Origin of the sequence: Novilysobacter antarcticus (assembly GCF_019802285.1) — a bacterium.
GTDB classification, from domain to species: Bacteria; Pseudomonadota; Gammaproteobacteria; order Xanthomonadales; family Xanthomonadaceae; genus Novilysobacter; species Novilysobacter antarcticus.
In genome coordinates, this window is the sequence record NZ_JAIEUJ010000002.1 from 287,645 (window position 1) to 343,977 (window position 56,333).

General features: G+C 66.9%; 54 protein-coding genes, 1 tRNA gene and 1 other RNA gene (2 of these 56 running past the window's edge). 15 read left to right on the top strand and 41 right to left on the bottom strand.

Going from position 1 to position 56,333, the window contains the following annotated elements; all coding sequences use genetic code 11:
- The 9 genes from KZ491_RS06025 to KZ491_RS06065 all read right to left on the bottom strand — a co-directional run.
- On the bottom strand, positions 1-1,620 hold the 5' portion of the coding sequence (locus tag KZ491_RS06025) for an acyl-CoA dehydrogenase family protein (RefSeq protein ID WP_222564970.1). It extends 93 nt beyond the left edge of the window; 1,620 of the gene's 1,713 nt are visible here — the first part of the coding sequence; it begins with the start codon at positions 1,618-1,620; the stop codon falls past the left edge of the window.
- A gap of 119 nt (positions 1,621-1,739) precedes the next feature.
- Entirely contained in the window at positions 1,740-1,946 is a 207-nt protein-coding gene (locus KZ491_RS06030) for a cold-shock protein (protein ID WP_043957320.1), read from the bottom strand.
- Positions 1,947-2,048: 102 nt separating this feature from the next.
- Positions 2,049-2,825 carry an S-methyl-5'-thioinosine phosphorylase gene (locus KZ491_RS06035; protein ID WP_246606590.1) on the bottom strand — a complete coding sequence of 259 codons (777 nt, stop codon included), beginning with the start codon at positions 2,823-2,825 and terminating at the stop codon, positions 2,049-2,051.
- A 3-nt stretch (positions 2,826-2,828) separates the two neighbouring features.
- Entirely contained in the window at positions 2,829-3,389 is a 561-nt protein-coding gene (locus tag KZ491_RS06040; protein ID WP_043957322.1) for a hypoxanthine-guanine phosphoribosyltransferase, read from the bottom strand.
- On the bottom strand, positions 3,386-4,381 hold the full coding sequence (gene nagZ, locus KZ491_RS06045) for a beta-N-acetylhexosaminidase (protein ID WP_222564972.1): 996 nt from the start codon (positions 4,379-4,381) through the stop codon (positions 3,386-3,388). The genes KZ491_RS06040 and nagZ overlap by 4 nt, the downstream gene beginning before the upstream one ends.
- Before the next feature lie 52 nt (positions 4,382-4,433).
- On the bottom strand, positions 4,434-4,952 hold the full coding sequence (locus KZ491_RS06050; RefSeq protein ID WP_222564973.1) for a CYTH domain-containing protein: 519 nt from the start codon (positions 4,950-4,952) through the stop codon (positions 4,434-4,436).
- A gap of 3 nt (positions 4,953-4,955) precedes the next feature.
- Entirely contained in the window at positions 4,956-6,284 is a 1,329-nt protein-coding gene (gene rlmD / locus KZ491_RS06055; RefSeq protein WP_222564974.1) for a 23S rRNA (uracil(1939)-C(5))-methyltransferase RlmD, read from the bottom strand.
- Positions 6,285-6,401: 117 nt separating this feature from the next.
- Positions 6,402-7,037: a DUF1318 domain-containing protein gene (locus KZ491_RS06060; protein WP_222564975.1), complete on the bottom strand. Its 636-nt coding sequence runs from the start codon at positions 7,035-7,037 to the stop codon at positions 6,402-6,404.
- Positions 7,038-7,082: 45 nt separating this feature from the next.
- Complete coding sequence (locus KZ491_RS06065) at positions 7,083-9,020, bottom strand: YdbH domain-containing protein (protein WP_222564976.1); 1,938 nt, start codon at positions 9,018-9,020, stop codon at positions 7,083-7,085.
- 190 nt (positions 9,021-9,210) lie between these two features.
- Between KZ491_RS06065 and KZ491_RS06070 the strand changes: the two genes are divergently transcribed.
- Positions 9,211-9,957, top strand: a complete 747-nt coding sequence (locus KZ491_RS06070; RefSeq protein WP_222564977.1) for a response regulator — start codon at positions 9,211-9,213, stop codon at positions 9,955-9,957.
- Here the strand turns inward: KZ491_RS06070 and recO are convergent.
- The 9 genes from recO to rpoE form a co-directional block, all read right to left on the bottom strand.
- The gene (gene recO / locus KZ491_RS06075) at positions 9,954-10,688 is read right to left on the bottom strand and encodes a DNA repair protein RecO (RefSeq protein WP_222564978.1); all 735 of its coding nucleotides are present in this window, start codon (positions 10,686-10,688) and stop codon (positions 9,954-9,956) included. The two genes, KZ491_RS06070 and recO, sit on opposite strands and share 4 nt — an antisense overlap.
- Before the next feature lie 36 nt (positions 10,689-10,724).
- Positions 10,725-11,630, bottom strand: coding sequence for a GTPase Era (gene era, locus KZ491_RS06080; protein ID WP_222564979.1), 906 nt, complete (start codon positions 11,628-11,630; stop codon positions 10,725-10,727).
- 45 nt (positions 11,631-11,675) lie between these two features.
- A complete protein-coding gene (rnc, locus tag KZ491_RS06085) occupies positions 11,676-12,341 on the bottom strand; it encodes a ribonuclease III (protein ID WP_222564980.1) in 666 nt (221 codons plus the stop codon).
- 7 nt (positions 12,342-12,348) lie between these two features.
- A complete protein-coding gene (locus tag KZ491_RS06090) occupies positions 12,349-12,729 on the bottom strand; it encodes a DUF4845 domain-containing protein (protein ID WP_043957666.1) in 381 nt (126 codons plus the stop codon).
- A 98-nt stretch (positions 12,730-12,827) separates the two neighbouring features.
- Positions 12,828-13,613, bottom strand: coding sequence for a signal peptidase I (gene lepB, locus KZ491_RS06095; RefSeq protein WP_222564981.1), 786 nt, complete (start codon positions 13,611-13,613; stop codon positions 12,828-12,830).
- Positions 13,614-13,659: 46 nt separating this feature from the next.
- Entirely contained in the window at positions 13,660-15,453 is a 1,794-nt protein-coding gene (gene lepA, locus KZ491_RS06100; RefSeq protein ID WP_222564982.1) for a translation elongation factor 4, read from the bottom strand.
- Positions 15,454-15,569: 116 nt separating this feature from the next.
- Positions 15,570-17,084, bottom strand: coding sequence for a DegQ family serine endoprotease (locus tag KZ491_RS06105; protein WP_222564983.1), 1,515 nt, complete (start codon positions 17,082-17,084; stop codon positions 15,570-15,572).
- A 29-nt stretch (positions 17,085-17,113) separates the two neighbouring features.
- Positions 17,114-18,091, bottom strand: coding sequence for a sigma-E factor negative regulatory protein (locus KZ491_RS06110; protein WP_222564984.1), 978 nt, complete (start codon positions 18,089-18,091; stop codon positions 17,114-17,116).
- Positions 18,091-18,696 carry an RNA polymerase sigma factor RpoE gene (gene rpoE, locus KZ491_RS06115; protein ID WP_222564985.1) on the bottom strand — a complete coding sequence of 202 codons (606 nt, stop codon included), beginning with the start codon at positions 18,694-18,696 and terminating at the stop codon, positions 18,091-18,093. Before rpoE ends, KZ491_RS06110 begins: the two co-directional genes overlap by 1 nt.
- Before the next feature lie 232 nt (positions 18,697-18,928).
- Here rpoE and KZ491_RS06120 point away from each other — a divergent pair, with 232 nt between their 5' ends.
- Positions 18,929-20,998: a 3-hydroxyacyl-CoA dehydrogenase NAD-binding domain-containing protein gene (locus KZ491_RS06120; RefSeq protein ID WP_222564986.1), complete on the top strand. Its 2,070-nt coding sequence runs from the start codon at positions 18,929-18,931 to the stop codon at positions 20,996-20,998.
- Between the two features lie 60 nt (positions 20,999-21,058).
- Here KZ491_RS06120 and KZ491_RS06125 read toward each other — a convergent pair whose 3' ends face one another.
- The 13 genes from KZ491_RS06125 to KZ491_RS06185 form a co-directional block, all read right to left on the bottom strand.
- Positions 21,059-21,415, bottom strand: coding sequence for a PilZ domain-containing protein (locus KZ491_RS06125; RefSeq protein ID WP_222564987.1), 357 nt, complete (start codon positions 21,413-21,415; stop codon positions 21,059-21,061).
- 4 nt (positions 21,416-21,419) lie between these two features.
- Complete coding sequence (locus tag KZ491_RS06130) at positions 21,420-22,460, bottom strand: DNA polymerase III subunit delta' (protein WP_222564988.1); 1,041 nt, start codon at positions 22,458-22,460, stop codon at positions 21,420-21,422.
- Positions 22,457-23,095 (bottom strand): dTMP kinase, encoded by a 639-nt coding sequence (gene tmk, locus KZ491_RS06135; protein WP_222564989.1) that lies wholly within the window; start codon positions 23,093-23,095, stop codon positions 22,457-22,459. Before tmk ends, KZ491_RS06130 begins: the two co-directional genes overlap by 4 nt.
- Positions 23,092-24,174, bottom strand: a complete 1,083-nt coding sequence (gene mltG, locus KZ491_RS06140) for an endolytic transglycosylase MltG (protein ID WP_343225566.1) — start codon at positions 24,172-24,174, stop codon at positions 23,092-23,094. Before mltG ends, tmk begins: the two co-directional genes overlap by 4 nt.
- Positions 24,171-25,058: an aminodeoxychorismate lyase gene (gene pabC / locus KZ491_RS06145; protein ID WP_222564990.1), complete on the bottom strand. Its 888-nt coding sequence runs from the start codon at positions 25,056-25,058 to the stop codon at positions 24,171-24,173. The genes mltG and pabC overlap by 4 nt, the downstream gene beginning before the upstream one ends.
- 4 nt (positions 25,059-25,062) lie before the next feature.
- Positions 25,063-26,496: an aminodeoxychorismate synthase component I gene (locus KZ491_RS06150; RefSeq protein ID WP_222565499.1), complete on the bottom strand. Its 1,434-nt coding sequence runs from the start codon at positions 26,494-26,496 to the stop codon at positions 25,063-25,065.
- A gap of 62 nt (positions 26,497-26,558) precedes the next feature.
- On the bottom strand, positions 26,559-27,812 hold the full coding sequence (gene fabF / locus KZ491_RS06155) for a beta-ketoacyl-ACP synthase II (protein WP_222564991.1): 1,254 nt from the start codon (positions 27,810-27,812) through the stop codon (positions 26,559-26,561).
- A 155-nt stretch (positions 27,813-27,967) separates the two neighbouring features.
- Positions 27,968-28,207, bottom strand: a complete 240-nt coding sequence (acpP, locus tag KZ491_RS06160; RefSeq protein WP_036192674.1) for an acyl carrier protein — start codon at positions 28,205-28,207, stop codon at positions 27,968-27,970.
- A 137-nt stretch (positions 28,208-28,344) separates the two neighbouring features.
- Positions 28,345-29,091: a 3-oxoacyl-ACP reductase FabG gene (gene fabG, locus KZ491_RS06165; RefSeq protein WP_222564992.1), complete on the bottom strand. Its 747-nt coding sequence runs from the start codon at positions 29,089-29,091 to the stop codon at positions 28,345-28,347.
- Positions 29,092-29,137: 46 nt separating this feature from the next.
- Positions 29,138-30,076, bottom strand: coding sequence for an ACP S-malonyltransferase (gene fabD, locus KZ491_RS06170; RefSeq protein ID WP_222564993.1), 939 nt, complete (start codon positions 30,074-30,076; stop codon positions 29,138-29,140).
- A 117-nt stretch (positions 30,077-30,193) separates the two neighbouring features.
- Positions 30,194-31,174 carry a beta-ketoacyl-ACP synthase III gene (locus KZ491_RS06175; RefSeq protein ID WP_222564994.1) on the bottom strand — a complete coding sequence of 327 codons (981 nt, stop codon included), beginning with the start codon at positions 31,172-31,174 and terminating at the stop codon, positions 30,194-30,196.
- A gap of 211 nt (positions 31,175-31,385) precedes the next feature.
- Positions 31,386-31,580 carry a 50S ribosomal protein L32 gene (gene rpmF, locus KZ491_RS06180; RefSeq protein WP_043957651.1) on the bottom strand — a complete coding sequence of 65 codons (195 nt, stop codon included), beginning with the start codon at positions 31,578-31,580 and terminating at the stop codon, positions 31,386-31,388.
- Between the two features lie 81 nt (positions 31,581-31,661).
- Positions 31,662-32,198 carry a YceD family protein gene (locus KZ491_RS06185; protein WP_222564995.1) on the bottom strand — a complete coding sequence of 179 codons (537 nt, stop codon included), beginning with the start codon at positions 32,196-32,198 and terminating at the stop codon, positions 31,662-31,664.
- Between the two features lie 182 nt (positions 32,199-32,380).
- Here KZ491_RS06185 and KZ491_RS06190 point away from each other — a divergent pair, with 182 nt between their 5' ends.
- Positions 32,381-32,731: a hypothetical protein gene (locus KZ491_RS06190; protein WP_222564996.1), complete on the top strand. Its 351-nt coding sequence runs from the start codon at positions 32,381-32,383 to the stop codon at positions 32,729-32,731.
- A gap of 2 nt (positions 32,732-32,733) precedes the next feature.
- The gene (locus KZ491_RS06195) at positions 32,734-33,309 is read left to right on the top strand and encodes a Maf family protein (protein WP_222564997.1); all 576 of its coding nucleotides are present in this window, start codon (positions 32,734-32,736) and stop codon (positions 33,307-33,309) included.
- Positions 33,310-33,328: 19 nt separating this feature from the next.
- On the opposite strand, the gene KZ491_RS06200 is transcribed toward KZ491_RS06195, so the two are convergent.
- A complete protein-coding gene (locus tag KZ491_RS06200; RefSeq protein WP_425493120.1) occupies positions 33,329-35,197 on the bottom strand; it encodes a glycosyltransferase family 39 protein in 1,869 nt (622 codons plus the stop codon).
- A gap of 215 nt (positions 35,198-35,412) precedes the next feature.
- Between KZ491_RS06200 and KZ491_RS06205 the strand changes: the two genes are divergently transcribed.
- The 4 genes from KZ491_RS06205 to KZ491_RS06220 are packed head-to-tail and all read left to right on the top strand — an operon-like array spanning position 35,413 to position 39,831.
- Complete coding sequence (locus KZ491_RS06205) at positions 35,413-36,339, top strand: AAA family ATPase (protein WP_222565500.1); 927 nt, start codon at positions 35,413-35,415, stop codon at positions 36,337-36,339.
- Positions 36,340-36,375: 36 nt separating this feature from the next.
- Positions 36,376-37,341, top strand: coding sequence for a DUF58 domain-containing protein (locus KZ491_RS06210; protein WP_222565501.1), 966 nt, complete (start codon positions 36,376-36,378; stop codon positions 37,339-37,341).
- On the top strand, positions 37,334-39,349 hold the full coding sequence (locus KZ491_RS06215; RefSeq protein ID WP_222564999.1) for a transglutaminase TgpA family protein: 2,016 nt from the start codon (positions 37,334-37,336) through the stop codon (positions 39,347-39,349). The genes KZ491_RS06210 and KZ491_RS06215 overlap by 8 nt, the downstream gene beginning before the upstream one ends.
- Positions 39,346-39,831 carry a Slp family lipoprotein gene (locus tag KZ491_RS06220; protein WP_222565000.1) on the top strand — a complete coding sequence of 162 codons (486 nt, stop codon included), beginning with the start codon at positions 39,346-39,348 and terminating at the stop codon, positions 39,829-39,831. The genes KZ491_RS06215 and KZ491_RS06220 overlap by 4 nt, the downstream gene beginning before the upstream one ends.
- 15 nt (positions 39,832-39,846) lie before the next feature.
- Here the strand turns inward: KZ491_RS06220 and KZ491_RS06225 are convergent, their stop codons facing one another.
- From KZ491_RS06225 to dnaX, 4 genes are all read right to left on the bottom strand, one after another.
- Positions 39,847-40,200: a histidine triad nucleotide-binding protein gene (locus KZ491_RS06225; RefSeq protein ID WP_043957644.1), complete on the bottom strand. Its 354-nt coding sequence runs from the start codon at positions 40,198-40,200 to the stop codon at positions 39,847-39,849.
- Between the two features lie 41 nt (positions 40,201-40,241).
- The gene (gene recR, locus KZ491_RS06230; RefSeq protein WP_222565001.1) at positions 40,242-40,838 is read right to left on the bottom strand and encodes a recombination mediator RecR; all 597 of its coding nucleotides are present in this window, start codon (positions 40,836-40,838) and stop codon (positions 40,242-40,244) included.
- Positions 40,839-40,878: 40 nt separating this feature from the next.
- Positions 40,879-41,199: a YbaB/EbfC family nucleoid-associated protein gene (locus KZ491_RS06235; protein ID WP_043957642.1), complete on the bottom strand. Its 321-nt coding sequence runs from the start codon at positions 41,197-41,199 to the stop codon at positions 40,879-40,881.
- Between the two features lie 110 nt (positions 41,200-41,309).
- Positions 41,310-43,145 carry a DNA polymerase III subunit gamma/tau gene (dnaX, locus tag KZ491_RS06240; RefSeq protein ID WP_222565002.1) on the bottom strand — a complete coding sequence of 612 codons (1,836 nt, stop codon included), beginning with the start codon at positions 43,143-43,145 and terminating at the stop codon, positions 41,310-41,312.
- Positions 43,146-43,381: 236 nt separating this feature from the next.
- On the opposite strand from dnaX, the gene KZ491_RS06245 reads away from it, so the two are divergent.
- Positions 43,382-43,474: transfer RNA gene (locus tag KZ491_RS06245), tRNA-Ser, on the top strand.
- A gap of 187 nt (positions 43,475-43,661) precedes the next feature.
- Here the strand turns inward: KZ491_RS06245 and cysN are convergent.
- Together cysN and cysD are read right to left on the bottom strand one after the other, a co-directional pair.
- A complete protein-coding gene (gene cysN / locus KZ491_RS06250; protein WP_222565003.1) occupies positions 43,662-45,545 on the bottom strand; it encodes a sulfate adenylyltransferase subunit CysN in 1,884 nt (627 codons plus the stop codon).
- Complete coding sequence (cysD, locus tag KZ491_RS06255) at positions 45,545-46,453, bottom strand: sulfate adenylyltransferase subunit CysD (RefSeq protein ID WP_222565502.1); 909 nt, start codon at positions 46,451-46,453, stop codon at positions 45,545-45,547. Before cysD ends, cysN begins: the two co-directional genes overlap by 1 nt.
- Positions 46,454-46,660: 207 nt before the next feature.
- On the opposite strand from cysD, the gene KZ491_RS06260 reads away from it, so the two are divergent.
- From KZ491_RS06260 to KZ491_RS06270, 3 genes are read left to right on the top strand one after another with little or no spacing between them, the layout of a single operon-like run.
- On the top strand, positions 46,661-48,502 hold the full coding sequence (locus KZ491_RS06260; RefSeq protein ID WP_222565004.1) for an assimilatory sulfite reductase (NADPH) flavoprotein subunit: 1,842 nt from the start codon (positions 46,661-46,663) through the stop codon (positions 48,500-48,502).
- Positions 48,503-48,541: 39 nt separating this feature from the next.
- Positions 48,542-50,248 (top strand): assimilatory sulfite reductase (NADPH) hemoprotein subunit, encoded by a 1,707-nt coding sequence (cysI, locus tag KZ491_RS06265; RefSeq protein WP_222565005.1) that lies wholly within the window; start codon positions 48,542-48,544, stop codon positions 50,246-50,248.
- The gene (locus tag KZ491_RS06270; protein WP_222565006.1) at positions 50,245-50,973 is read left to right on the top strand and encodes a phosphoadenylyl-sulfate reductase; all 729 of its coding nucleotides are present in this window, start codon (positions 50,245-50,247) and stop codon (positions 50,971-50,973) included. Before cysI ends, KZ491_RS06270 begins: the two co-directional genes overlap by 4 nt.
- Before the next feature lie 181 nt (positions 50,974-51,154).
- On the opposite strand, the gene KZ491_RS06275 is transcribed toward KZ491_RS06270, so the two are convergent.
- Complete coding sequence (locus tag KZ491_RS06275) at positions 51,155-52,138, bottom strand: LysR family transcriptional regulator (protein WP_222565007.1); 984 nt, start codon at positions 52,136-52,138, stop codon at positions 51,155-51,157.
- A gap of 161 nt (positions 52,139-52,299) precedes the next feature.
- On the opposite strand from KZ491_RS06275, the gene cysG reads away from it, so the two are divergent.
- From cysG to ffs, 3 genes are all read left to right on the top strand, one after another.
- Positions 52,300-53,760: a siroheme synthase CysG gene (gene cysG / locus KZ491_RS06280; protein WP_343225567.1), complete on the top strand. Its 1,461-nt coding sequence runs from the start codon at positions 52,300-52,302 to the stop codon at positions 53,758-53,760.
- A gap of 20 nt (positions 53,761-53,780) precedes the next feature.
- Complete coding sequence (gene cysK, locus KZ491_RS06285) at positions 53,781-54,740, top strand: cysteine synthase A (protein WP_222565009.1); 960 nt, start codon at positions 53,781-53,783, stop codon at positions 54,738-54,740.
- A 308-nt stretch (positions 54,741-55,048) separates the two neighbouring features.
- Positions 55,049-55,145, top strand: an RNA gene (gene ffs / locus KZ491_RS06290) — signal recognition particle sRNA small type.
- A gap of 30 nt (positions 55,146-55,175) precedes the next feature.
- On the opposite strand, the gene KZ491_RS06295 is transcribed toward ffs, so the two are convergent.
- Both KZ491_RS06295 and KZ491_RS06300 read right to left on the bottom strand, forming a co-directional pair.
- Positions 55,176-55,934, bottom strand: coding sequence for an MBL fold metallo-hydrolase (locus KZ491_RS06295; RefSeq protein ID WP_222565010.1), 759 nt, complete (start codon positions 55,932-55,934; stop codon positions 55,176-55,178).
- A gap of 1 nt (position 55,935) precedes the next feature.
- Positions 55,936-56,333, bottom strand: partial view of a 3-deoxy-D-manno-octulosonic acid kinase gene (locus KZ491_RS06300; RefSeq protein WP_222565011.1) — the 3' portion only. 352 nt of this gene lie beyond the right edge of the window; 398 of the gene's 750 nt are visible here — the last part of the coding sequence; its start codon lies beyond the right edge, outside the window; it ends in the stop codon at positions 55,936-55,938.

Sequence of the window (56,333 nt, forward strand, 5' to 3'; positions counted from 1 at the left end):
CTCGCCGCCCAGCCGGCTGCGGCAAAAGGCCTGTGCGGCGGGGCTGCCGGCGCGCAACAACAGGGCGGCCTGCAACGCCAGGGCGAGACGCTCCACGAACCGGCGCGCCTGGGCAGGCTCCACCGCCGCCCCGTGGGTGAGCGTGGCACGCAGGCTTTCCACGGTGTCGCGATACGCGCCGTCGCCATCGCCCGCCTCCACGAGTTCGGCCCACACCGCCGCGCCAGTGGCGGGCTCGCGCTGCAACGCGCGCAGCACGTCCAGACACTGGATGTTGCCGCTGCCCTCCCAGATCGAGTTCAACGGCGCCTGCCGATACAGGCGCGGCATGAGCGACTCCTCGATATAGCCGTTGCCACCCAGGCATTCCTGGGCCTCGTTGACGAATGGCGGCGCGCGCCGGCACACCCAGTACTTGCCAACGGCGGTACCGATCCGCGCCAGCGCCGCCTCGGCCGGGTCGCGCGGAGCGGCATCGACCGCACGTGCGATGCGCATCGCCAGCACCAGCGCCGCCTCGGCCTCCACCGCCAGGTCCGCCAGTACGTTCGCCATCAAGGGCTGCTCCACCAGGCGCTTGCCGAACGCGCGCCGGTGGCGGCAGTGGTGGATCGCGCGGGCCAGCGCCATGCGCATCTGCGCGGCGCCGCCGAGCAGGCAGTCCAGCCGGGTCAGCATCACCATCTCCAGGATGGTCGCAACGCCCCGCCCTTCCGCGCCAACCGGGAATGCCAGCGCGCCGCACAACTCGATTTCCGAGGAGGCATTGGACCAGTCGCCCAGCTTGTCCTTCAGCCGGATCAGCCGGAACGCGTTCTTGCTGCCGTCATCCAGCACTCGCGGCATGAGGAAGCAGCCCAGCCCGCCCGGCGCCTGCGCCAGCATCAGGAAGCCGTCGCTCATCGGTGCCGACAGGAACCACTTGTGGCCGACCAGGCGGTAGCCGCTGCCGTCTGCCAGCGGCGTTGCCGCGGTGGTGTTGGCGCGCACGTCGCTGCCGCCCTGTTTCTCGGTCATGCCCATGCCGATGGTGACGCCGGCCTTGTCGGCGACCGGAACCTCGCGCGGATCGTACGCCGGGGCCGCGGCCTTGTCGGCCCACTGCGCGAGTGCGGGCTCGCGTCGCAGCACCGGCACCCCCGCGTGCGTCATCGTCAGCGGACAACTCGTGCCCGGTTCGACCTGGTGGTGCAGGTAGCTCAACGCGGCACGCACCACATGTCCCCCTGGCTGATCGTGCCGCCAGGACCAGCCGGCGACGCCGTGCCGGATCGCCGCATCCATCAGCGAGTGGTAGGACGGATGGAAGGCGACGCGGTCGATCCGGTGGCCGAAGCGGTCATGGCTGATCAGCCGCGGGCGGTCGCGGTGCGCGTCGTTGGCCCACTCCAGCGCCGGACCACCCGCGAGCGCAGCGTAGCTGGCGACGGCGTGCGGGCCCTCCTGGGCGGACTCGGGTCCGGAGGGCGGCTGCGTGAGGGCCAGTTCCCGTGCCAACGCATCGCGCAGCACGACGTCATCGCGCCACAAATCGCGCGGGCCGAATGGCGGCGGCTGGTTTTCCACCCGGTGGGTTTCAAACGGAGGATCGGGCTCGTACGCCTGCGGCAACGGCTCCATGTCTGTCTCCGGTAGCGACCTGCCGACCAATCTAGCGCACCCCCGGCTTGCATCGCCGAAGTCCGGTGACGCCAACAAAAAACCCCGCCTAAGCGGGGTTTTCGACTCACGTGGCGCGGCTATTCGGCCGGGGTGATGTCGGACGCCTGCGCGCCCTTCGGTCCCTGGGTCAGCTCGTAGCTGACGCGTTGGCCTTCCTGAAGGCTACGGAAGCCCTTCGCGTTGATTGCGGAGAAGTGTGCGAACACGTCCGCGCTTCCATCTTCAGGGGAAATGAAGCCAAATCCCTTGGCGTCGTTGAACCATTTCACAGTGCCGTACTGCATATCCTTGATGACCTCGTGGCTGGGTGGTGACCCGCGCTGCGAGCGCAATCGCGGGTAGCCCGAGTATGCAAACTGAACGTCCGCTTTACAACATCCGGGCCGTCAGCGCGCGTTTTCCCCTGCCAACTGGACCATCACCGCCTCCAGCAGGGCCGGCAAGCCCGCCGATGCGCTGGCGACATTGTCCAGCACGTCCTGCAGGGTGATCACTTCGCTGACATCAGGACCGGCGCCGGCCGCCCAGTTGGCGACGATGGCCAGGCACGCGTAGTCCAGGCCCATCTCCCGCGCCAGTCCGGCTTCGGGCATGCCGGTCATGCCGACCAGGTCGCAGCCGTCGCGGCGCATGCGGCTGATCTCGGCGCGGGTTTCCAGTCGCGGGCCCTGGGTGGCGCCGTAACAACCGCCGTCCACCAGGGCGACGCCAGCCTGCCGCGCCGCAGCGAGCACGCTCTGACGCAACTGCGGCGTATAGGGCTCACCGAAGTCCACGTGCAGGACCTCGCTCCCGGGCTCCTCGCACAGGGTCGAGACCCGTCCCCAGGTGTAGTCGATCAACTGGTCCGGACAGCCCAGCACGCCGGGACCGAAATCGGCAGTGATACCGCCAACGGTGTTCAGGGCGAGCACGCGCTTGGCCCCCAGCGACTTCAACGCCGACAGGTTTGCGCGGTAGTTGATCAGGTGCGGCGGAACGGAATGCCCTTCGCCATGGCGGGCCAGGAAGGCAACGCGATGACCGCCGAGGCGGCCCACCCGCACCGGACCGGAGGGCTGGCCATACGGCGTCACCCGCGAGTGGGCTTCCATTCCACGCAATTCGGCCAGCGCATAGACGCCCGTGCCGCCGATAACCGCCAGTTCAATCGATTCGCTCATCACTCAATCCTTCATCGCGTAGATCGCCGGCAGGTTGCGACCCTGCTCCTGATAGTCCATGCCGTAGCCGAAAACGTAACGGTCAGGCACCTGAAGTCCAACGTAATCCACCTGCAGATGCGTGATCGCGCGCTCGTGGCGTTTGACCGCGAGGGCCGCGATGCGGACGTCAACGGCGCCTTCGGCCAGGCACCATTCCACGATCGCCGCCATGGTCAGGCCTTCGTCGAAGATGTCGTCCACAAGCAGCACCCGGCGGCCGCGCAGCGGGGTAGCCGGGCGATGCTTCCACACCAGCTCGCCGCCGGAGGTCGCGCCGCGATAGCGCGTGGCGTGCAGGTAGTCGAACTCCAGATCCAGACCACGAACGCCGAGCTCCATGGCCAGTTGGGAGGCAAACGGCATACCTCCGTGCATCACGGTGAGGTACACCGGCCGGGTATCCACGCCATCGGTGTAGTCGACGCGAATGGCATCGGCCATCGCGCCGATCGCGTGCTCCACCGCCGCGCGGTCGTACAGCACATCCGCGTTGGCGAGGACCTGTCGCAGTGTCGCGCTCACGCCACGCCTCCAAGACGGTCACGGCGGTCCCGATAGTGCTGGTCGGCCAACAGGTTGTCCCAGCCCATCGCGCCGCCGCCGATGAGGCCGGTCAGCGCCATGGTGTTGAGCTTGCGGCCTTCCACGGCCTTGAGCGCCTCATCCACCAGCTCGGGGTGGCACACCAGCACCACGTCGCACCCGGCATCCAGGTGCAGGTCGACGCGCTCCTTGACGCCGCCGGCGGAGAACGCCGCCGCCATGCCGATGTCGTCGGAGAACACCACGCCGCGGAAGCCCATCTCCTTGCGCAGGATGTCCTCGATCCAGCGCCGCGAGTAACCCGCAGGCTCGGGAGCCACCTGCGGATAGACGACGTGCGCCATCATCACCGCGTCCGCGCGGGCCTTGATGCCGGCCGCGAATGGAACCAGGTCGAGCGCACGCATCTCCTCCAGCGAGCGCGGATCCACCGCGTCGTCGAAGTGGGTGTCTTCCAGCACCGAGCCGTGGCCGGGGAAGTGTTTCAGCGTGGCGGCCATGCCGGCCTGATGCATGCCTTCCACGTAGGCGACAGTGAGCGCGGCGACCACTTCAGGGTCGGCGTCGAACGCGCGGTTGCCAATAGCCCGGTTGCCGCGACCCAGGTCCACCACCGGAGCGAAGCTCAGGTCGATGCCGCTGGCCTTGATCTCGCTGGCCATCAGCCACGCGTGCTCGCGTGCGCGTACCAGCGCGGCGGCCGGATCGGCCGCGTAGTCGCGACCCAGACCATCCAGCGAAGGCAGTGCGCTGTAGCCCTGGCGGAAACGCTGGACGCGTCCGCCTTCCTGATCGACACAGATCAGTTGCGGTCGCGGCGCCGCTTCGCGGATCGCCCGGGCCAGTTCATCCACCTGCTCGCGCGAGGCAAAGTTGCGGGTGAACAGGATCACGCCGGCGCAGCCATCGTGCTGCAGCCAGTCGCGCTCCTGCGCGGTAAGTTCAGTGCCGGCAACGCCGATTACGAGCATGGACAACTCCTGGGAAATATCGGTAGGCGGCAGGTGCCGGGTGTCACGCGGATCATGGCGCGGCCGGCGCGATGCGATGCGCCGCCGACCACTGCGAATAAGGATGCGATGCCAGGGCAAGGTTGTAGTAGCGCGACTCGTCGGTGACCTCGACCCCCAGCCAGTCGGGTCGCTGGAAGGCCTCGCCAGGGTCTGCCAGTTCGATCTCGGCGACCACCAGACCGGCGTTTTCGCCGAGGAACTCATCCACTTCCCACAAATGCCCGCCGACCCGGACAAGATGGCGACGTTTGTCGACCAGGCCGCCAACCGACAGTGCCAGCAGCGCGCGCGCGTCGGCCACCGGGATCGGGTATTCGAACTCCTGACGCGTATGACCAAGCTCGCGCGACTTCAGATTGAGGTGCGCGGCATCGCCAGCGATGCGCACCCGCACCGAGGCCTTCATCGCGCCGGTATCCATCGCCGCCAGATCATTCAGGTAGCCCTGCGCCATCGGTACCACCGCATGCGCCGCCGCACGCCAGCCATCGCCGGTGACCAGGAACTTGCGTTCGATCTCGATCGCCATGGCTCAGTCCTTCTCGAACATGGCAATGGATTCCACATGGGCGGTTTGCGGGAACATATCCATCACTCCGGCCGACTTCAGCTTCCAGCCGCGCTCCGCCAGCAGCGCGGTGTCGCGTGCCAATGAGGCGGGATGGCAGCTGACGTAGACAATGCGCTGGAACTGGTCCAGCGGCAGGTGTTCCAGCACGAACGCCGCACCCGAGCGCGGCGGATCCAGCAGCAGCTTGTCAAAGCGCTGCTCCATCCACGACTGGCCGGACAGATCCATCGACAGGTCGGCGGAGTGGAAACGGGCATTGTCCATGCCATTGCGCTGCGCGTTTTCCCGCGCGCGCTCGACCAGGCCCGCATCGCCCTCCACACCAACCACCTCGCGCACCGTTCGCGCCAGCGGCAGGGTGAAGTTGCCCAGACCGCAGAACAGGTCGAGCACGCGGTCACCAGGCTGCACGTCCAGCAGCTCCATCGCCCGCTGGATCATGCGTTCGTTCAGCCCTGCGTTGACCTGGATGAAGTCCAGCGGACGGAACGAGAACTCGATATCCCAGCGCGGCATACGGAACGACAACGCCGGATCGGCCGGCCACAGCGGATGCACGCTGTCCACTCCACCGGGCTGGAGGAAGATCGCAAAGCCATGCTGCTGGCCGAAGGCGATCAGTGAGTCGTGATCAGCGTGAGACAACGGCAGCATGTGGCGAAACACCAGCGCGACGCCATTGAACTGCGCCGTGGCATCACCGGCGATGAACTCGATCTGGGGAATGTCGCTGCGCGCCTGCAGGCTGTCGACCAGCTCGGCAAGGGCCGCGACCTTCTCGCCCACCTCGGCAATGACCGTATGGCAACGGTGGATCTCGGCGACAAAGCGGGGATCGGTCTCGCGGAAGCCGACCAGGGTCTTGCCCTTCTTCTCCACCCGCCGCACCGAGAACCGGCCCTTGCGCCGGTAGCCCCACGCGGCATCCACCAAGGGTTCGAGCAGCTGGGGAGGCGCGATGCCCGCCGCGTCACGCAGGTGGTCCAGCAGGACAGCCTGCTTGGCAAGGATCTGGCTGGTGCCGTCAAGGTGTTGCAACGCGCACCCACCGCAGGTGCCGAAGTGCTCGCAGCGCGGTGTCACCCGATCGGGTGACGCGCGGAGCACATCCACCGTGCGCGCCTCGTGGACGCCACGACGGCGACCGGTGCGAGTGGCAAGAACGCGCTCGCCGGGCAGTGCGCCGGCGACCAGCATGGTCACATCGTCGTCAAGACGGGCCACGCCGCGACCGTCGGGAGACAGGGCGTGGATGTCCACTTCAAACGGGGTTTTGTCGAGACGGGCCACTAGCAATGAGGTCAGCCGGGGGCCGCCTATTGTCGCAGATGCCGCGGCGGCCACGTCGACCCCGGCTTGCACTGGCGACGGCAGGCCCTGCGGCCTGCCGTTCTGCCCCGCGGAAGGCTACTTCTGCTTCCAGCTGCCGCCGCTCTGGTACCACCAGCCGCTGCGGGCACTTTCCGCCCACTGCTTGGCGAACACCTCGCGGATCTGGCTTTCCCATTCCGGATGCCCATTGGCCACGGCCACCTCGCGATAGACCGCGTTGCGGTCGCGATTGTCCTCGGCCACCGCCTGCTGGATGCTGGCGCGATCCTTCAGCGGCAGCTTGGCCGCGTCGCGGACCACGATGGTGCCGTCGCTGGCGAAGCCCAATGCACCGGCGTCAAAGCCGGCCCGCAGGCTATTGTTGAAACGCGCGGTCATCCTGGCCTGGATCGCCTGGATCGCCGGGGTCTTGATGCTGATGTCCGGGGATTGGGCGCGGGCGCTGCCGATCCCCACGACTGCATACAGGTCGACCCGCGACGCCAGTTGGCGCAGGGACGAGGTGGTCCCATCGATCATCGCGGACGGACCGCCTTCCTTCTTATCGCCGGCCTCTTCCACGGGCGGGGTCGAGGTGGCTTCATCTCCGATCACCTTGTCGACGAACTCCCGCGCCGCTTCGCGAGCTTCCGCAGCGGGAAAATAGACATTGATGGTTACGCAGGCCGTGACCAACACGGCGGCAACCGGAATTCCCATCAAACGGCGCATGCTTTGTCTCCTGGGGGGCACCCGAAATTATGACCCGACGGTACGCTAGTCGACCACCGCTTTCACCTCTCCCTTGCCCACAGCGGCAAGTCGCTCGACCAGCGTCGGCCAGTCCACCCGGCGGTTGAAACCCAGCACGGTCAAGCGTGGCACGCCCGCGCCCTCGACGAGCACGAAGCCCTCGCCCGCGGGCGCAAGGCCCTCCATCGTGCAGACCTCGTTGACCAGTTTGCAGCCGATGCCCAGCCGGGAGTAACCGAAGTCGTCGAAAAAGCCGATCAGTTGCGATTGCAGCGAGTTCACGAATGACGCGTTGCCCACGCTGGTCAGGTCCTGGACCGCGCGCTGGCTGATGCGCTGGCGCACGCCGCGGTGACGGTCGGTGACCAAACGCGCGTCGAAGGCCACCGCTTCCCAGCCGACCAGCCGCAGGTCGGCGATGCTGCCATCGAGCTTGCCGCTGATGCTGCCAAAATCGAACGCGCCGGTGAGCGCCGTCAGGTCGATATCGTCGAATTGAATATCGGCGGACAGGGTCGGGAGAACGCCGAAGGGACGCTCCATCGACAGCGCCGATACGCCGACCCGGCCACCAAACAGCTGCATCTCCAGACCGCCGTCGAGGATCAGTTGCTCGGCCTGGTAGCGGGCATCCGGGATGCTGCCGCTGAGGGTGCCGGTGAAGGCGGGCCAGTCCAGCGCTTTCGACAGCTGGGCGACGTCCAGGTCCTCCAGCGCCACGCCAAAGCGCAACGCGGCCCCATCGGCATCGAGTGGCGGACGCAGCAGCAGGTGGTTGAGCAGCACATTTCCGCCGAGCAGGGTCGCTGCCACGGCCTCACGCAGTCGCACATTTCCCGCCTCGCTGCGGAAGGGAAGACGAGCGGGCCCCAGCGCCATGCCGTGCAACGTGCCGCCCCTCCATTGCAGGGCGCTGTCGATCGGACCGCTGGACGACAGCGCCACGTCACCTTCCAGCCCGGCGAACGAGAATCGATCATCGGCGTCCTTGAGATCCACGCCGGACAGACGCAGATCGGCGTCGGCGAGCTGGCCGCCTCGCATTCGCAGGGAGCCATTGGCGGCACCGGCGAACGTCATTTCCCCCAGCCCGGCCATGCCCAGCCAACCGCTGAGATAGCCGTCGCGCAGTGGCCCCAGATCCGGCGCGCGCACGTGCAACTCCATCGCGTCAACGTCGTTGTCCGCATCCAGTCCGGCGCTGCCTTCCACGGTAAGGATGCCCGGGTCGTTCCAGTACAACTCGGGCAGCTTCCAGCCCTCTCCCTCGTGGTGCTCGGCCCCGACCCGCAGATCGATCCGACGTTGCTCCAGCGCGAGGTAGGTGGTGCCCCACAACAGTTCGCCGCCATCCAGTCGGCCTTCCACCCGGATCAGATCGGACTCGCCGAGGCGCGCATCGACGTCGATGCTGGTATCAAGATCGGCCGCGGCGATGCTGCCGTCTTCGGTATCCAGACCGGCGCCGCGAAGGACCACCGGGCCGCTGATCCGCAGCGGCTGGTCATCGACGGCGCGCACGACGAGGCGCGCATCGCCCTCCCCCGCCGCAATCACTGCAGCCGGCCAGGCCTGCGCCAGAAGTGCCTGGGTCCAGACCAGCGGAACGCGTGTCAGGTCGATCCGGGTCGCATCCGGGACCGCCGCCTCGCGATGCACGCCGATCCGGCTGGCACCGCTCGCCAGTTCCGCATCGATATCCATCGCGTCCACCGCAATCGACAGTTGCATCGGCGCAGCATTGCCGCTGCGGATCTCGCCGGCACACACCCAGACTTGCGAATCCTCCCGCTGCAGCCGGCAGCGCCAGTCCAGATCGTCAAAGCGATAGCCCAGTGAGGGCGAATCAATGCGCTTGGCCCGTAGCCGTAATTCGCCGTGCGGTGCGCTGGCAGGCCAGAACAATCGCACGCTCACCTCGTTGAGGTCGGCGACCGCCGATTCGATTCGGTCGATCTTCACGCTCAGCGTTCGGGCCTGGGTCGGGCCACAGACAAGCAAGGCCATTAACACCAGCAGCCACAGCGCCCGCGCAGCTGGCCCGCGGTCGCGCGCGCGTCGTCTCAACACGCCGTTCGACAGGCGCGATGGCGGCGGCGATAGTAGCGGGCCAAGCATCGTTGCAGCATACCCAGCGGAGCCAGTGATTCCGATGAACGATCCACACGGACTGCCACGAATCCTGCTGGTGGAGGACGAGCCCACCAGCGCCGCTTTCCTCGCCGCCGCCGCGCGGGAGACCCCGGCGCATGTCGACATCGCCCCGGATGTGGCAACGGCGATGACCCTGGCCCGACAACACACCTACGCGCTCTGGATGTTCGACGCCACCCTGCCGGATGGCAGCGGTAGTGAACTCCTGCGACGGCTGCGGGAGGACTCTCCGGGTATTCCGGCGATTGCGCACACCGCCGGCGATGATCCCTCGCAACTGGCCGCGCTGGCCGATGCCGGTTTCACCAAGGTGTTGCGCAAGCCGCTGCCGACCGCCGAGGTGCAGGCCGCTGTGCGACGAGCCCTGGGCTTGCCAGTGCCCACTGCCACCAGCGAGCCTGGCACCGCACACGCAGCGGTGCCGGTATGGGACGATCGCGCCGCCGCAGCGGCACTGAACGGCAACGACGAGCATGTCGCAACCTTGCGCGGCTTGTTTCTCGACGAGTTGCCGCAGGCCTGCGAGCGCATTGCGGCGGCCGTACACGCCGGCAATTTCGACACGGTAGGCGCGGAGCTGCACAGGCTGCGCGCCAGTTGTGGCTTCGTGGGCGCGGCCAAGCTGGTCATGTTGGTGAAGCTGTTGCAAGCCGAGCCATCCAATCGCCAGCTGATGGAACGATTCGAAGCGGCAGCGCGCGAGACCTTGGTGCGAACGCCGGCCGCGACCGGACAGAGCAGCTAGCCGGGCGTCGATCCGCGCCTGGGCATGCTCGCGAGCATTTCCCAGGACTTGAGGCCGCGCGGCCCCAGATGGTGGGCAAGCACCGTGCGCAACACCCGGCGCAGAGCGGGCAGGTCCTCCGGATCGGGCACGCCGTCGCTCGCCAGGCACAACAATCCCCGACCGGACGCCGCCCGGCTGCGATCCCCATGGCCCCGGTCGCTCAACAACCGCTGCGGCCCCTGCTCCGGATCGACCCGATAGCGCGCGGCCGGATCGATCGGATCACCGTCGCCGTCCTGGCTCCAGTCGAACCCGACACCCAGCCCTTCCAGAAGGTCGCGCTCGAAGCGGCGCAGCGTCCAGGCCAGCGGCGCCTCGGCACGCAGGCGCTCACGGGTCACTGCGTAGGCAACAAACAGCTCCGGCTGAGGCTCACCACGCGGCGTCAGCCGCATCGTCAGCTCGTTGATGTAGAAGCCCGCCAGCATGGCGTCGCCAACCAACCGAGGCGCCGCATCCAGCGCCTCGGCCGATCGCAACTGCGCCAGCTCGCCCTGTTGCACGGCGTCCAGACGGATTGACTGCAAGGGCTGCAGGGCAGCACGCAGGGGATGCCGCTTCGCCCCGCGCACGCCGCGGGCGACCAGGCCGATGCGGCCGTGATTGGCGCTCAGCACCTCCACCAGCAGGCTGGTTTCCCGCCAGGCCCTGGCATGGAGCACGAACGCGGGCTCGTCACTCAGCCGCACGCGGGCAACTCCCGCGCCGCCTGCGCGGCACGCAGGCTACTCGTGGTACCCGAAGGCGCGCAGCGCGGCTTCATCGTCCGACCAACCCTCGCGGACCTTGACCCAGGTTTCCAGGAACACCTTGGAACCGAACAGCTGCTCCATCTGGATCCGCGCGCGCGCGCCGATCTCGCGCAGGCGCTCACCGCCCTTGCCGATCACAATCGCCTTCTGGCCGTCACGCTCGACCCAGATCACCGCGCCGATCCGCAACAACTTGCCGTCGACGATGAAGCGCTCGATCTCGACCGTGGTCGCGTACGGGAGCTCATCACCCAATTGACGCATCAGTTGCTCACGAACCATTTCGCCTGCCAGGAAACGCTGGCTCTTGTCGGTGATCTCGTCTTCTTCGTAAAGCGCGGGCTGCTCGGGCATCAGGCCCAGCAGCTGCTTGACCAGCGCCTCCAGCCCCTTGCGCTTGAGCGCTGAGACCGGGTGGACGCCGGCGAAGTCGCGGCCCTCGGAGACCTGGGCCAGGTATGGCAGCAGCTCGGTCTTGTCCTTCAGGCGATCGACCTGGTTGACCACCAGGATCACCGGCACCCCCGCGTGGTGCAGCGCCTGATAGGCAAACGTGTCGGCGTCCTCCCACTTGCCGGCGCGGACGACCAGCATCGCCGCGTCCACGCCTTCCAGCGCGCCGCGCGCGGCCCGGTTCATCCAGCGGTGCATGGCGGTGGCGGTGGACTTGCCCTGGTCCTGGTGCAGTCCGGGAGTATCGACCAGCAGCAACTGCCCGTCGGGGAAGGAGGCGATGCCGAGCAGCCGGTGGCGGGTCGTCTGCGGCCGCGACGAGACGATGCTCACCTTGGCGCCGACCAGCGCGTTGGTCAGGGTGGATTTGCCGACGTTGGGCCGGCCGATGACGGCGACGTGGCCGCTGCGGTGCGTAGGGTTCATCGGGTGATTGTAGTGGCTGGTGACACTACCGCGGGCAACTGGCGTCTATTGGACCCCGATCCCAGCCAGCGCCGACTCCGCCGCCGCCTGCTCGGCAGCGCGGCGCGAGTGGCCTTCACCTTCGGTCGCCAGCGCGGGGCTGCTCAGGGTGCAGGTGACCCGGAATACCTTGGCGTGCTCCTCACCCGTCTCGGCCACCAGTTCGTATACCGGCAACGGCTTCTGGCGGCCCTGCAGCCATTCCTGCAGGCGGGTCTTGGCGTCCTTTCCCACCTTGTGCGGTGGCGGCAGCGCCGCCATGGCGTCAGCGAACCACGGCACCACCACGCTACGGCAGGCTTCGAATCCGGCGTCCAGATAGATCGCCGCGATTACCGCCTCCAGCGCATCGGCAAGAATCGAGTCGCGACGGTGACCGCCGGTCTTCATCTCGCCCGGTCCCATGGTCAGCCGCTCGCCCAACGCGAGCGCGCGGGCAACGGTCGCCAACGAGGACTCGCGCACCAGCTCGGCACGGCCGCGGGTCAGTGCGCCTTCGTCCGCCCCCGGCCAGTGCCGATAAAGCGCCTCGGCGATGAACAGGTTGACCAGCCCGTCGCCGAGGAATTCCAGGCGTTCGTTGTGCGGGGAACCCGCACTGCGGTGCGTCAGTGCCTGGGCCAGCAGCGCCGGCTCGGCAAACGCGTGGCCGATGAGGTCAGTCACCGGCATGCGGCGGTCAGTTACCGGCCGCACCACGTCGCAGTTCCTTCTCGGTGCTGAAATTGCCGACCACATCGAGGTTGGCGATCAGCGGCTTGCGCACCTCGTAATCGACAGTGATCAGATAGCCCGCATCCTTGCGAACCACCTTGATGTCGGCCGGCTTGACGTTCTCGGAGTAGTTGATGTTCATTCGGCGGAAAAACATGTCCTTGATCCGCGCGGGCGTCTCGTCCACCACACCCGGCTCCTTGGCGATCCCTTCCAGGGACTGCTTGACGGCGTAGTACTCCGTGTACATCGGGATGACCTTCATGCCCATGTAGATGAACACCCCGGCCACGCCGAGCACGATAATGAAACCGACCAACGTGATGCCGCTTTGCGTACGCTTCATATCGAATTGCTCCCCAGTGGTTTGTCCAACGCGCACCGTCAATGGCACGCGCAAATCCGCTTCATGCAGCCGCACGCCCCCAGCTGCATGTCCCCTTGCTAGCGAATCCGCTCGCCGACCCGGGAGAAATCCACCCCGCCGTCGAAATTCATCCAGATCAGGAACGCCTTGCCGCGCAGGTTCTCCTCCGGCAGGTAGCCCCAATAGCGGCTGTCTTCGCTGTTGTCGCGATTGTCCCCCATCACGAAATACTGGCCTTCCGGCACCGTCCACTCGCCCTCGGCGGGATCGCGGAAGGGCAGCCCGGTTCGCTCCAGCACCAGGTGGGTGCGATTGCCCACGTGCTCGCGCAACTCGGTGGCACCGGTCATCTCCGAGCCGTTGCCACGCCCCTCGTACGGCCCGATCTCTTCATACACCATCGGCGTGCCGTTGACGAAAACCTGGTTGTCGCGATAGCCGATGCGATCGCCGGGCAGCCCCATCACGCGCTTGATCCAGTCCTGGTCGGGATGGTGCGGTGGCCGGAACACGACCACATCACCACGCTGTGGCTCGCCGAGGCCCACCACCTTCTTGTTGGTGATCGGCAGGCGCAGGCCGTAGGCGAACTTGTTGACCAGGATGAAGTCGCCGGTCAACAGGGTCGGCATCATCGAGTTGGACGGAATCCGGAACGGTTCGGCGATGAAGCTGCGTAGCACCAGCACCGCCAGCAGTACGGGAAAGAACGCCTTGGCGTAGTCCACGTACCAGGGCTCGCTGCCGTCATCGAGCAGGCCGCGATAGTCGGCGCGGCGTCTGGCCAGCACCAGTTTGTCCAGCAGCCAGATCAGCCCGGAGGCGAGGGTAAGCGCCACCAGGGCAATTTCGAACCAACGCATGCTGTTTCCTTATTGTGCTTTGTTGACGACTGCCGAGGGCTGCCGCCTACTTGTTGTCCTGCTGCAGCACCGCCAGGAACGCTTCCTGCGGGATTTCCACGTTACCGACCTGTTTCATGCGTTTCTTGCCGGCCTTCTGTTTCTCGAGCAGCTTCTTCTTGCGCGAAATGTCGCCACCGTAGCACTTGGCCAGCACGTTCTTGCGCATCGCCTTGACGGTGCTGCGCGAGATGATCTGCGAGCCCACCGCGGCCTGGATGGCCACATCAAACATCTGCCGCGGAATGAGTTCGCGCATCTTCTCGCAGATCTCCCTGCCCCGGCGGTCGGCATGCGCGCGGTGGGTGATGATGCTCAGCGCATCCACCTTGTCGCCATTGATCAGGGTGTCCACACGTACGAACGGACCGGCCTCGAAGCGCTCGAACTGGTAGTCCAGCGACGCGTACCCGCGCGAGACCGACTTCAGGCGGTCGAAGAAATCCAGCACCACCTCGCTCATCGGCAGCTCGTAGCTGATCTGGACTTGGCTGCCCATGTAGGTGATGCCGAGCTGGTTGCCGCGCTTTTCCTCGCAAAGGGTGATCACGTTGCCGACGTAATCGGGCGGGGTGAGGATATTGGCGCGGATGATCGGCTCGCGGATCTCTTCGGTCAGGTTCGGCGGGGGCAGCTTGGCCGGGTTGTCCAGCGAGAGGATCGTGCCATCGGTCTTGAGCACCTCATAGACCACGGTCGGGGCGGTGCTGATCAGGTTGAGGTTGTACTCGCGCTCAAGCCGCTCCTGCACGATTTCCATGTGTAGCATGCCCAGGAACCCGCAACGGAAGCCGAAGCCCATCGCCTCGGAGGACTCGGGCTCGAAGCGCAGCGCCGCATCATTCAGGCGCAGCTTGTCCAGCGCCTCGCGCAGGTCGGGGTAGTCGTCGGCATCGACCGGGAACAGGCCGGCGAACACGCGCGGCTGCATTTCCTGGAAACCCGGCAGCGGCGACGGCGCGGGGTCGGCCAGCAGCGTCAGCGTGTCGCCGACCGGCGCACCATGGACATCCTTGATGCTGGCGTTGATCCAGCCCACTTCGCCGGCGCGCAGGCTCGGCATGTCCTTGCGCTTGGGCGTGAACACGCCAACCTTGTCGACCAGATGCCAGCGTCCCGTCGACATCACCAGAATCTTGTCGCCCGGCTTGATCTCGCCCTGCATCACCCGCACCAGCGAGACGACACCCAGGTAATTGTCGAACCACGAATCGATGATCAGCGCCTGCAGCTTGTCGGTGTCGCGCGGCTTGGGCGGCGGGATGCGGGTAACGATCGCCTCCAGCACTTCCTCCACGTTGAGGCCGGTCTTGGCGCTGATGGCCACCGCGTCGCTGGCATCGATGCCGATGACCGCTTCGATCTCTTCCTTGGCCCGGTCCACATCAGCCGTCGGCAGGTCGATCTTGTTGATCACCGGAATCACTTCCAGGCCCTGCTCGACCGCCGTGTAGCAGTTGGCTACCGACTGCGCCTCAACGCCCTGGGCGGCGTCCACCACCAGCAGCGCGCCCTCGCAGGCGGCCAGCGAGCGGCTGACCTCGTAGCTGAAGTCTACGTGGCCCGGAGTGTCGATGAAGTTGAGGTGGTAGGTCTTGCCGTCACGCGCGGTGTAGGGAACCGACACCGACTGCGACTTGATGGTGATGCCGCGCTCGCGCTCGATCGGATTGTTGTCGAGGACCTGGGACTCCATCTCGCGCGCCGTCAGGCCACCGCACATCTGGATCAGGCGGTCGGCCAGGGTCGACTTGCCGTGGTCGACGTGGGCAATGATGGAGAAGTTACGGATCTGCTGCATGCGGTCGGCGATGGGCCCGGGGCCAGTTGAGTCAACACGCGATTATCGCATAAGCGCTCCCGCCCTCCCCGGCCATGACGCCGGAGGGGCGGGAAGCGGAGGGCAGCGGCCGGGACTCAGCGCTTGGGTACGGTCACCGCGATGAACTGGGTCGTGCCGCCGCGCTGCACCAGCAGCATCAGGGTGTCGCCGGCCTTGGCCGCGGACAGCCGACGGTTCAGTTCCGCGGGGCTGCCGACACTGTCCCTGCCGATCGCCACCACCACGTCGCCCGGGCGCAAGCCGGCCTCGCGCGCGGCGTCCGAATCGACCTGCGCCAACAGGACGCCTTCATCGTCGCCCAGACCCAGCTGCTTGCGCTGTGCCGGTGCCAGGTCACGGCCGGTCAGGCCCAGCGCATTGGAACCCGGAGCCTGCTCGGCAGGTGCGCCCGGGCTGCTGCGGCGCTGCGCGGTGGCGGCCGCTGACTCGTCGCCGCCAATGACCACATTGACCGTGCGCACCTTGCCAGCGCGGAACACTTCCAGCTTCGCCTTGGTCCCCGGAGCCAGCGCGCCAACGATCGGCGGCAGGTCGCTGACATCCTTGATAACCGTGCCATTGAACGAGCGGATCACGTCCATGCGCTCGATACCCGCCTTTTCCGCGGCGCTGTCAGGCTGGACATTGGCCACCATCGCGCCCTGGTTGTCGGGCAGGCTGATCGCCTTGGCGGTTTCACTGGTGACCGGCTGCAGGATCACGCCCAGCATCCCGCGGCTGACCTTGCCGGTGTTTTTTATCTGGTCCACCGCGCTCATCGCCAGATCGATGGGAATCGCGAAGCTGACCCCCATGAAGCCGCCGGAGTTGGAGAAGATCTGCGAGTTGATGCCGACCACCTCACCGGAGGTATTGAGCAGCGGACCACCGGAGTTGCCGCGGTTGATCGCCACGTCGGTCTGGATGAACGGCACGTACTGCTGGCCGGAATACGGATTGGAGCGACCGACAGCGCTGACGATGCCGGCGGTGACTGAATGATCCAGGCCAAAGGGCGAACCGATGGCGACCACCCACTGCCCCGGCTCCACCGACTTGGAATTGCCCGGGCGCAACCAGCGCAGGCCATCGGCCTTGATCTTGAGCACCGCCACATCGTACTGCTCGTCGCTACCGATGACTTCGGCCTCGAATTCGCGCCGGTCCGAGAGGGTGACGGTGACCTTGTCGGCGCCGTCGATGACGTGGAAGTTGGTCAGCACATAGCCGTCATCGGAGATCACGAACCCGCTGCCCAAGGAGGTACCCCCGCGCTGCGGACCCGAACCGCCGGGCGCGCCGGGCATAGGCATGCCGAAGTGGCGGAACAGCTCCTCGAAGCCGTCCGGGATCTGAGGTCCCGCGGAGCGGCTCCTCCGCGGCGTCGTCTCGGCACTGATGTTGACCACCGCGGGGCCGACCTGCTTCACCAGCTGGCTGAAGTCCGGCAGGCCGGTGACGATGGGCGTCGCGGCCGGCGGGGTCACCGCCTGGGCGGCTACGGGAACCGAGGCAGGCGCCGGAGCCGGACTCTGTTGCGCGGTGCACGCAAGCGGCAGCGCTGCGGCGAGTGCGCCAAGCAGGAAAATCGAGCGGAGCGAATAGGGCATGGGTCGGCCTCGTAGTTCGGAAGCAGGGATCAATGGCGGATGGGGCCGCCGGCAGACGGCTCGGGCAGCATCTGCGGGGTGGGTGAAGGGATGCGCTCGACGGCGCTGGGTACCGAGTCGCCGCGCAGGATGGCGGGTTCGAACGGGTAGAAGGAGATCGGAACCGAACCCTGATCACCACCGCTGAAGCCGACGGTCATGCCAGCGTTGGCCGGGTATCCCGGTACAGCCGCTCGCGGCCAGGGCCTGGATGCGATCGCATCGGCGGTGAAGGGATGTCCGCGGCCTGCGTCGCTGGATGCAGATGACGACGCGACCTGATCGCTTCCTCTGCGCTCTACCGCGGCCAACGCCGCCTCCGGCGCCGACTGCGCGCGGCCGCTCACCGCCGATCGCGCAACGGACGGCCGCTGCTGGCGCTCGCTACGCCTGCGCGCACCCTCCGCAGACGCGACGGCCGTGGCCGCCACGCCGGCAACCGCAGCGCCCGAATCGGTGGAGCCAGCGCCGGTGGGAACGCTTCCTTCAGCGGCAAACGCGCGTTCGGGTGCCGTTGGCGCGGTGGCGGATGCGGGTGTGGTTGCGACGATTTCCCGTCCCACCGGCGCGTCCAGCGCCGGGGCTTCGCCATCCAGCATTGGGCGGGCGACAAACAATGCGGCGATGGCGACCGACGCCGCCAGTGCGCCGCCCACCCAGCGCGGCTTGTAGCGGACCGGGCCCCGTTTGACCCGGAGCTCCGTCAATGCCGCGTGCTGCTGCTCCCGTTCAACCGCCGCCATGACGCGATCGGCAAATCCCGACGGCGCCGGGGCAACGCCATTGCCGCGCAGCGCATCGCCGGCCAATTGCCAGCGGCCGCATGCCTCGCGCCAACCCGCGTCCTGGCCGAGCCGCTTCAACGCGAAGCGCGTCTCGTCGGGTCCGAGCTGGCCGTCAAAAAGGGCGCTCAGGTCCCCGGCCTCGGATCCGTCACTGTAGTTGTTTGACATCAGCGTGTTCGACATCAGTGTTTCCGCTCCTGGGAATCGGGTACGGCGTCAAGCAAGGGGCGCAGCTCCTGATCGATTGCATCGCGTGCGCGGAAGATCCGCGAACGCACGGTGCCGATGGGGCACCCCATTTTTTCGGCAATCTCGTCATAGCTCAGCCCGTCGACCTCGCGCAGGGAAATCGCTTCCTTCAGCTCGGCCGGCAAACCTTCGACCACTCGAAGCACCAGTTGTTCCACTTGCTGGCGCATCAGTTCACGTTCGGGAGTGTCGTTGTCGCGCAGGCGGATCGCGGAGTCGAACTGCTCGGCGTCGTCGACATCGATGTCAGCGCCCGGTGGGCGGCGCTTCTGTGCGACAAGGTGGTTCTTGGCGGTATTCACTGCAATCCGGTGCAACCATGTATAGAACTGCGCATCACCACGGAAGTTCGGCAACGCCCGGTACGCGCGCATAAACGCGTCCTGTGCCACGTCCTGGCATTCGCTCCAGTCGGCGATGTAGCGACCGATCAACGCAAGGATGCGGTGCTGGTACTTGCGTACCAACGCATCGAATGCGGTGCTGTCGCCCTGCTGCACTCGCCTGACCAGCTCCTGGTCCAAATCATTCTCGGCCATACCGCGCGCCGGCACTCCTGGTCAGCTCGGCCTTGGCCGAACAATGGGACAACCCTTTCGGGAAGAAAGTTCCTGTGACTACCGTTGGGGCGCCGATGCCCGCCTGCAACCGCACACCCTCGCCGTCTGTTGCCCGCGTGCCGGGACGCGGCCTTCGTACCGCCCATTTGACGCCGGTGAAACAACCTCGGGATGATAGCTGCTTGTTCCATACTTCAATGGATGGTGCCTGATGGCTCCCCCGACCACTCCCCTGCCCGGCTTCGACGGGTTACGCAGCCAGCACTGGCTTGCGCAGATGCGCGATGACGGCGTCCTCGTCCTGTCCATGGATCGCGCCGGGGAGAGCGTCAATACCCTGTCCCAGGATGTCCTGATCGAACTGGACGCCTTGGTGGAACGCATCCAGATCGATCCGCCCAAAGGCGTCGTGTTCCGCTCGGCCAAGGACAGCGGATTCATCGCCGGCGCCGACATCAAGGAGTTCCAGAGTTTTGACCAGAAGGGCACGGTCGGCGGCGCCCTGCAGCGCGGACAGCAGGTATTCCAGCGCGTGGCCGAGCTGCCCTGCCCAACAGTTGCGGCCATCCACGGCTTCTGCATGGGCGGCGGCACCGAGCTCGCGCTGGCCTGCGACTATCGCGTCGCCAGCAACGATGCGTCGACCCGGATCGGCCTGCCGGAAGTCCAGCTGGGCATCTATCCGGGCTGGGGCGGCAGCGTGCGCCTGCCGCGCCTGATCGGTGCGCCGGCCGCGATGGACATGATGCTGACCGGTCGCGCGCTGCGTGCGTCGGCGGCGCGGGCCAGCGGGCTGGTCGACAAGACCGTCGACAAGGCCATGCTGGTGGATGCGGCGGCAGCGATGGCACTCAAAGGCCACCAGCGCGCGTTGCGCCAGCGCTTTCTCGGCTGGGCAACCAACACCTGGCCAGCGCGCCAGGTGATCGCGCCGATGACGCTCAAGCAGGTCGCGCGCAAGGCGCCCAAGGACCATTACCCCGCGCCCTACGCGCTGGTGGCGACGTGGAAGGGCACCGGCGGCAGCCTGGACCGGCAACTGGCCGCTGAGCGCAAGTCGGTGTCAAAGCTTGCCTCGACCCCGACGGCGCGCAACCTGATCCGGGTGTTCTTCCTCCAGGAGCGCCTGAAGAACACCGGCGGCAAGGACCACGGCATCAGCCACGTGCACGTGATCGGCGCAGGTGTGATGGGCGGCGACATTGCCGCGTGGTCGGCCTACAAGGGTTTCCAGGTCACCTTGAACGATCGCGAGCAGCGCTACATCGACGCCGCGATGACCCGCGCAGGCGCCCTGTTCGCCAAGCGCGTGCGCGAGGACGCCAAACGGCCGGAGGTCGCGGCGCGACTGAAGGGCGATCTCGCCGGCGAAGGAGCCGCACAGGCCGACCTGGTCATCGAGGCGATCATCGAGGACGCCGACGCGAAACGCGCACTGTATGCGGACATCGAGCCGCGGATGAAGGCCGACGCGCTGCTGACCAGCAACACCTCGTCCATCCCGCTGGACGAACTGCGCCACGGACTTGCGCACCAATCGCGCTTTGCCGGCCTGCACTATTTCAACCCGGTCGCCGCCATGCCGCTGGTGGAAATCGTCCAGCATGACGGAATCGACGAGACCACCCGCCAGCGACTGGCCGCGTTCTGCAAGGCAATCGGCAAGCTGCCGGTGCCGGTGGCCGGCACCCCGGGATTCCTGGTCAACCGGGTGTTGTTCCCCTACATGCTCGAAGCGGTGACCGCGTTCTCGGAAGGCATTCCGGGCGTGGCCATCGACAAGGCGGCGGTGCGCTTCGGCATGCCGATGGGCCCGATCGAACTGGTCGACACGGTCGGTCTGGATGTCGCCGCTGGCGTGGGTGCCGAGTTGTCACCGTTCCTGGGTCTTACCGTGCCGGCAGCGCTGGCCGAACAGGCCGAGCCGGGAAAGCGCGGCAAGAAGGACGGCCAGGGCCTGTACAAGTGGGAAGAAGGCAAGGCAGTCAAGCCCGATGCGCCCGAGAACTACAAGGCCCCCGAAGATCTGGCCGACCGCCTGATCCTGCCAATGCTCAACGAGGCAGTCGCCTGCCTGCACGACGGCGTGGTGGTGGATGCCGACCTGCTGGATGCGGGGGTGATCTTCGGCACCGGTTTCGCCCCTTTCCGCGGCGGTCCGATCCAGTACATCCGCGAAACCGGAGTGGAATCGGTGCTCGAGCGGCTGCGCCAACTGCAGTCACGCTACGGCGAGCGCTTCGCGCCGCGGCCGGGCTGGGACGCCGCCGCGCTTCGCTAGGACTCACGGGACGCCATGCATCGGGGCCACGCGCAGTGCCCGCGGGCCGCATGCGGGAAGCTACATCGTGTGGGTGGCGCGCTCGGCGTCGAGCGTGCCGGCGAGCAGCGCCTCGATCTTGCCCTTGACGGTCTCGCCCTCGGCCCCTTCGCTGAACTGGATGCCGATCCCGGCCGGGCGGCTTCCCTGTGCGCCGGCCGGTGTCACCCAGATGACCTTACCCGCGACCGGCATTCGCTCGCCCGATTCGGGCAGGGTCAGCAGCAGGAACACCTCGTCGCCGAGGAAGTAGCGGTTGGGCGTGGCCACAAATATCCCGCCGTGGCGGATGTAGGGCATGTAGGCGTTGTAGAGCCCTGCCTTGTCTTTCAAGGCCAACGAAACAATGCCCTGGCGGGCTCCCGATGCTGCACTCATACTGCTAACCCCTTGATTGTCCGGCGGTCCGGCGTGACTCGCCGGCGCGCCATGCCCGCAACAGCTCCACCAGCACCAGGTCCGAGCGGACCGTGGTGCGCATCAGTTCGCGTGCGCGATTGGCCCGATCAAACCAATCGGTGAGACTGCGCGTACGCGCCGGGTCGGTCAAGTCGCTGCCTGTTAGCGCCACCGCGAGATCCGCGGCGAACTGCAGGCGCAGATCGGCATTGGCGTCTGCGGCCCAGCGCTGTGCTGTCTCCACCACGCCAGCCTCGCCGGTGGCCACGCGATCAAGGTCCGTCGCGACCTGCCGGCGAAGCGCCAACGCACCGCTCTGCAGCCATTCGGCGGCCAGTCCCGGATGCCCGCGTGCCGCATCCAGGGCCTCCGCCGCCAGCGCGGCCGCGTGTCCCGAATCCCGCAGCCAGGCCAGTGCCTCCGCGCGCGGTGGCAGGCGGAATTCGATGCGCTGGCAGCGGCTCCGGATAGTGGCGGACAGGCGCGCCGGATGGGCGCTGACCAACCACAGGTAGCGACCCGGAACCGGCTCCTCCAGCGTCTTCAGCAGGGCGTTGGCGCTGGCGTAGTTGATCGCATCGGCCGGATCGATGATTGCAATCTTGGTCTGGCCGTACTGTGCGCTGAGCGTCATCTGCTCGGAAAGGCGGCGGATCTGCTCGATCACGATTTCCGTGCGCGGCTTCGGCGGGCGCGCCTTCTCGTTGATCGCAAAGCTGACCTGCAGCAGATCCGGGTGCCCACTGCGCCCTTGCGGAAACGCAAGCGAGCCGTCCGGGCGTGTCTCGACCGGGTCAGCCTGGCTTCGGGAAGCGAACATCCGGCAACTGCGGCAGACCCCGCACGGCTCACCTTCCGCCTTCCGCTCGGTGCACAGCAGACGGTTGGCCAAGCGCTCGGCCACGGCCAGCTTGCCCAGCCGCGCCGGACCGCAGAACAACAGCGCGTGCCCAAGCCGCCCGCTGTCCAGTGCCAGCGCGGTGCGGTCATGCACGCGCTGCTGCCAGGGCGCGAGGCCGTTCACCGGAGGGCCCCGCGATAGGCCTGCAGATGGGCCACCGCCTCGCCCGCCACGACCGTCGCCGGCCGGCTGGCGTCGATCACCCGGAACCGCGAGTGCTCGGCTTCGGCACGCGCCAGATAGGCACGGCGCACGGTATCGAAAAACCCGTGGTCCTCGGACTCGATCCGGTCCGCCGTGCCGCGTCCGCGCACACGCTGCAGGCCAGTCTCCACCGGCACATCCAGCAACAGGGTCAGGCCCGGCACGATGCCGACCACGCGGCGTTCCAGCTCGGCGATGAAGTCGCTGTCACCCCCGCGCGCTGCGCCCTGGTAGGCGTAGCTGGCGTCGGTAAAACGATCGCTGATCACCCAGCTGCCGGCGGCCAGCGCGGGCAGAATGGTCTCGCTCACGTGCTGGGCACGGCCGGCAAACATCAGCAGCAACTCGGTTTCAGGCGTGGGCGGCTCATGGCCGGGTGCCAACAGCAGGTCGCGGATCTGCTCGGCCAGCGGCGTGCCGCCCGGTTCACGGGTGCACACGACCGACTCCCCGGCCGCCTCCAGCGTCTCGCGCAATTGCGCCAATACGGTGGACTTGCCCGCGCCTTCGCCGCCTTCCAGAGTCACCAGGCGGGGCTGCACCTGCAGACTCACCTGGACTCCCCGGCACGATCCATTTCGCTCACCCGCTGCCGGTAGTTCTGCAGGTACTTGCGCACATTGGCTTGATGCTCGGCTAGGGTCCGGGCGAACAGGTGGCGCCCGCTGCCATCACCGACGGCGACGAAATACAGCGCGTCGCCCGGAGCCGGATTAGCGACCGCCTGCAGCGCACCCACACCCGGCATCGCAATCGGCGTGGGTGGCAGGCCGTCGCGGGTGTAGGTGTTGTATGGGGTATCGGTAGTCAGATGCACGCGGCGGATGTTGCCGTCGTAGTCCTCACCGATGCCGTAGATGACGGTGGGGTCGGTCTGCAGCCGCATGCCGATTTTCAACCGGCGCTCGAACAGCCCGGCGATCTGCGGACGCTCTTCGGCGACGGCGGATTCCTTCTCCACGATCGACGCCATCACCAGCATCTCGTAGGGCGTTTTCAGCGCTGTGCCCGGATCGCGCGCCTCCCAGGCCGCGGCCAGCGCGCGCTCCATGTCGGCGTAGGCGCGGCGCAGCACGTCCAGATCACTGTCGCCGCGGCCGTAGACGTACGTTTCCGGAAGGAAGCGCCCCTCCGGGTGTTCGCCGGCATGGCCCAGCGCCTCCATCAATTCTTCGGGGGACATCTCTGCGGTCTTCTGCAGCAGCGGCGTCGCACGCGCCAGCGCCGCACGCATCTCGCGGATGTTCCAGCCTTCCACGAGAGTGAAGCGGTAGCGGATGGTGTCACCCTGACGCATCGCCACCAGCAGCTGGCGCGGAGTGGTCCCCGGCTCCATCGCGTATTCGCCCACATGCAGGCGCGACGCGGCATCCAGCTGGCGACCGAGCAGCTGCCACTCGTAGGTCTCGCCACCCGTCACGCCCGCGGCGCGCAGGCGCTCGATCACCCGCGGCAGCGAATCACCACGCTCCACCATGATGCTGCCCCCCGTCTCCAGTCCGCCCAGCGGGCCGTCCGCGAAAGCCTGGTACCGCTGCCACCCCAAGGCTCCCACGGCGAGGGCGGCCACCAGCGCAGCCAGCAACAGGAACAGCACCAGTACGCCGGAACGGCGCTTGCGGGGATGACTCACGACAACTCCATCGGACCGGGTCCGCTTGGCGGCAGGGGAAACGCGGGGTGCGCGGTGGACAGCCTGCGGCGCAGTGCCGACACGGCCGGGTGCGGTGCCCAGACTCGATCGCCCAGGCGGCCGACCTGAAGGATACCGCGCACCGCATTGACAAGGACCAGCGCGTCGGCGGATTCGACGTCCTCCACGCAGAGCCGGCGCTGTTCCACCGGAACCTGTTCGAGCACCCACCCGCGCATGGTGCCTTCCACGCCGCAACGATCAATCAACGGAGTTGTCCAACAATCGCGCTTGAGCACGAAAATATTGGCCGCGGTCGCGCAGACGGCATCACCGTCCGTGCTGCGCATGAGGCCTTCGCCGGCCGCGCCACCTGGCGCGGTGTCCGGCTCGTCTTCGGCACGGGCGAGGACCTGCTCGAGCCGGTTGCAGTGCTTGATGCCGGCCAGCGCGGGCTGTAGTGACAGACGGGTCCGGCACCAGCGCACCGTCACCAGCGACGGCTCAGGCGCGGGCAACGGGTGCCGCGACAGGATCCAAACCGGCTCGGCAACCGGCGGCGGCAGGTACCCGCGCCCACCGCTACCGCGTGTCAGGAGCAGTTTGACCACGGCATCGGCGCTACCCAGCAACTGTTCGGCCTCGGCTCTTGCCAGGGATTCCGGCGGCAGGGGCAACTGCAGGCGCTCGGCACCACGTTGCAGCCGGCGCCAGTGCCGCTCCCACCACGGCAGTTCGCCGCCCGCACCGCGCATTGTTTCGAAGATGCCATCGCCGTAGGCCAGCCCGCGGTTGTCTGCGGGAAGGCGGTCGATACGGGTCGGGCCTCGAAAGATCCGCGCGGCGTCGATGTTTGCGTCCATCACTTCATCACGCGAAGCCATGCGCTCAGACTCCGCTCGCTGGATCGACTGGATCGACCGCCATTGTCGGGCCGTCAGCGACACCCAGCGCGCGCAGCATGCCGCGCGCCTTCGCCCGGGTCTCCTCCAACTCAAGCACCGGTTCGGAGTCGGCGACGATGCCGGCGCCGGTACGGAACCGCAGTTGGGTTCCCTCCACCTCCGCGCTGCGGATAAGGATGTTCAAGTCGAGGTCGCCGTCGCGGTTGAGCCAGCCCATCGCGCCGGTATAGCTGCCCCGCCCCTCGCCTTCCAGCTCGGCGATGATCTGCATGCAGCGCACCTTCGGGCAGCCGGTGATGGTGCCTCCCGGGAACGTCGCCCGGATCACCTCGCCGGGCGTGACCGAGGCACGCAACCGTCCGCGGACATTGCTGACGATGTGATGCACGTGGGCGTAGCTTTCCACCGTCATCAGCTCATCAACTTCGACGCTTCCGGCCACGCACACCCGCCCCAGGTCATTGCGCTCCAGGTCGATCAGCATGATGTGCTCGGCGCGCTCCTTCGGGTTGCCGACCAGTTCGCGGATCCGGGCGGCATCGTCCTGCCCGGCAATGCGTGGTCGGGTTCCGGCGATCGGCCGGCTTTGCACGAGGTCGCCACGCACCGAAACCAGACGCTCGGGCGACGCGCTGACCACCGCCCAGGTCGCAACGTCGCTCTTGCCGGCTCCTTCCGCAGAATCGTTCGGACCCGCGAACAGACCTGCGAACGGCGCGGGGTTGTGCTGGCGCAGTCGCTGGAACAGCACGGAGGGCTCCACCGGCCGGGCGAAACCGGCGCACCAGCGGCGCGAGATATTGGCCTGGAACACATCCCCGGCGGCCAGATATTCCAGCACCTGCACGATCGCATCCAGATAGCGCCCTGGCGCCTCCTCCACCACCGTCGCTGGCACCTCCCACTCCGAAAGCGCCGGTAGCTGAGGCGCACGGACGAGGTCCGCTGCAAGCGCCTTCAGAAGTGGGCCGGCGCCAGGTTCGGCGATGGCGATGCATTCGCCAGTGGAGTGGTCGCGCAGGATGGCGGCCGGACATCGCACCGCTCTGGCGACCGGGAGCGATCCGGGGGCTGCCGGAAGGTCAAGCACCCGCTCGATCTGGCCGGCAAGCTCATAACCGAGCAGCAACGCCCAGCCGCCGCGGAACGGCCACGGGGAATCGACAGGCTCGACGCACCGCTGCTGCCACGCCGCATCCAGCACGTCGAGGAAGTCGGAACCGACCGTGCGCCCGGCCTCGTCGCGTACGGCACCGTCGCGATCCAGCTGGAAGGCCTCGCCGCTGGCGATCAGCAGCAGGTCCCAGCGACCCTGCGCGGTCCCGGCGGCACTGGACTCCAGCAACAGCGGATAGCTCGCCGGGTTGAGCCGATGCAGTGCCAGCAGGTCGGTATCCGCCGGCAGGGACCGGGTCAGCGGTGTCTCGGCCAGATCACCACCCGTGCGCGCCGGATGCTTGGCCAAGACCCGATTCCCGCTCAGAGCCGCTTGAATACCAGGGTGCCGTTGGTGCCGCCAAAGCCGAAGCCATTGGACATGGCGACATCGATCTTTGCCTCACGCGCCACATTGGGCACGTAATCCAGATCGCAGCCCTCGCCTGGCTCGTCGAGGTTGATCGTCGGTGGAATGATGCCGGTCTGCAGCGCCATCACCGAGAAGATCGCCTCCGCGCCGCCCGCTGCGCCCAGCAGGTGGCCGGTCATCGACTTGGTGGAGCTCACCATCGTCTTGTAGGCGTGGTCGCCGAAGGCGCGCTTGACCGCACGCGTCTCGGCCAGATCGCCCAGCGGCGTGGAGGTGCCATGCGCATTGAGGTAGCCGACCTGATCCGCCGTGACGCCGGCATCGTTCATCGCCGCGGTCATGCAGCGGGCCGGGCCATCACCGTCCTCGCTGGGCGCGGTCATGTGGAACGCGTCGGAGGTCGCGCCGAAACCCGCCAGCTCGCAATAGATGCGGGCGCCACGGGCCTTGGCGTGCTCGTACTCCTCCAAGATCAGGATGCCGGCGCCATCACCGAGCACGAAGCCATCGCGGTCCTTGTCCCACGGTCGCGAGGCCCGGGTCGGATCGTCATTGCGGGTGGACATCGCCTTCATCGAGCAGAAGCCACCCACCGAGGTTGGCGAGGAGCCGCGCTCGCCGCCACCGGCGAGCATCACATCGGCGTCGCCGTACTGGATCATGCGCATCGCCATGCCGATGGAATGGTTGGAGGTGGCGCAGGCAGACACCGCGGAGAAGTTCGGACCCTTGATGCCGGTCAGCAGCGATACCTGCCCGGGCAACATGTTGATGATGGTGCTGGGCACGTAGAACGGGGAGATCTTGCGCGCGCCGCCGGCAAGGAACTTGGCGGTTTGCTCCTCGATCCCCAGGATGCCGCCGATGCCCGACCCGATCAGCGCACCAATGCGTTCGGCATTGCCCTCGGTGACCTCAAGGCCGGAATCCTCCAGCGCCATCAGCGCCGCACCCACGCCGTAGTGGATGAAGCTGTCCATCTTCTTCGCGTCCTTCACCGGCACCCAGCGGGTGACGTCGAAGTCGCGGATCTGGCCGGCAATCGTGGTGGTGAAGCCGGTGGTGTCGAAATGGGTGATCGGGCCAATGCCCGAGCGTCCATTGACGATGCCGTCCCAGCTGCTGGCGACGTCGTTGCCCAACGGGGATACGAGGCCGAGGCCGGTGACAACTACACGCCTGCTGGAGGCCGGTCGATTGGACATGGAGCAACTCCGCTAGTCGACGCGCTGGCACGGTGCCCCGGGGCGCGCCTGGAATGTCTGGGTCGTGGAAAGACACAAGGCCGCATGATGCGGCCCCGGTCTGCAATGCGCGACGCGATGCGCCGATCCATGACCGGTCGCAACGCCTCGGCTGATTACGCCTTGACGTGCGTCGTCACGTAATCGATGGCCTGCTGCACCGAGGTGATCTTCTCGGCTTCCTCGTCCGGGATCTCGCACTCGAACTCTTCCTCGAGGGCCATCACCAGCTCGACCGTATCGAGGGAGTCGGCGCCCAGGTCGTCCACGAACGAAGCGTTGTTGGTGACTTCTTCTTCCTTGACGCCAAGCTGTTCGACCACGATCTTCTTGACGCGCTCTTCGATGCTGCTCATTGGTATTTACTCCTCCCGTACGGGATATTCGATGGAATAGTGTAGTGGAATAGAAGGCCAGCGGACTATCCGGCAGGCCCTTTCACTTCGGATTGCGCGTCCTGCGCTGCGACATGCGGTATCAAATGCATGCGTTATCAAGGCATGTACATGCCGCCGTTCACGTGCAGGGTCTCGCCGGTGATGTAGGACGCCGCCGGTCCGGCCAGGAACGCAACCGCGCGGGCGATGTCGGCCGGATCGCCGAACCGCCCCAGCGCGATCTGCCCCAGCATCTCGTTGCGGCTGTCTTCGGGCAGGCCACGGGTCATGTCGGTGTCGATGAAGCCCGGCGCGACGACGTTCACGGTCACCCCGCGGCTGCCGATCTCCTTGGCCAGCGACTTGCTGAAGGCGATGATGCCGGCCTTCGCAGCCGCGTAGTTGGCCTGGCCGGCGTTGCCGGTTACGCCAATCACCGAGGCGATGTTGATGATGCGCCCGCGGCGCGCCTTCATCATTGAGCGCATCACCGCCTTGGAGGTGCGGTAGACGCTGCTCAGGTTGGTATCGATGACCGCCTGCCAGTCCTCGTCCTTCATCCGCAGCAGCAGGTTGTCGCGGGTGATGCCGGCGTTGTTGACCAGGATCGAGATCGGGCCGATGTCCTTGCCGATCGCATCGATCAGGGCGAGCGTCGCGGCGCCGTCGGCGACGTCGATCACGCGGCCGTGGCCACCGGTTGCCGACAGGCGCTCGGCAATCGCGTCAGCACCGGCCTGGGAGGTCGCGGTGCCGATGACGGTGGCGCCCTGGGCGGCAAGCTCGTCGGCAATGGCGGCACCGATGCCGCGGCTGGCGCCGGTGACCAGTGCGATCTCGCCTTTGAGGGGCTGGTTGCTCATAGGTAATCCTGTTCTCGCACCGACGCAGAGCCGGTGAAGGGGTGGGTTATTTCCAGTCCGCCAGAGCGGACTCGAAGTCGGCCGGCGCGCCCAGCGCGCGGGCATCAAGAGACTTGTCGATGCGCTTGACCAGTCCGGTCAGCACTTTCCCGGGGCCGCACTCGGCGACCGCAGTGGCACCGTGCTCGGCCAGAGCGAGGACGCACCGGGTCCACTGCACCGGAAGGTAGAGCTGGCGGACCAGCGCGTCACGGATCGCCTCGATGGATTCGCTGGTCCTGGCGTCCACGTTTTGCACCACGCCCAGCGTCGGCGTCGCCCAGTCCAGGCCCTCCATCGCCTCGGCGAGGCGGTCGGCCGCCTCGCGCATCAGCGGTGTATGCGAGGGGACGCTAACCGCGAGCTTGATTGCCTTGCGCACGCCGCGCTCGGCCAGTTGGACGAGCGCCGCGTCGACTGCTGCGGCATGGCCGCCGATGACGATCTGGCCGGGCGAGTTGTAGTTGGCCGGCACCACGACCTCGCGGCCGGAGACGCTGCGGCACACCTCCTCCACCAGCGCGTCGTCCGCGCCGAGGATCGCGGCCATTGCACCGGTACCAGCGGGAGCGGCTGCCTGCATCAGCTGTCCGCGCAGCCGCACCAGCCGGGCGGCCTGTTCCAGCGGCAGCGCTTGCGCGGCAACCAGCGCGCTGTACTCGCCCAAGCTGTGTCCGGAGAGGATGCCCGGGCGAGCGCCACCGCGGGACTGCCACACACGCCATACCGCAACGCTCGCAGCAAGTAGCGCAGGCTGGGTGAATTCGGTCTGGTTGAGCTGGTCGCCCGCGCCTTCGCGGCTCATTTCCCACAGATCGACACCGGCGCCTTCGCTGGCCTCGGCAAAGGTCTGCTGGACCAGCGGCTCCTGCGAGGCAAGGTCGGCGAGCATGCCGGCGGACTGGGATCCCTGGCCGGGAAAGACAAAGGCAATGGATGGGGGCATGTTTTTGCTGCGGCGAACCAATCAAAGCCGCTCATGATACGCGAGCAGGTGGACAAGTCGTCTGTACTACGGCGTAGGGTTGACTCCCGCCGGGGCGCCGCCCGCGAGAGCGTCTCCTCAGTAGCGCAGCAGCGCCGACCCCCAGGTAAATCCGCCGCCGAATGCCTCCAGCAGCAGCAGTTGACCGCGCTTCACCCGCCCCGAGCGGACCGCCTCGTCGAGTGCGAGTGGCACCGAGCCGGACGAGGTATTGCCATGCTTGTCAACGGTGACGATCACGCGCTCCATGGGCATGTCCAACCGCCGCGCAGTGAGTTCGATTATGCGCAGGTTGGCCTGATGCGGGATCAGCCAGTCGATCTCACTGCGGTCGATGCCGTTGGCTTCCAGGGTTTCCTCGACCACCGCATCCAGTGCCTTGACCGCATGCTTGAACACATCGTTGCCGGTCATCATCACCTTGACGCCGGCATTGTGCTCCTCGGGCTTGAAACCCACCGAGACGCCGACCGGGTTGTACAGCAACTCCTTCTTGCCGCCGTCCGCGTGCAGGTGGGTGCTCAGGATGCCCGCCTCGGAGTCGGCTTTCAGTACCACCGCGCCCGCGCCGTCGCCAAACAGCACGCAGGTGCCGCGATCGGTCCAGTCAAGCATTCGGGTCAGGGTTTCCGCACCGATCACCAGGGCGGTCCTGGCCGCGCCGGAACGGATGAAATTGTCGGCAATCGACAGCGCGTAGACGAAGCCCGAGCACGCTGCGTTGACGTCGAACGCCGGGCAGCCGTTGGCGCCGAGGCGATGCTGGACCAGGCAGGCCGTGGAGGGAAAGATGATGTCCGGCGTGGTCGTGCCCAGCACGATCAGGTCGATCTCGGAAGCCTCCACTCCCGCCGCTTCCATCGCGCGCACGGCTGCGTGGTAGGACAGGTCACTGGTGGTTTCACCTTCAGCGGCGATGTGACGCTGGCGGATCCCGGTGCGCGAGGCAATCCACTCATCGCTGGTGTCGACCAGTTTGGAGAGGTCGTCATTGGTCAACACTTTTTCCGGCAGGTAGCTGCCGGTACCCGCAATGCGGGAATAAATACGTTCAGTCATCACCACTCCGCGGTCATAGCCTTCACGCGGAAAACCGCGCCCCGACTAGCAGACCCGATTGACAGCGCGGGCGCAAGCGTGCGTCCGTCGGGCAACTCCCAATCCGGCCGCTCGTTCTGCGTATGCGACAGACACAAAAAATCGCCCCGGCGCCGGGAGGCGCCAGAGGCGACGTGCACGCCGGCGATCCCGGCATGCCATCACGAAGGACTTATTCTTCGTCGACGAAGCTGGTCTTGGTGTCCATGACCTTCTTGCCGCGGTAATAACCGTCAGCGGTCACGTGGTGGCGGATGTGGATCTCGCCGGTGGTCGGGTCGGTGGACAACTGCTTGGTGCCCAGCGAGTCGTGGCTGCGGCGCATGCCACGCTTGGAGGGGGAAACACGGGACTTCTGGACAGCCATGGTCTTAACTCCAGGGAAAACTCAAAATATGCAGGTTGATGGCCCGGAAACCGGACCGGATCGCAGGAACAGCCCGTAATTCTAACTCGGGTCGTCCGGTTTTTTCTTCAATGACGACAGGGCGGAAAAAGGATTCACCCGCTCCAGTTCGGCTTCGGGAATGGGCCAGTCAGCCTCCATCGCCTCGGTACCGGGCTTCACCGGAACCACCGGGATCGCGAGGATCAGCTCGTCCTCCACCATCTCCAAAGCCGACACCATGCCGTCGGCTGGCATCAAAAACGGCTCGTACCCTTCCGGCAGCGCGGCTTCGTCGGCTTCCTGGCGGATCAAGCCGAGTCGCTGCACGATATCCACCGGAAACAGGAAGCGGGTCAACGTGCGCTGGCACAACAAAGGCAGTTCGGTTTTCGCGTGCAGCTCGGCATACGGAACCTGCAACTCGTCAGTGCCGAAATCCAGCGTATAGGTAACGTCACCGACGGTATCCACGAGGCTTCCCGCCAAGCGCGGGAGAGAGTCCAGCGGCGCGCGCCCTGCAACCCCCCGCCGCGCCGAAACCATGCGCCACGCATCCAGCAGTTCGGGCACAGACGGTTTGGTTGAGTCAGCGGACATAAGCCGGACGATGTTAGTGAGTGCGCTGTGGAGTGTCAAATGACGTCCAGGGAGTGACACCCCCTTCCGAGAACCGCGGAGCGTTGCGTTTCCGCGGATGCGCCATGCGCGTTTGCTCCCCGGGAGCCGGGCGCGGCAGACTGGGCGCTCACCCGACTGGCCCGCTGACTGTGAACCCACTCATGCTTCTGGTCCTGATCGCCGCGGCGCTGATCCTTGGTCTCGCTGCCTGGTACGGACTTCGCGGTCGTCGCTACCGGGAAATGCAGCGGCTGCTCGACGCTGCCGACGCACTGGAAGCGCGCCTGCGTACCGCGAGGCGGCAAATCGAGGCGGTCACCGGGGAAAGCGACGCCGATCCGATGCATGAGGCGATGCGGGAGATGCTGCGGCAGCGCCTGTGGCTGCGCGAGAAAGGCGCACAGGCGCGCGTGGCTGAACTGCACAACGTTCGCATCTCCATAGAGCAGGCGCGCGAGCGGATTGAACGCCAGCTGGAACGGATCGAAGAAGCGCAGATGCTGGAGGTCTGAGCGTGACCACACTGATCCTCGCATCGGGCTCGCGCTACCGCGCGCAGCTGCTCGAGCGGTTGCGACTGCCCTTCACCGTGGCCGTCCCCGAGGTGGACGAGACACCACGACGGGGAGAGTTCCCGGCTTCCCTCACACGGCGGCTGGCAAATGCGAAAGCCGACGCGGTCGCGTCTCGCTCAGCGGGGGCATGGGTACTGGGCTCCGATCAGGTCGCCGATATCGAAGGACGCATCCTCGGCAAACCCGGCGACCACGCCAGCGCCGTGCAACAGCTCACCTCCATGTCCGGGCGGACGATCCACTTCCATACCAGCATCTGCCTGCGCCATGCCGACGGACGCCGACTCCAGGCTCTGGACATCACAACGGTGAGGTTCCGGGCGCTGGCCGCGGCTGAGATCGAACGCTACCTGCTGGCAGAGCAGCCCTACGACTGCGCCGGCAGCTTCCAGTGCGAAGGTCTGGGAATCAGCCTTTTCAAGGAGATCCAGTCGCGCGATCCGACCGCACTGGTGGGACTGCCCCTGATCGCGACCGCCGATCTGCTCCGCGAAGCCGGCTTTGCCGTGCCCTGAGCGGACCGGAACGCCCGGCTCAGCGCACCTCGATCGGCTGTTCGGGCCACTCCTCCACGCTGCCGTCTGCGCCATGGAGGCGCAAGCCCAGCCAGTGGCGACCCGGGTTGACGTCCGCGTCCAGCTCGACCCGCCCATCGAAGCCGACCTGCGGCTGGTTGGGGTCATTGCTGATGCGCCAGAACGCCGCGGTGCCGGGCTCACTGCGCCCATAGGCGACATCCGTCACCGGCTTTCCGTCAAGGCTCACCTCGACCCGCTCCAGGCCGACGCCGTCCTTGAACGCCCAGCCTGCGATATCGAAGTTGCGTTCCACGCGCTGTCCCGTCACCGGGCTGTCGATCCACGCCATCGCCGGAGCGGTGCACGTACCGGCCGTCGGCATCGATGGATCGAACCGGAACAGGAGGAAGCGCTGGCGCCCGTGGTCCACGTTCACGACCCGCGGCGGCGGCAGCGGGCCCAATATTGCGCACAGGTGGTGGTACCGCTCCAGCAGGTGCTTGTACTGGACATCACTGGACGCGATGACGAGCAGTACCGGCGCGTCGGCCCAGGCCGGACCGAACTGCGCCGGCCACGACGCGCGGGACCCTGCCGCCAGGTTCCAGAGGTGCAACTGCGGCGCCCGGCCGTGCTTGGTGTTCAACGGGTGCGCCAGCACCGGGATGCGTGGATCGCCCAGCGCAAACCCCAGCTCTGCGCCAATCTTGAAGCTGCCCGCCACCAGCCGCGTGTCCGGCCCCATCTGCCCACGCTCCAGCCGCACGGCGTCAGCCAGCTCATCCCAGCCAGCGAAATTGGACGGATACCACTTCTCCGCCGCCACGCGCGCCCGCAGGTCCGGCACCGACACCGCCACGTAATAACCCAGCATCACAACCAGCCCAAGGCCCGCGGTCAGCCAGGTCAGGCCACGCAGCCAGCGCGGCCAAGCGGCCAGCACCGCAGGCAGCAATGGCAGCAGCGCCAGATACCCGGGCAGAGGCCAGTGAAAGCTCACCCGCTCGGTATCGGCGAAGAACCCCAGCGAAAAGAAACCGAGCACCAGCAGGGCGCCCAGCAACGCAAAATAGCGTGATGCCGGCAACGCGCCCCGATAGCCGCGCCAGCCCGCGGCCAGCAGCGCGGCAAACAGCAACGGGGTCACCATCAGTGCCTGGATGACGATAAAAAGGATGCCGTCCCAGTGAAATGCCCAGGGGTGACGATCCACCAGCTGGAAGCGCAGTCCGGCGTCGGCGTTGCCCAGATTCCATGCCACGAGTGGCGCCCAGGCCGCCGCGCCAATCGCGATCGCCGTCCACACACGGGGATCTCGCAGCGCCTTGCGGCCGTCGCGGAGCAGCAGCAAGGCCAGCAGTCCCACGCCGATCACGGCGATGAAGCGGTAATGGCTCAATGCGCCGATCGCCAGACCCAGCGCCAGCTCGAGGGATGCTCCGGCGCTGACCTGTCGCAGCAACCTCGCGCCGGCGTCGATGCAAAGCACCGTAGCAAGTGCCATCGCTGCATCGGGCAGCGCCAACAGGCCCAGCGTCCCGGCCAGCGGCAGCAGCAAGGCGAAGCTGCCCGCCTGCCAGCCATGCACGGGTCCGTACTCGCGCGCGGTGATCCGCACCACCAGCCAGGGCACGGCGGCGGCAATCATCAGGAACGGCAAGCGCAACCCCAGCTCGGTGTTGCCGCCCAGGCTGACGCCCAGCCTCGCCAGCCACGCTGTCAGGCCCGGCAGGTCGGAATACGCGGGCGCCAGATGCTGCCCTTCCAGCCAGTAGAAGGTCTCATCGACGAACAGCGGCAAGCGCGCCGCCACCAGCAACTTGACCGCCATGACCGCGATGAACAGCACCAGGAACCAACGGTGGGCGGAACGCTCGGCAGGCAGCGGTTGCAGGTAATCGGCGGCAGCGGGCTGGCGGTGATCGACAGCGGGGGTTTCGCGCATCAACAGGGGTCCTAGTTACACTCGGTGAACTACTTGCAGCCAAACCGGCAACAGCCGCCAACACGCCTGCAGGCGAGAGGGGACCATTTTTGGAGAACACGATGTCGGTATCCACACCGACGCCGGGCCACGAGGCCGCGGTGTCGAAGCCGGGCATGCTACCCGAGCACCTGCGCAAATCCCTTGACGCCGCACAAACACAGGTCAACCGGCTCGTGCTGGGCAAGTCGCGCGAGGTACGACTGTCCTTCGTCGCCCTGCTCGCCGCGGGCCACCTGCTGATCGAGGACCTGCCTGGTCTGGGCAAGACCACCCTAGCCCACGCCTTGGCCGTCACGCTGGGACTGGACTTCCAGCGCGTGCAGTTCACCTCCGACCTGCTGCCGGCGGACATCGTCGGAGTGTCGATTTTCGATCCAGCGACACGCAGCTTCGAGTTCCACCCCGGCCCGGTTTTCACCTCTGTCCTGCTCGCCGACGAGATCAACCGCGCGCCGCCGCGTACCCAGAGTGCGCTGCTGGAGGCGATGGCCGAGCAGCAGGTCACCGTCGATGGCACCACCCATGCCCTGCCGGCGCCCTTTTTCGTCATCGCCACCCAGAACCCGACAGACCTGTCGGGCACCTATCCGCTGCCGGACTCGCAGCTGGACCGCTTTTTGATGCGCCTGACGCTTGGCTACCCCGGCCATGAGGCCGAGCGTGAGTTGCTGGCCGGGCGGGACCGCCGTGACCTGATCGCTGCCGCAACGCCGGTGCTGTCGCGCGACGACGTGATGGCACTGCGCGAGGCGGTCAATCAGGTTCACGCCAGCGACGCCCTGATCGATTACGTGCAGGCGCTGCTGGCCCGCAGCCGCAGCCACCCCGGCGTGCGGGTCGGGCTCTCGCCAAGGGCGGGCCTGGCCCTGCTGCGTGCTGCCAGGGCATACGCCCTTCTGCTGGGCCGCGACCATGTGCGACCCGAGGACGTTCAGGCCCTGTTTTCCGCCGTCGCGGCACACCGGCTGGTCGCCGATGCCGAGGCCGGCAGCGACGCGGGCGTGGCCAAGTCGATCCTGCACGCCGTCGCGGTGGACTGAGCCAAGGTGGCAGGAGCAGCCGCGTCGCAGGGGCCGATGGCGCAGGGCATCCGGAAGCAGGTACACCGCTGGGCATTGACCTTCACGCGGCCGCGCGACCCCGAGCCGTTGCCGGTCACCTTCGACCGGCGCCGGGTCTACGTGCTTCCCACCCGGTTCGGCTTGTTCTACGCCATTCTGGTCGCGACCATGTTGCTGGGCGGCTTGAACTACAACAACAACCCCGCCCTGCTGCTGGCGCTGCTGCTGGGAGGGACGGGACTGGCCAGCCTGGTGGCCGCGCAACTGCAGCTCAGTGGACTGTCGATCACCACGGTCGATGCCGAGCCCGTACCCGCCGGTCAGATGATGCTGCTGCACGTGCATGCCAAAGCCGTCGACGGACGCACGCGGCGCGGCCTGCAGGTCGCATTGGATCCCAACTACGACTCCCCGGTGTTGCTCGACCTCCCGCTCGGCCACGGCCAGGCGCAGCTGCTGATACCCACATCCCAGCGCGGCTGGCTGGAGCTGCCGCGGGTGCGGATCGACACCCGCCACCCCTTGGGCCTCGCCCGGGCCTGGTCCCACGTCTGGCCGCAGACGCCGCTGCTGGTGTATCCGTGCCCGGAGACGGACGGTCCGCCCCTGCCTGAGGGGTCCGGCGAGGACGCCAAGGCCCGCATTCACCCCAGCGGCGAGGACCTCCACCACCTGCGCACCTACCGCCATGGCGACTCGCGGCGGACCATCGCCTGGAAGCCATCGGCGCGTCACGAATCCCTGCTGGTGCGCGAGTACCAGCAACCGGCGGGCGCCGATATCGTACTCGACTGGCATAGCCTCGCCCCCCTGCCCCATGAGGCACGGATCAGCCGTTTGGCGCGCTGGGTCGATGAGGCCGAACGTGACGGCCGACGTTACCGCCTCGCCCTGCCTGTGCAGCCCTCCATCGGTCCGTCGCAGGGCCCCGGCCACCGTCACGACTGCCTGCGCGCACTGGCGTTGATGCCCGATGGCTGATCGCAGATCCGTTGTTGCGCTCGATCCGCAAAGCCGGCGCTGGACGATGGCGGCCGCCGCAGCCTGCGTGTTGCCGCTGCTGCTGCAATTGCCATCCCCACTGGGCCTGCTGATCGGTGGCAGCGCGGTCGCCGTCGCGTCCCTGTCCTGGCGCAAGCCGCTGCACGCGCTGGTGCGCCTGCTGCTCACGGTCGCCTTGCTGGCCGCCGTCATAACGCTCTCGGGGACGCATTTCGGCCGCGATACGGGCTGCGCGATCCTCGCCGCGATGCTGGCGATGAAGCCGGCCGAGACCCGCGGTGTCCGCGACGCACGAAGCCTGCTCGGATTCGCCCTGTTCGCCCCGTTCGCCACTTTTCTTCTCGACCAGGGACCTGTGAGTCTGCTGCTGGGGCTGGCGGGCGTTGCCTTGGCGCTGATGGCGCTGCTGAGACTGACCGACATCGAGTCCGGTATCCGCGAGGCCATCACGACGCGTGATCGATTCAGTTCGGTGGGCCGACTCGTGCTGCTGGGTCTCCCGCTGGCTCTGGCGGCCTTCTGGCTGTTCCCGCGGCTGGCCACCCCATTATGGGGCGTGCCGGAGCGCACGCTGGCGCGAACCGGCCTCTCCGATGAGATGGCGCCGGGCGACTGGATCGACCTGATGGCCGACGACACCCCGGCCCTGCGGGTGCGCTTCTTCGGCACCACCCCACCCACCTCCCAGATGTACTGGCGCGGTCCGGTGCTGTCGGACTTCGATGGCCGGACGTGGACCCGCGGGCGTCGCACAGCCGGCCTGCCCCCGGCCACCGTGACCCGCGGTGATGCCCAAGACGCCCGATGGGACTACCAGGTCGAAATCGAGCCGACCGAGCGTCGCCAGATGGTCGCCCTGGAGCTGCCGATCGAGGCGCCCGGCGATACCCGGCTGGGCCATGACCATGAGCTGTTTTCCCCCCGTCCGCTGAGTTCGCTGACGCGCTGGCGGATGCAGTCGTCCCCGCCGGAGACCTTTGAAGCCGAGCTTGCATTGCCTCTGCGGCAGGCGGCACTGGCCTTGCCGGCGGGCTCCAACCCACGCACCCAGGCACTTGCCGCGCGCTGGCGCAGCGACGCCGGCACTGATGATGAGGCGATCGTGCGCCGCGCGATGCAGTGGATCCGCCGCGACTTCGCCTACACCCTGAGCACGCCACTGGCCGGGCGCCACTCTGCCGATGAGTTCCTGTTTGACCAGCAGGAAGGGTTCTGCGAGCACTTCAGCTCGGCCTTCGTGATCCTGATGCGAGGAGCGGGAATTCCGGCACGCGTGGTCACCGGCTATGTCGGCGGCTACCGCAACCCGATCGGCGACTACTGGCTAGTCCGGCGTTCCGATGCGCACGCCTGGGCCGAGGTCTGGCTGGACGGGCGTGGCTGGGTCCGGGTCGACCCGACCGCCGCGGTGGCGCCGGAACGCATCTACGACACCCTCGATGACCGCAGGCCGGGTGCCGACAGCCTGTTTGGACGCATGCTTGGCGGGGACGCGAGCCGGCTGTTCAACGCCACCGACTGGTTGCGGCAAAGCTGGAACCAGCTGGTGCTGGGCTTTGATGCCGATCGCCAATCGCGCCTGCTGCGGCCACTGGGAATTGAACGCCTGGATGGAGTCCGCCTGGGCCTGCTGTTTGCTCTGGCAGCCTTGTCCGCGCTGCTCTGGATGGCATGGCTGTCGCGGCGCGCTGAACGCCAGCGCGACCCGGTCCTGCGCGCGTGGCACGCGCTGGAGCGTCGCTATCGCCGCATCGGCCTGGGACGCGAACCCGACGAGCCGGCCACGACGTGGGCCAGACGCGTTGCCCGTTCGGGCGCGGGATCGGCGGACGAGCTGCTGCGACTCAGCCAGCGTTTCAGCAATTGGCGCTACGCTGGGCGTGACGAGGGCAGCTCACGTGCCCCGCGCCGGTTGATCGTGTCCCTGCGGCGCCACCGGCCGTCACCGCCCCACGCCGCTCCACCTGGAAACGGAGAATACCGATGAAGATCCGTCACGCCATGATCGTCCTCGCGACGCTGCTGCTGGCCGCCTGTGCCAGCCAGCCCAAGCCGCTGCAGGGGGAGTTCGCCCAGATCACGCCCCACGATGCCAACAGCGTCGACCGCACCGGCGCGCTGGTGCGCTGGGGTGGACGCATCGTGCAGGTCGAGCCGCAGCCCAACCGCACCTGCTTCGAGATGATTTCCACCCGCCTGAATGTCTATGGCCGGCCCTACTGGGCGACCGATGATGTCGGTGGCCGCTTCATCGCCTGTCGAGACGGGTTCTACGATCCGGCGCTGTTCCAGACCAACCGCGAAGTGACCTTTACCGGTCGCATTGATGGTTACGAGAACCGCCGCATCGGCGAATACGACTACCGCTTTCCCCGGGTCGCCGCGGACGTGATCTACCTGTGGCCGATCCAGGAGCGGGTGGACGTCATCACCCAGCCGGCGCCGTGGCCATGGTGGGGTTACTGGTAGGAGTCGACCGGCAATTCAGGCCGGCACGCCGAAACGCCCCAACGGCGCGCCGGCCAGCAGATGCAGGTGGATTTGATAGACGGTCTGGCCGCCGTGGTCGTTGCAGTTCATCACCACCCGGTAGCCGTCCTCGGCCAGGCCTTCCCGCCGCGCATAGTCCGCGGCGGCGATGACCAGCCGGCCGACCACCGCTGCCTGATCCGGCGTGAGATCGTCCAGCCGCGGAATCGGTGTCTTGGGCACGAACAGCACGTGCACCGGTGCCTGCGGGGCGATGTCACGGAACGCGATCAGGTGCTCGTCCTCGAAGACGATGTCGGCGGGTATCTCGCGGCGGATGATCTTGCCGAAGATGGTCTCGTCAGTCATGCCACAACTCCGTTGGGTCCAGATGAAATGGTGCCAGTCACTCAGGACATCTCGCTGCGACTGCCAAAGGCGTGGGAAAGCGTACCGCGGTCGACGTATTCCAGCTCGCCCCCGAGTGGGACGCCGTGGGTCGGACGGCTCGGGCGCACGTTGTACTGGCGCGCCAGCTGACCCAGGTAATGCGCGGTCGCCTCACCTTCTACGGTGGGGTTGGTCGCAACAATCAGTTCGGAAACCTCGCCCTCGGCCAGTCGGGACGCCAGTCGGTCCAAGCCCAGCTCGGCCGGGCCGATCCCATCCAACGGGCTGAGCCGGCCCTGCAGCACGTAGTAGAGACCGCGGTAACCGGTGGCCTGCTCGATCGCCAGACGGTCGGCCGGTGTCTCGACCACGCACAACTGGTGCACGTCGCGGGTTGCACTGGAACAGGTCGGGCACACCGGCGTTTCGCTGAAGTCGCGACAGCGCTCGCAGTTGCCGATCCGGTCCACCGCGGCGGCCAAGGCGTCCGCCAGCCGCTGGCCGCCGGCGCGCTCGCGCTCGAGCACGTGGTAGGCCATGCGCTGGGCCGACTTCTGGCCCACGCCGGGCAGCACCCGCAACGCCTCGATCAGCTGTTCAAGCAGCGGCGAGCTCATCGTCGCGGGCGGACTGTGGGTGTACGGGAGGACTGCACGCTCAGAACGGCAGCTTCATGCCCGGCGGCAACTGCATGCCGGCCGTAGCCGAGCCCATGCGCTCCTGCGATGCGGCATTGACCTTGTTGACCGCGTCGTTGATGGCCGCGGCGATAAGGTCCTCGGCCATCTCCGGGTCGGCCAGCGCCTGCGGATCGATGCGCACCTTGCGGCATTCCATGCGGCCGGTCAGGGTCACGCTGACCATGCCGCCTCCGGCATTGCCGATGACCTCGATGTTGGCCAGCTCTTCCTGCGCGCGCTGCATTTCTTCCTGCATCTTCTGCGCTTGCTGCATCAGTTGGGCAATATTTCCACGCATATCGTCTACTCGTCCAAGTGGGTTAAATAAGTGTCAGCAGACCAGAGATGAAGGCACCAAGGTCGGCTCTCAAGGTCTGCGGTCAATGCTGCCCGGGCCGCCGCCCGCGATCAGGCCTCGCCGCGCGGCCGGATCGAGTCGGCGACGACGGTGGCGCCACCGGCCATCAACGCACGCACCTGCGGATCGGACATGAAGCTCTCCACGGCGGCGCTCTTGCGCGCGTCGCGGGCCTTGTCGTTGCGCTCGCGCAGTGACACGCCGCCCACTGTGCTCGCTTCAAACCGGATCTCCGGATCGCCGCCCAGGGAGGCCGCCAGCGCCTTGGCGATCTGTGCCACAAGCGCAGGCTTGTTGAGCAGTTCATCCTCCGGCGCCAGGCCGAGGCGTACCACGCGCCCCTCGCAGGCGATGAAGCCCACGTGCTCGGCGAGCACCCGCGCCGGCCCTTTCAACGGGCTGGCGACGACCCAGGCGTGCCAGGCGTCGGCATCGGCAATCGCGGCCCCGCCAGGCGCCTCAACGGGCTGGGCATCGTGCGCTGCAGGTGGCCCGCTGGGCGCTGCCGCCGCCGCGCGCGCAGAGGTCGCCGCTGCGACGGCGCCCGCCTCATCTTCGAGGCTGACGAAGGGAGCTTGCTCGCGCTCGTCATCGGCGTAGCTGTCCGGGTTGCGACCGACCGCTAGCCGGGCATCGGGACGTGCGTCGGGCGCGGCGATCTTCGTTTCAGCGGGAGCGCGAGCAATCGGCGGCGTTGGCGCAGACGCAACGGCGGCCGGCGAAGGCGACGCGGACACGTCACCGGAGGTGCCACCGGTGGTCGCCCCACTGCTGCCACTCACCGGCCCACTTCGGCCCGCCTCCGGCCCGGCAGGACGGAACGCCAGCATGCGCAACACGCTCATCTCGAAACCGGCGCGCTGGCTCGGTGCCAGCGAGAGGTCGCGGCGGCCATTGATCGCCATCTGGTACCACAGCTGCACCACCTCGGCAGGCACCCTGTCCGCCAACGTATCAATGGCCACGCCGTCGACTTCGATGTCCACTCCCGGCACCAGCTGTCGCACCTGGATGCGGTGCAGGGCATCGCTCAGCGCTTCCAGCACGCCTGCCCAATCGGGGGAGAACTCCGCCAGCGCGGCCACCTCGGCCATGAGGGCTGCACCATCGCCGGACGCCAACGCATCCAGCATGGCGCCGACGCGGGTCTGGTCGACGGTACCCAGCATCGTGGCGACCGCCGAGTCGGTGAGCTGGCCACCGGTGTAGGCAATCGCCTGGTCCAGCAGCGACAGGCCGTCCCGCAGGCTGCCGTCAGCGGCGCGACTGATCTGGCGTACCACACCGGGCTCGACCTGGATCCCCTCCGCCTTCAGGATCTTCTCCATCTGACCGCCGATCTGGTCCTCGTCCAGGCGCTTGAGGTTGAACTGCAGGCAACGCGAGAGCACCGTCACCGGCAGATGCTGGGGGTCCGTCGTGGCGAGCAGGAACTTCACGTGCCCGGGCGGCTCCTCCAGCGTCTTCAGCAGCGCGTTGAATGCCGACTTGGACAGCATGTGCACTTCGTCGATCAGGTAGACCTTCACCCGGCCGCGCGAGGGCATGTACTGCGCGTTGTCGATCAGGTCGCGTACATCGTCCACGCCGGTGTTGGACGCGGCGTCGATTTCCAGCAGGTCGATGAACCGGCCGGCGTCGATGTCCCGGCACGAATTGCACTCACCACACGGATCGGCCGACGTGCCCTGCTCGCAGTTGAGCGATTTGGCGAAGATCCGCGCAATCGTGGTCTTGCCCACGCCGCGGGTGCCCGAAAACAGGAATGCGTGGTGGACCCGCCCGCTGTCGAGCGCGTTGGTCAGGGCGCGAACCACGTGCTCCTGTCCTACCAGTTCGGCGAAGCGCTTGGGTCGCCACTTGCGGGCGAGGACGAGATAGGACATCGATAACCTTGGGCAAGTCCGACAGGGAACGCCCGTGGCCGGGAATGGACCGGCACGAGCGCATCGGTCCCATTGTGCCATGCCACCCCGCGCGTCCCATCGCCGATCGCCATCGCTGCGAGGCCGGCCAGTGGACGATTGACTTGTCCCCGTGCCCGCGCGGCGCTAGACTTTGCGGCTTCGTTGCGTTCGGGCCGGATTGGCGGCGCGACGGGGATCTGAAGCGTTTCAGATGCGGAGAGGTGTCCGAGTGGTTGAAGGAGCACGCCTGGAAAGTGTGTAAGCGTCTAAACCGCGCTTCGGGGGTTCGAATCCCCCTCTCTCCGCCAGTTAACGCAGATAAGCCTCTGATTATTCAGGGGCTTTTTCTTTTCTGCCAATCCCACCATGCCATCCAGGATGCTATGCGTCGTGCTCTGGCGTGTCTCCTTTTAAGTGCAGCGTGCTTCCGACGGATCGGCGCGGGATTGAGCGGCCGAGGTGGCGGTTGCGCTCACGGGTCTGAAGCGCAGCGTGTTAGCGATGGCCAAGTGCCCGCAGGACCAGCGCCACCATCGCCTCGACCGGCGCGCGATCGGCGTGCAGGTGCAGCTCCGGTGCCAGCGGCGGCTCGTAGGGCGAATCGACTCCGGTGAAGTTGGGAATCTCCCCCGCCCGCGCCTTGCGGTACAGACCCTTGACGTCGCGCGCCTCGGCCACCGCCAGCGGTACGTCAACAAACACCTCGATGAACTGGCCGTCGACGAAGCGCTCGCGGGCCATCTGCCGCTCAGCGCGGAATGGGGAAATTAAGCTGACCAGCACCACCAGCCCGGCATCTGCCATCAACCGCGCCACTTCGGCGACGCGACGGATGTTTTCCACGCGGTCCTCGTCGGTGAAACCCAGATCGCGATTGAGGCCATGACGGATGTTGTCGCCGTCAAGAATAAAGGTGTGATAGCCCAGCGCATGCAGACGCTTGTCCACGTGGTTGACCAGCGTCGACTTGCCGGCGCCCGACAACCCGGTGAACCACAGCACTTTGGGCTGATGACCCTTGATCCGCGCTCGCGCCGCCGCGTCCACTTCCAGATGCTGCCAATGCACGTTGCCGGCCCGGCGCAGGGCGAAATCCAGCGTGCCGGCAGCCACCGTGGCGTTGCTCTGGCGGTCGATCAGGATGAAGCCACCCAGCGTTCGGTTCTGCGCGTAGGCGGCAAATGCCACTGGTTCATCCAGCGACAGGTTGCAGTAACCCACCTCGTTCAACTCCAGCCGCTTGGCGGCCAACGCATCCTGGGTGTTCACATCGATCCGGTGCTTGATCTCACTGATGCTCGCGGCCACGGTGCGCGTGCCAATCTGCAACCAGTACGGGCGGCCCGGCAACAGCGGTGCGTCGTTCATCCACAACACATGTGCGGCAAACTGATCGGCCACTTCCGGCGGATCATCGGCCGCGGCAATCACGTCGCCGCGGCTGACATCGATCTCGTCGGTAAGGGTCAGCGTCACCGCTTGGCCGGCCCCGGCCACGGCCACCTCGCCATCCACGCCGAGCACCTGCTTGACCGTGGAGCGGCGCGCCGAAGGCAGCACCACCACCGCATCACCGGGGCGCACTTCACCGGCGGCGATGGTGCCGGCAAACCCGCGGAAATCCTGGTTCGGACGATTGACCCACTGCACCGGCATGCGCAGCCCGCTGGCCACATCGTGCGCGGCCACGTCCACCGTATCCAGGTGCTCGATCAAGCTGGAGCCGGCATACCACGGCATGCTCGGAGCGTGCGAAGACAGGTTCTCTCCTTCCAGCGCCGACAACGGAATGCACTGCACCTGGGCGATGCCCAGCTGGGCGGCCAGCGCGCGGTATTCCTCGGCAATACGCTCGAACGTGGCCTGGTCGTAACCGACCAGATCCATCTTGTTGACCGCCAGCACCACCTGGTTGATCCCCAGCAAGGAGATGATGTAGCTGTGGCGGCGGGTCTGCGACAGCAGGCCTTTGCGCGCATCCACCAGCACCACCGCCAGATCCGCGGTGGAGGCGCCGGTGGCCATGTTGCGGGTGTACTGCTCGTGCCCGGGGCAATCAGCGACGATGTACTTGCGCCGCTCGGTGTCGAAATAGCGGCAGGCGACATCGATGGTGATTCCCTGCTCGCGCTCGGCGGCCAGACCATCAAGCAGCAGCGCGTAATCGATACGGTCGCCCTGGGTGCCGTGACGGCGGCTGTCGCTTTCCAGCGTGGCCAGCTGGTCGTCGAACAGGCGCTTGCTCTCGTACAGCAGCCGCCCGATCAGCGTGCTCTTGCCGTCATCGACACTGCCGCAGGTGATGAAGCGCAGCAGCGGCTTGGTTTCATGCTGCTGCAGATAGCCGCCGATGTCGGTAGTGGGAGCGCGGTGATCCATCAGAAATATCCTTCCAGCTTCTTCTTTTCCATCGACGCTGATGCATCGTGGTCGATCAACCGCCCCTGACGTTCGGAGGTGGTGCTGACCAGCATCTCGGCGATGATTTTTTCCAGCGTATCGGCGTCCGATTCGATCGCGCCGGTCAGCGGGTAGCAGCCCAGTGTGCGGAAGCGCACCTTGCGCAGTTGCGGCACCTCACCGGGATGCAGCGGCAGGCGCTCGTCGTCGACCATGATCAGGCTGCCCTCGCGCTCGACCACCTGGCGTTCGGCGGCCAGGTACAACGGCACCACCGGGATTTTCTCGCGGTAGATGTACAGCCAGATATCCAGCTCGGTCCAATTGGACAGCGGAAACGCGCGCACACTTTCGCCACGATGGATACGGGCGTTGTACAGATCCCACAACTCCGGACGCTGGTTCTTCGGGTCCCAGCGATGACGGTCGTTGCGGAACGAGAACATCCGCTCCTTGGCCCGCGATTTTTCCTCGTCGCGGCGCGCCCCGCCGATGGCCGCGTCGAACTTCCACTTGTCCAAGGCCTGCTTCAGGCCCTGGGTCTTCATCACATCGGTATGCACGCCGGCACCGTGCGTCATCGGACCGATGTCCTGGGCAATGCCATCCGGGTTGATATGCACCCGCAGCTCGGCACCGGTTTCGGCAATACGGCGGTCGCGGAAGGCGATCATCTCGCCGAACTTCCAGCGCGTATCCACATGCAGCAGCGGAATCGGCGGCTTGCCCGGCGCGAACGCCTTCAGCAGCAGGTGCAACAGCACCGAACTGTCCTTGCCCACCGAATACATCAGCACGGGATTATCGAAGGCGGCGGCCACTTCGCGCAGGATGTGGATGCTTTCCGCCTCCAGGCGGTCGAGATGGGACAACGGTGCGGTAGCGATCATCGAAAGAGAGGCAACCCGGGGCAGGTAAGACAGGAAGGGAGTAGCAAACGGTACCGGTCTGTACACCGGTGAGGCCGCAGTGTGGGCTGCGGGGGTGGCCGGATTGAAATAAACGCAAGGCATGAAGCGATAACCGCCGGTCCTTTCCGCTGGACCGCGCGCCTGTCTAGCATCGTCCCTCCCACTCCACGCCCGGACCGGAAAATGACCGCCGCCGCTGCTGCCTCCGCGCCGCCCAGCCCGTTGCCCGAAGACCGCAACGCCCTGCTGTCACGCCTGGTGGACGGACTGGAGGCCAACCACCTGTGGTGGCTGTCCGGTTTCGCCGCCGGACTGGCGCAGGGACATCCGCCACCGTCGCTGGCGATCGTGCCCAGCGGTCACACCGAGGCGCGGTCCGACGCCCGCCTGACGGTGCTCTACGGCAGCCAGACCGGCAATGCGCGCCGCGCCGCCGAGCAGATCGCCAGCGAAGTACAGGCAGCCGGACTGAACGTGCGCCTGCAGCGCGCGGACACTTACCCGATCCGCGAGCTGGCCAGCGAGCGGCTGCTGTATGTGGTGATCAGCACCCTGGGCGAAGGCGACCCGCCGGATGATGCGATCGGGCTGGTGGAATTCCTCGCCAGCCGGCGTGCGCCCAAGCTACCTGAACTCAAGTTCGCGGTACTCGGGCTGGGCGACTCCAGCTATGCCGATTTCTGCGGTATCGCCCGCAAGCTCGATGCCCGTCTGGCCGAACTCGGTGGCCAACGCCTTCAGCCGCTGGGTGAGGCCGACCTGGATATCGACACCGTTGCCACGCCGTGGTGCGAGAAGGCCCTGCGTCATGCCCGCGAGCAGCTGAATACGACCGCCGCCAGCAACGTCTCTCCCCTGCGCCTGCCGCACCCGACCTCGACCTGGAGCCCGGCCGATCCGTTCGCCGCCGAGGTGCTGGCCAACCAGCGGATCAGCGGCCGCGACTTCCGCCCCCCGGCGTTCGGTCAATACCACCCTATTGACCGGCAGGTGCACCACCTGGAGCTGTCGCTGGAAGGTAGCGGCCTGCACTACGAGCCGGGCGATGCATTGGGCATCGTCCACCGCAACCCGCCGGCGCTGGTGGAATCGGTGTTGCAGACGTTGAAGCTCGATGGCGATACGACCGTCAGCCATGACGGTGACACCCTGCCGCTGGCGCAGTGGCTGGCGAGCCGGCGTGAACTGACCCGGCTGTCGCGGCCGTTCCTGGCCCTGCATGGCGAGCGCGCCGATGCCGGCGACCTGCACGAGCTGCTCACTGCCACTCCGGCCACCGGTCTGGCGGCGCTGCTGGCCGACCACCAGCTGATCGACGTGCTGCGCCGCTGGCCGGCGCAGTGGGATGCCAGCGCACTGGTGGCGGCTTTGCGCCCGGCCACGCCGCGGTTGTACTCGATTGCCTCCAGCCGCAAGCGTGTCGGCGACGAAGTGCATCTGACCGTGGATGCGCTGCGTTACGCCGCCCATGGCAGCGAACATGTGGGCGCGGCCAGCAGCTTCCTTGCCGCGCTGGAAGAAGGCGCGACTGCACCGGTCTACATCGAAGCCAACGAGCGCTTCCGGGTCCCGGCCGACACCAGCCGCGACATCATCATGATCGGCCCCGGCACCGGCGTGGCGCCGTTCCGCGGCTTCGTGCAGGAGCGCGCCGAAACCGGCGCAGCAGGACGCAACTGGCTGTTCTTCGGCGCCCGCCACTTCAACAGTGAATTCCTTTACCAGGCGGAGTGGCAGCTGGCATTGCAGCGCGGCGAACTGCAGCGGCTGGATCTGGCCTTCTCGCGCGACCAGGCCGACAAAATCTATGTGCAGCAGCGCCTGCGCGAACAAGGCCGCGATCTGTACGACTGGCTGCAGAACGGCGCGCACCTGTATGTGTGCGGCGCCATCGGCATGGGCAAGGATGTGCATGCCGCGCTGTTGGACGTGATCGCCGAGCACGGCGCACTGGATGCCGATACCGCCGCCGACTACCTCTCCGAGCTGCACCGTCAGGGCCGTTACGGCCGCGATGTGTACTGACTTCGTCCCTTCTCCATACCGGACCCGACTGCCAACGCCATGAGCCATCCTTCCGTCGAAGACATCAAGATCAACAGCCGCCGCCTGCGCGGCACGCTGCAACAGGGGCTGGAGGATCCGGTCACCGGCTCGCTGTCATTTGATGACCAGCGTCTGGTCAAGTTCCACGGCAGCTACCAGCAGGACGACCGCGACCTGCGTGACGAACGCCGCCGGCAGAAGCTGGAGCCCGCCCACCAGTTCATGATTCGCATCCGCGCTCCGGGCGGCGTGTTCACTCCGACCCAATGGCTGCATCTGGACCACATCGCCACCACCTGGGCCAACCATTCGCTGCGCGTCACCACCCGCCAGACGTTCCAGTTCCACGGAGTGATCAAGCGCGAACTCAAAGCGACGATGCAAGCGATCAATGCCGCTGCGCTGGATACGATCGCCGCCTGCGGCGACGTCAACCGCAACGTGCTCGGCGCCAGCAATCCGCTGCAATCGCGGCTGCACGCCCAGGTCCATGAGTGGACGCAGCAGCTCTCCAGCCACTTCCTACCGCGGACCCGCGCCTATTACGAGGTGTGGCTGGACGAAGCCAAGGTTGCCAGCAGCGGCGAGGAAGAGGAACCCGTCTACGGCGCCACCTATCTGCCGCGCAAATTCAAGATCGCCGTGGCCGTGCCACCCAGCAACGATGTGGATGTGTTCGCCAACGATCTGGGACTCATAGCCATCGTCGATTCTCAGGGCGACCTGGCCGGCTTCAACGTGGCCATCGGCGGCGGCATGGGCGCCAGCCATGGCGATGCAAACACCTACCCGCGACTGGGCAACGTGATCGGCTTTGTCCGCCCCGATCGGCTGCTGGCGCTGGTCGAAGCGGTGATCACCACGCAGCGCGACTACGGCGACCGGGTAGAGCGCAAACATGCCCGCTTCAAGTACACGATCGACACGCATGGCGTGGATTTCATCGTTGCGCAGATCCAGCAACGGGCCGGCTTCGAACTGGAGCCGGTGCGATCGTGGTCGTTCGCCCACAACGGCGATCGCCTGGGTTGGGCACGCAGCGAAGACGGCCTGTGGCACCTGACACTCTCACTGCCCAGCGGCCGCATTGCCGATCGCCCGGGCACCCCGCATCTGAGCGGCCTGCGCGAGATCGCCCGCATCCACCACGGCCAGTTCCGGCTGACCGCCAACCAGAACCTGACGATCGCCGCGGTGGCCGAGGGCGAGCGCGAACGTATTGACGCGCTGGTGGCGCAGTACGCACTGGATTCGGAAAACAATGCGACCACCGCACTGGCGCGCCACGCCGTGGCGTGCGTGGCGCTGCCGACCTGCGCGCTGGCGATGGCCGAGGCCGAACGCTACCTGCCCGATTTCGTGAGTGCGTTGGAGCCACTGCTGGACAGACACGGGCTGCGCGAAGCGCCGATCCTGCTGCGCATTTCCGGCTGCCCGAATGGCTGCTCACGGCCGTATCTGGGCGAGATCGCGCTGGTCGGCAAGGCGCCGGGCCGCTACAACCTGATGCTCGGCGCCGACCATCGCGGCCAGCGGTTGAACACCCTGTACCGCGAAAACATCGCCGAGGCCGACATCCTCGCCGCCCTCGATCCGCTGCTGGGCCGTTATGCGGCCGAGCGCAACGAGGCCGAAGGCTTCGGCGACTTCCTGCACCGTGCCGGCATCGTCGCCCTGCCGCCGTACCCCACCCATCGCCAGATTCCCGTGGAACTGCACCCATGAGCGCCCTGCCCGCCAGCCCCCTGTTCACGCCGCAGCTTCCCGACAATCTGGATGCGCTCAACGCGCACCTGGAAACCCTCCCTGCCGCCGAGCGCGTGGCCTGGGCGCTGGCGCATACGCCGGGCACGCACGTGCTGTCGTCCAGCTTCGGCGCGCAGTCGGCAGTCACCCTGCACCTGCTGAGCCAGCAGCAGCCGGATATTCCGGTGATCCTGATCGACACCGGCTATCTGTTCCCGGAAACCTACCGCTTTGCCGACAAACTGGCCGAGCGCCTGCAACTCAATCTGAAGGTCTACCGGCCGCTGCTCAGCCGGGCATGGATGGAAGCCCGTCATGGCCGGTTGTGGGAACAGGGACAGGTCGGCATCGACCAGTACAACAACCTGCGCAAAGTCGAGCCGATGAAGCGGGCGCTGGAAGAGCTGCAGGCCGGCACCTGGTTCACCGGGCTACGCCGGGACCAGGCCCGCAGCCGCGCCGGCACCGCGATCCTGCAGCGCCGCGAGCATCGCTACAAGGTCAACCCGATCGCCGACTGGAGTGACCGCCAGGTCTGGCAGTACCTGCAGCAGCACGGCCTGCCCTACCACCCGCTGTGGGAACAGGGTTACGTGTCAATTGGTGATTCCCACAGCACCAGCCGCTGGGAGCCGGGCATGCGCGAGGAAGACACCCGCTTTTTCGGTTTGAAGCGCGAGTGCGGTATCCACGAGCAGATCTGAGCCGGGCAGGTTGTTTGTCTCCAAGCGCGCGGCGTATCTGGTGCGCTTGAGCGCGGCGCCATCCATACCGCGACCGGGATGGCGTGCGATCGCATCGGCGGTACCAGCACGGCAACAGTTCAGGTGCGCAGGGCGGCGTTGGCCCGACCCTGCGACCAAGCGTGGCAGGCGGGCGGCATGCTCAGATGGTGAGCGTCTGGGTCAGCGATTCCCAGCTCGGCGGCTCCGGCCAATCCGGTTGCTGGTTGCCGTCAAGCACGCGGCGCAGATCGCGCGGATCGATCTGCGGGGCCAGCGCATGCACCAGCTCCAGCGCGTAATCGCGCAGCACCCGGTCGCGCGGCAGCACCGCCCAAGCGATGCATTCGGGAATCGCCGCCGGCGCCACCCAAGCGCGCAGATCGGTGTCATGGCCGCTGAAGGCCATTTCCGCCAGCAGCCCGACCCCGAGCCCAGTGCGCACATAGGTCTTGATCAGGTCCGCATCCAACGCGGTCAGTGCAATCTGCGGAGTCAGCCCTTCGGCGTCGAACGCGCGTTGCAGCGAGGAGCTGGCGCGGGTGGAGGATTCGTAGCTGATCAGCGGCTGCTGTGCCAGTGCGGCCATGTCCGGGGTACGCCCGGCGCGGCCCAGTGCATGCCCCTTGGGCACCAGCACCAACCGCCGCCAGCGGTACAGTGGCACCGCGATTCCGGTGGTCGGCTCACTGCCTGCGGTGCTGACGACCGCAATGTCGGCATCGCCCTGGCTGAGCAGATCCAGCGCATCACTTTCGCCAGCCTGCTGCAGATGCAGGCTGACCTGCGGATAGGCCAGCTTGATCTGCGCCAAGGCCGGCGGCAGCACGAAGCGTGACTGGGTATGGGTGGTGGTCACGATCAGCTGACCCTGGCTCTCGCGGCGCTGGTTGGCGGCATAGGCGCGGATGTTGCCAGCCTCAGCCAAAACCCGCCGCGCCCGCATGATCACCTCGGCCCCGGCCGGGGTCACCGACTCCAGGCTGCGACCCTTGCGCACGAACAACAAAAAGCCCAGCTCGTCCTCCAGCTGCTTGAGCTGTTTGGACAGCCCTGGCTGGGTGGCATGCACCCGGGTAGCGGCCAAGGTGATGTTCAGCTCGGCGTCGGCAATGGCTACCAGGTAGCGGAGTTGGGACAGCGTCATCGAAGGGGGAAAAGCGCCGGCACGGGGGAAGTTCGACTGTAGAACAAATGCCACCCGAAGCTGATAACCGGAAGTTATCAGCAATGTGGGCTTGGTCATTTCCAGGGCTGGCCGCGTGCCGCTACGGTCATTCGCTCCCTTTTCCTGCGCCTGCCTATCCTGTGAACACTCCCCTGTATCCGCTCTTCGCCGACCTGCGTGGCCGCGCCGTACTGGTAGTCGGCGGCGGCGCGGTCGCCGAACGCAAGGTCGAGGCGCTGCTGCATGCCGGCGCGCTGCCGCGGGTGGGTTCGCCGGCGCTCAGTCCTGGTCTGCAGGCCTTGGCCACCGCGCAGCGTATCCAGTGGCTGCCGGGGCGCTTTGACGCACACTGGCTGGCAGGTGACATCTGGTTGGTGATTGCCGCCACCGATGATTCGGCCACCAATCAGCTCGTCGCCGCCGCCGCCGAAGCGCAGCGGCTATTCGTCAATGTCGTCGACGACGCCCAGCTCTCTCGGTTCCATGTGCCGGCAGTGGTCGAACGCGGCCCCCTGCAGATCGCCATCTCCAGTGGCGGCGGCGCGCCAATGGTGGCCCGGCATATCCGCCGCCAGCTGGAGATCCTGTTTGACCGAGCCTGGGGCAGCCTGAGTGCTTTGATCAGCCGCGAACGTCCGGCCATCCGCCAACGTTTTCCCGACCCCGCCACCCGCCGCCGTTTCTTCGATGAGTTGCTCGAAGGCCCGTTGCTGGGCCTGCTGCGCCGGCAGCAGCCGCAGGCAGCCGAGGCCGAGCTGCAGCGCGCGATGGCCTCCACTGCGACCGACAACCGGGGCTCGGTGGTGCTGGTCGGCGCCGGGGCCGGTGATCCGGGTCTGCTCACCCTCAACGCGCTGCGGGCGCTCAACCAGGCCGATGTGATCCTGCACGACCGTCTGGTCAGCGATGCGGTGCTGCAACTGGCGCGGCGCGATGCCGACCGTATGGAGGTCGGCAAGTCCGCCGGTGGCCACAGCGTGTCGCAGGCGCAGATCCACGCGCTGATGCTGGAACATGCGCGCGCGGGCCGCCGCGTGGTGCGGCTCAAGGGAGGCGATGCCTTCGTGTTCGGCCGTGGCGGCGAGGAACTGGAATTCCTGCGCCAGCACGGCATTGCCTATGAAGTGGTGCCCGGCATCACCGCCGCTTTGGCCTGCGCCGCCTACACCGGCATTCCGTTGACCCACCGCGACCACGCGCAGTCCGTGCGGCTGGTGACGGCCCACTGCAAGCAGTCGCTGGACACCTTGGACTGGGATGCGCTCGCGCAGGAACGGCAGACCCTGGTGTTCTACATGGGCGTGGCCGGGTTGGCGCAGATCCGCACGCGCCTGCTTCACGCCGGCCGCGGTGGTGGGACCCCGTTCGCGCTGGTGGAAAACGGCTCGCGACCGGAGCAGCGCATCGTCACCGGCACCTTGGCCGATCTGGCCGCCACCGCCGAGGAGCACCGCGTGAAATCCCCCGCCCTGTTGATCCTGGGGGAAGTGGCCGCACTGACCCATGAGCTGCACTGGTTCGGCGCCGCCCCGCTCACCGCCGGCCCGACTCCCTCACTTTCCAAAAAGACCGCGGCCGCCAAACTGGCCAACGCCGCGTAACCGCACCTCCGGAGAACCTCATGGCCGTCTACAATTCCATCCTCGACACCATCGGCAGAACCCCGGTGGTGAAACTCAATCGCCTGCCACCGGCCGGCGTTGATATCTACGTCAAGGTCGAGTCGTTCAATCCCGGCGGCTCGGTCAAGGACCGGCTGGCGCTGGCGATCATCCTCGGTGCCGAGAAAGCCGGCCTGATCAAACCCGGTGACACAATCGTGGAGGCCACCTCCGGCAATACCGGGGTCGCGCTGGCGATGGTCGCCGCCGCCCGCGGCTACAAGTTCGTCGCCACCATGGCCGAATCGTTCTCGGTGGAACGGCGCAAACTGATGCGTGCCTATGGCGCCAAGGTGATCCTGACCCCGGCCGCCGAGCGCGGTACCGGCATGGTGCGCAAGGCCAAGGAGCTGGCCGATAAGCACGGCTGGTTTCTTGCCAGCCAGTTCGCCAACCCGGCCAATCCGGCCTATCACCGCCAGACCACCGCGGCCGAGATCCTCAGCGACTTCGCTGGCCGACGGTTGGATGCGTTCGTCAGCGGTTGGGGCACCGGCGGCACCCTGACCGGCGTCGGCGAAGTGCTCAAGCTCGCTCGTCCAGAGACCCGAATCATCGCCACCGAGCCGGCGGGAGCCGCGCTGCTGGCCGGCAAGGACTTCACTCCGCACAAGATCCAGGGGTGGACCCCGGACTTCCTGCCCGAAGTGCTCAACCGCAATGTCTATGACGAGCTTTATACGGGAGAGGACGATCGCGCGATCCAGACCTCGCGCCGGCTGGCGGCCGAGGAAGGCCTGTTTGTCGGCATTTCCGCTGGCGCCACGGTTGCCACTGCGCTGGATGTGGCTGCCAAGGCCGAGCAAGGCGCAGTGATCCTGGCGATGCTGCCCGATACCGGCGAGCGTTATTTTTCCACGCCACTGTTTGCCGACATCAATGACGGTTCGGACGACGACTGGCTGGCTGGCCTGCCGTAAGCCGCCCTCCAGCTCTGTCCGCATAAGGCCGCCACGCGCGGGCGTGCAGCAAGGCGGTCAGCGCCATATCGGACAATGCTGCACGCCTTGTTGTCTGTGATCAACGCCATCCCCTCCGCGCGCCTCTCTCTGGTATGCCATCCGACCTTCGATGCCTTGGTGTCGCCTTGGGGTCCACTGGCCGCGGAAAGTGACTAAGCGCCTGAGCCCATGTTAAAATTTCTCGCAGTTGAGAGGAGTTGAGTTCCATTGGGCGTTGCCGAAGCAGCCCCTCTCTCCGCCAGATGTTGCAGTTGTCCATGGTGGCCCCGTCGGCCCCTCGCGACGCTAGGTCGAAAACCCCGCCAGGGCCGGAAGGCAGCAACGGTATTGACTGATGCGGGCGCCGAGGCAAGTTGGCGGGGCCACCGCCTTTTCAGCTGCCGGGCTCGCCGCTCAGACCACGTCCACCTGCATTGCCGTCGTCGGCTTGAGCGCCACCAGCTCGCCCTGCCGGCCTATCCTGTAACCGCGCGCTTCCAGCACGTCTCCTTCCTGGACACTGCCGTAGTGGTACAGCAGGCAGCGCTGCAGCAGCGGCCGCGGATATTCACGTTCCAGATCGTCGATGCCGCTGTGGGACGGGTTGCCGTGCAACGCGCAATCGTGGGCGATCAGTTCGCCCGCATCGGCCATCTTGGCGAGCATTTCCGGGATCGGCCGGGTATCACCGGTCCACACCAGACTGCCGTGCAGGCGCAGCCCGAATGCGGTGTCGGGCCAGTGATGGCGAACAGGAAACACCTCCAGACGCACCCCCTCGTGCCAGAAAGATTCGCCTACCGGAATCACCTGGAAGGCATCCCAGAAGTTCGCGCCACCCTCGGCCAGGGGATTGGGGTAATCACCCACCCGCTGATGCAGAAGCGGCACCAGCCTTGCCGGCACGTACAACCGGATCCGCCCGCGCAGTGCGGGATTGAAGTAACTCTCCACGAACAGCCGCTCGAAACCGGCAACGTGGTCCAGGTGCGTGTGGGTGATGAAAACGGCCTTCGGTGGCTGGTGGTAGTGATCCATGAACGCGGTCAGGCCCTCCCCGCCGCAGTCGATGGTCAGCCACGGCTGGCCGTGGTGCTCGATGGTCGCCATGGCAGAGCCCAGCTCGACCGCCGAGGCGTTGCCGACACCGTGCAGGCGCAGATCCCAGGCCACGTCAGTAGCCCCTTTCCCAGACAGTGTCATAGGCCCGACGCAGGCGATCGAAGTCGCGCTCGACCGCGGCCACGTCGCGATTGCCGCGCACCTTTAGCAACGAGCGCTTCAACCTTGCAAGGTTGCGCTCACGCCAGCCGGTTGCCGGAATGACGAGGCGTCCACGGTCCAGATCGATCACCCAGCCCCGCCCGCGCGAGTCGAACATGAGGTTGTGTGCGTTGAGGTCAGCGTGATCCAGCCCGGCGCGGTGGGCACGTGCGACCAGCCGGCCCGCCTCTTCCCACGGCGCACCATCGCCGGCGACGATCGCGCGGTCCGCCAGGGTGCGCACGTCCGGCAGGCGCTCGATCAGGATGGCGCAGCGATAAAACAGGCCTTCGCGGCGATAGATGGCCG

Excerpts from the sequence above, each read along its gene's own strand:
- KZ491_RS06090 (WP_043957666.1), bottom strand. The coding sequence starts at position 12,729 with ATGAAGCGTACGCAAAGCGGCATCACGTTGGTCGGTTTCATTATCGTG.
- recR (WP_222565001.1), bottom strand. The coding sequence starts at position 40,838 with ATGAGCTCGCCGCTGCTTGAACAGCTGATCGAGGCGTTGCGGGTGCTG.
- KZ491_RS06070 (WP_222564977.1), top strand. The coding sequence starts at position 9,211 with ATGAACGATCCACACGGACTGCCACGAATCCTGCTGGTGGAGGACGAG.
- cysI (WP_222565005.1), top strand. The coding sequence starts at position 48,542 with ATGAGCCATCCTTCCGTCGAAGACATCAAGATCAACAGCCGCCGCCTG.
- KZ491_RS06120 (WP_222564986.1), top strand. The coding sequence starts at position 18,929 with ATGGCTCCCCCGACCACTCCCCTGCCCGGCTTCGACGGGTTACGCAGC.
- KZ491_RS06050 (WP_222564973.1), bottom strand. The coding sequence starts at position 4,952 with ATGGCGATCGAGATCGAACGCAAGTTCCTGGTCACCGGCGATGGCTGG.
- cysN (WP_222565003.1), bottom strand. The coding sequence starts at position 45,545 with ATGGATCACCGCGCTCCCACTACCGACATCGGCGGCTATCTGCAGCAG.
- rpmF (WP_043957651.1), bottom strand. The coding sequence starts at position 31,580 with ATGGCTGTCCAGAAGTCCCGTGTTTCCCCCTCCAAGCGTGGCATGCGC.
- KZ491_RS06270 (WP_222565006.1), top strand. The coding sequence starts at position 50,245 with ATGAGCGCCCTGCCCGCCAGCCCCCTGTTCACGCCGCAGCTTCCCGAC.
- KZ491_RS06060 (WP_222564975.1), bottom strand. The coding sequence starts at position 7,037 with ATGCGCCGTTTGATGGGAATTCCGGTTGCCGCCGTGTTGGTCACGGCC.
- fabD (WP_222564993.1), bottom strand. The coding sequence starts at position 30,076 with ATGCCCCCATCCATTGCCTTTGTCTTTCCCGGCCAGGGATCCCAGTCC.
- acpP (WP_036192674.1), bottom strand. The coding sequence starts at position 28,207 with ATGAGCAGCATCGAAGAGCGCGTCAAGAAGATCGTGGTCGAACAGCTT.
- fabG (WP_222564992.1), bottom strand. The coding sequence starts at position 29,091 with ATGAGCAACCAGCCCCTCAAAGGCGAGATCGCACTGGTCACCGGCGCC.
- KZ491_RS06185 (WP_222564995.1), bottom strand. The coding sequence starts at position 32,198 with ATGTCCGCTGACTCAACCAAACCGTCTGTGCCCGAACTGCTGGATGCG.
- KZ491_RS06260 (WP_222565004.1), top strand. The coding sequence starts at position 46,661 with ATGACCGCCGCCGCTGCTGCCTCCGCGCCGCCCAGCCCGTTGCCCGAA.
- rpoE (WP_222564985.1), bottom strand. The coding sequence starts at position 18,696 with ATGGCCGAGAATGATTTGGACCAGGAGCTGGTCAGGCGAGTGCAGCAG.
- KZ491_RS06105 (WP_222564983.1), bottom strand. The coding sequence starts at position 17,084 with ATGCCCTATTCGCTCCGCTCGATTTTCCTGCTTGGCGCACTCGCCGCA.
- KZ491_RS06030 (WP_043957320.1), bottom strand. The coding sequence starts at position 1,946 with ATGCAGTACGGCACTGTGAAATGGTTCAACGACGCCAAGGGATTTGGC.
- lepB (WP_222564981.1), bottom strand. The coding sequence starts at position 13,613 with ATGCGTTGGTTCGAAATTGCCCTGGTGGCGCTTACCCTCGCCTCCGGG.
- fabF (WP_222564991.1), bottom strand. The coding sequence starts at position 27,812 with ATGTCCAATCGACCGGCCTCCAGCAGGCGTGTAGTTGTCACCGGCCTC.
- KZ491_RS06190 (WP_222564996.1), top strand. The coding sequence starts at position 32,381 with ATGCTTCTGGTCCTGATCGCCGCGGCGCTGATCCTTGGTCTCGCTGCC.
- KZ491_RS06225 (WP_043957644.1), bottom strand. The coding sequence starts at position 40,200 with ATGACTGACGAGACCATCTTCGGCAAGATCATCCGCCGCGAGATACCC.
- KZ491_RS06175 (WP_222564994.1), bottom strand. The coding sequence starts at position 31,174 with ATGACTGAACGTATTTATTCCCGCATTGCGGGTACCGGCAGCTACCTG.
- pabC (WP_222564990.1), bottom strand. The coding sequence starts at position 25,058 with ATGGCTTCGCGTGATGAAGTGATGGACGCAAACATCGACGCCGCGCGG.
- cysK (WP_222565009.1), top strand. The coding sequence starts at position 53,781 with ATGGCCGTCTACAATTCCATCCTCGACACCATCGGCAGAACCCCGGTG.
- KZ491_RS06235 (WP_043957642.1), bottom strand. The coding sequence starts at position 41,199 with ATGCGTGGAAATATTGCCCAACTGATGCAGCAAGCGCAGAAGATGCAG.
- KZ491_RS06275 (WP_222565007.1), bottom strand. The coding sequence starts at position 52,138 with ATGACGCTGTCCCAACTCCGCTACCTGGTAGCCATTGCCGACGCCGAG.
- era (WP_222564979.1), bottom strand. The coding sequence starts at position 11,630 with ATGAACCCTACGCACCGCAGCGGCCACGTCGCCGTCATCGGCCGGCCC.
- dnaX (WP_222565002.1), bottom strand. The coding sequence starts at position 43,145 with ATGTCCTATCTCGTCCTCGCCCGCAAGTGGCGACCCAAGCGCTTCGCC.
- lepA (WP_222564982.1), bottom strand. The coding sequence starts at position 15,453 with ATGCAGCAGATCCGTAACTTCTCCATCATTGCCCACGTCGACCACGGC.
- KZ491_RS06220 (WP_222565000.1), top strand. The coding sequence starts at position 39,346 with ATGAAGATCCGTCACGCCATGATCGTCCTCGCGACGCTGCTGCTGGCC.
- KZ491_RS06215 (WP_222564999.1), top strand. The coding sequence starts at position 37,334 with ATGGCTGATCGCAGATCCGTTGTTGCGCTCGATCCGCAAAGCCGGCGC.
- KZ491_RS06110 (WP_222564984.1), bottom strand. The coding sequence starts at position 18,091 with ATGTCGAACACGCTGATGTCAAACAACTACAGTGACGGATCCGAGGCC.
- KZ491_RS06035 (WP_246606590.1), bottom strand. The coding sequence starts at position 2,825 with ATGAGCGAATCGATTGAACTGGCGGTTATCGGCGGCACGGGCGTCTAT.
- KZ491_RS06210 (WP_222565501.1), top strand. The coding sequence starts at position 36,376 with ATGGCGCAGGGCATCCGGAAGCAGGTACACCGCTGGGCATTGACCTTC.
- nagZ (WP_222564972.1), bottom strand. The coding sequence starts at position 4,381 with ATGCTCGTAATCGGCGTTGCCGGCACTGAACTTACCGCGCAGGAGCGC.
- rnc (WP_222564980.1), bottom strand. The coding sequence starts at position 12,341 with ATGCCGGTGACTGACCTCATCGGCCACGCGTTTGCCGAGCCGGCGCTG.
- KZ491_RS06205 (WP_222565500.1), top strand. The coding sequence starts at position 35,413 with ATGCTACCCGAGCACCTGCGCAAATCCCTTGACGCCGCACAAACACAG.
- KZ491_RS06125 (WP_222564987.1), bottom strand. The coding sequence starts at position 21,415 with ATGAGTGCAGCATCGGGAGCCCGCCAGGGCATTGTTTCGTTGGCCTTG.